Source organism: Streptomyces sp. NPDC002870, from assembly GCF_042888505.1.
Taxonomy (GTDB): domain Bacteria; phylum Actinomycetota; class Actinomycetes; order Streptomycetales; family Streptomycetaceae; genus Streptomyces.
In genome coordinates this window covers 222,643-277,039 of sequence record NZ_JBIAPW010000006.1, presented here as the reverse complement: position 1 = coordinate 277,039, position 54,397 = coordinate 222,643, and the positions used below count along the sequence as shown (strand labels likewise).

The 54,397-nt window shown below is 70.4% G+C and carries 56 protein-coding genes and 5 pseudogenes (2 of these 61 running past the window's edge); 29 read left to right on the top strand and 32 right to left on the bottom strand.

The features are described 5' to 3' along the window. Positions 1–1,277: the 5' portion of a TerD family protein gene (locus ACFYWY_RS10920; protein ID WP_389183023.1), read on the bottom strand. 22 nt of this gene lie to the left of the window's left edge; only the first 1,277 of its 1,299 coding nucleotides appear in the window; its start codon is at positions 1,275–1,277; the stop codon falls past the left edge of the window. 241 nt (positions 1,278–1,518) lie between these two features. Here ACFYWY_RS10920 and ACFYWY_RS10915 point away from each other — a divergent pair, with 241 nt between their 5' ends. The 4 genes from ACFYWY_RS10915 to ACFYWY_RS10900 all read left to right on the top strand — a co-directional run bounded on the left by ACFYWY_RS10915 (position 1,519) and on the right by ACFYWY_RS10900 (position 6,177). Then, complete coding sequence (locus ACFYWY_RS10915; RefSeq protein ID WP_389183020.1) at positions 1,519–1,983, top strand: DUF6643 family protein; 465 nt, start codon at positions 1,519–1,521, stop codon at positions 1,981–1,983. A 37-nt stretch (positions 1,984–2,020) separates the two neighbouring features. Then, entirely contained in the window at positions 2,021–2,845 is an 825-nt protein-coding gene (locus tag ACFYWY_RS10910; protein ID WP_389183017.1) for an MOSC domain-containing protein, read from the top strand. A gap of 203 nt (positions 2,846–3,048) precedes the next feature. Then, entirely contained in the window at positions 3,049–3,657 is a 609-nt protein-coding gene (locus tag ACFYWY_RS10905; protein ID WP_389183015.1) for a hypothetical protein, read from the top strand. A 126-nt stretch (positions 3,658–3,783) separates the two neighbouring features. Then, positions 3,784–6,177 (top strand): right-handed parallel beta-helix repeat-containing protein, encoded by a 2,394-nt coding sequence (locus ACFYWY_RS10900; protein WP_389183012.1) that lies wholly within the window; start codon positions 3,784–3,786, stop codon positions 6,175–6,177. On the opposite strand, the gene ACFYWY_RS10895 is transcribed toward ACFYWY_RS10900, so the two are convergent. Continuing rightward, positions 6,147–8,567, bottom strand: a complete 2,421-nt coding sequence (locus ACFYWY_RS10895) for a hypothetical protein (protein WP_389183009.1) — start codon at positions 8,565–8,567, stop codon at positions 6,147–6,149. The two genes, ACFYWY_RS10900 and ACFYWY_RS10895, sit on opposite strands and share 31 nt — an antisense overlap. A gap of 226 nt (positions 8,568–8,793) precedes the next feature. Here ACFYWY_RS10895 and ACFYWY_RS10890 point away from each other — a divergent pair, with 226 nt between their 5' ends. The 3 genes from ACFYWY_RS10890 to ACFYWY_RS10880 are packed head-to-tail and all read left to right on the top strand — an operon-like array spanning position 8,794 to position 10,707. After that, positions 8,794–9,639 carry a DeoR/GlpR family DNA-binding transcription regulator gene (locus ACFYWY_RS10890; RefSeq protein ID WP_389183006.1) on the top strand — a complete coding sequence of 282 codons (846 nt, stop codon included), beginning with the start codon at positions 8,794–8,796 and terminating at the stop codon, positions 9,637–9,639. Positions 9,640–9,645: 6 nt separating this feature from the next. After that, positions 9,646–10,164 (top strand): SRPBCC family protein, encoded by a 519-nt coding sequence (locus ACFYWY_RS10885; protein WP_389183003.1) that lies wholly within the window; start codon positions 9,646–9,648, stop codon positions 10,162–10,164. A 60-nt stretch (positions 10,165–10,224) separates the two neighbouring features. Then, complete coding sequence (locus tag ACFYWY_RS10880) at positions 10,225–10,707, top strand: SRPBCC family protein (RefSeq protein WP_389183000.1); 483 nt, start codon at positions 10,225–10,227, stop codon at positions 10,705–10,707. Between the two features lie 35 nt (positions 10,708–10,742). On the opposite strand, the gene ACFYWY_RS10875 is transcribed toward ACFYWY_RS10880, so the two are convergent. Beyond that, a complete protein-coding gene (locus ACFYWY_RS10875; RefSeq protein WP_389182997.1) occupies positions 10,743–11,876 on the bottom strand; it encodes a PLP-dependent cysteine synthase family protein in 1,134 nt (377 codons plus the stop codon). Between the two features lie 199 nt (positions 11,877–12,075). On the opposite strand from ACFYWY_RS10875, the gene ACFYWY_RS10870 reads away from it, so the two are divergent. Both ACFYWY_RS10870 and ACFYWY_RS10865 read left to right on the top strand, forming a co-directional pair. After that, positions 12,076–12,399: a hypothetical protein gene (locus ACFYWY_RS10870; protein ID WP_389182994.1), complete on the top strand. Its 324-nt coding sequence runs from the start codon at positions 12,076–12,078 to the stop codon at positions 12,397–12,399. A 181-nt stretch (positions 12,400–12,580) separates the two neighbouring features. Then, a complete protein-coding gene (locus ACFYWY_RS10865; protein ID WP_389182991.1) occupies positions 12,581–13,072 on the top strand; it encodes an ATP-binding protein in 492 nt (163 codons plus the stop codon). Positions 13,073–13,809: 737 nt separating this feature from the next. Here the strand turns inward: ACFYWY_RS10865 and ACFYWY_RS10860 are convergent. Continuing rightward, entirely contained in the window at positions 13,810–14,013 is a 204-nt protein-coding gene (locus ACFYWY_RS10860) for a hypothetical protein (protein ID WP_389182989.1), read from the bottom strand. Between the two features lie 82 nt (positions 14,014–14,095). Here ACFYWY_RS10860 and ACFYWY_RS10855 point away from each other — a divergent pair, with 82 nt between their 5' ends. Both ACFYWY_RS10855 and ACFYWY_RS10850 read left to right on the top strand, forming a co-directional pair. Further along, the gene (locus ACFYWY_RS10855; RefSeq protein WP_389182986.1) at positions 14,096–14,710 is read left to right on the top strand and encodes a carboxymuconolactone decarboxylase family protein; all 615 of its coding nucleotides are present in this window, start codon (positions 14,096–14,098) and stop codon (positions 14,708–14,710) included. Then, positions 14,703–15,509, top strand: coding sequence for an SDR family NAD(P)-dependent oxidoreductase (locus tag ACFYWY_RS10850; RefSeq protein WP_389182983.1), 807 nt, complete (start codon positions 14,703–14,705; stop codon positions 15,507–15,509). Before ACFYWY_RS10855 ends, ACFYWY_RS10850 begins: the two co-directional genes overlap by 8 nt. Before the next feature lie 69 nt (positions 15,510–15,578). Here ACFYWY_RS10850 and ACFYWY_RS10845 read toward each other — a convergent pair whose 3' ends face one another. Further along, entirely contained in the window at positions 15,579–16,235 is a 657-nt protein-coding gene (locus ACFYWY_RS10845; RefSeq protein ID WP_389182980.1) for a TetR/AcrR family transcriptional regulator, read from the bottom strand. A gap of 50 nt (positions 16,236–16,285) precedes the next feature. On the opposite strand from ACFYWY_RS10845, the gene ACFYWY_RS10840 reads away from it, so the two are divergent. Beyond that, positions 16,286–16,636 (top strand): DoxX family protein, encoded by a 351-nt coding sequence (locus ACFYWY_RS10840; RefSeq protein WP_389182977.1) that lies wholly within the window; start codon positions 16,286–16,288, stop codon positions 16,634–16,636. A 369-nt stretch (positions 16,637–17,005) separates the two neighbouring features. Here the strand turns inward: ACFYWY_RS10840 and ACFYWY_RS10835 are convergent, their stop codons facing one another. Further along, the gene (locus tag ACFYWY_RS10835; protein ID WP_389182975.1) at positions 17,006–17,455 is read right to left on the bottom strand and encodes a Fur family transcriptional regulator; all 450 of its coding nucleotides are present in this window, start codon (positions 17,453–17,455) and stop codon (positions 17,006–17,008) included. Then, entirely contained in the window at positions 17,452–18,048 is a 597-nt protein-coding gene (locus ACFYWY_RS10830; protein WP_389182972.1) for an ATP-binding protein, read from the bottom strand. The genes ACFYWY_RS10835 and ACFYWY_RS10830 overlap by 4 nt, the downstream gene beginning before the upstream one ends. Before the next feature lie 333 nt (positions 18,049–18,381). Between ACFYWY_RS10830 and ACFYWY_RS10825 the strand changes: the two genes are divergently transcribed. The 5 genes and pseudogenes from ACFYWY_RS10825 to ACFYWY_RS10805 all read left to right on the top strand — a co-directional run. After that, entirely contained in the window at positions 18,382–18,684 is a 303-nt protein-coding gene (locus tag ACFYWY_RS10825; protein WP_389182969.1) for a hypothetical protein, read from the top strand. A gap of 347 nt (positions 18,685–19,031) precedes the next feature. Continuing rightward, positions 19,032–19,793 (top strand): SDR family oxidoreductase, encoded by a 762-nt coding sequence (locus ACFYWY_RS10820; protein ID WP_389182966.1) that lies wholly within the window; start codon positions 19,032–19,034, stop codon positions 19,791–19,793. A gap of 119 nt (positions 19,794–19,912) precedes the next feature. Further along, the gene (locus ACFYWY_RS10815) at positions 19,913–20,791 is read left to right on the top strand and encodes a helix-turn-helix transcriptional regulator (RefSeq protein WP_389182964.1); all 879 of its coding nucleotides are present in this window, start codon (positions 19,913–19,915) and stop codon (positions 20,789–20,791) included. A 7-nt stretch (positions 20,792–20,798) separates the two neighbouring features. Beyond that, positions 20,799–20,975, top strand: a pseudogene (locus ACFYWY_RS10810) (transposase); the annotation flags it as partial. 52 nt (positions 20,976–21,027) lie between these two features. Continuing rightward, positions 21,028–21,375 (top strand): annotated as a pseudogene (locus tag ACFYWY_RS10805) (transposase); the annotation flags it as partial. A gap of 17 nt (positions 21,376–21,392) precedes the next feature. On the opposite strand, the pseudogene ACFYWY_RS10800 reads toward ACFYWY_RS10805, so the two are convergent. The 4 genes and pseudogenes from ACFYWY_RS10800 to ACFYWY_RS10785 form a co-directional block, all read right to left on the bottom strand. After that, a pseudogene (locus ACFYWY_RS10800) lies at positions 21,393–21,518 on the bottom strand (IS110 family transposase); the annotation flags it as partial. Further along, entirely contained in the window at positions 21,518–21,823 is a 306-nt protein-coding gene (locus ACFYWY_RS10795) for an SHOCT domain-containing protein (protein WP_389182961.1), read from the bottom strand. The gene ACFYWY_RS10795 and the pseudogene ACFYWY_RS10800, both read right to left, overlap by 1 nt. Before the next feature lie 248 nt (positions 21,824–22,071). Next, a complete protein-coding gene (locus tag ACFYWY_RS10790; RefSeq protein ID WP_389182958.1) occupies positions 22,072–22,923 on the bottom strand; it encodes a YhjD/YihY/BrkB family envelope integrity protein in 852 nt (283 codons plus the stop codon). A 68-nt stretch (positions 22,924–22,991) separates the two neighbouring features. Further along, a complete protein-coding gene (locus ACFYWY_RS10785; RefSeq protein WP_389182955.1) occupies positions 22,992–24,203 on the bottom strand; it encodes an ROK family protein in 1,212 nt (403 codons plus the stop codon). Positions 24,204–24,279: 76 nt separating this feature from the next. On the opposite strand from ACFYWY_RS10785, the gene ACFYWY_RS10780 reads away from it, so the two are divergent. The 3 genes from ACFYWY_RS10780 to ACFYWY_RS10770 all read left to right on the top strand — a co-directional run bounded on the left by ACFYWY_RS10780 (position 24,280) and on the right by ACFYWY_RS10770 (position 26,704). Then, complete coding sequence (locus ACFYWY_RS10780; RefSeq protein ID WP_389182952.1) at positions 24,280–25,521, top strand: MFS transporter; 1,242 nt, start codon at positions 24,280–24,282, stop codon at positions 25,519–25,521. A 69-nt stretch (positions 25,522–25,590) separates the two neighbouring features. Beyond that, positions 25,591–25,938 (top strand): SCO4225 family membrane protein, encoded by a 348-nt coding sequence (locus ACFYWY_RS10775; RefSeq protein ID WP_389182950.1) that lies wholly within the window; start codon positions 25,591–25,593, stop codon positions 25,936–25,938. Positions 25,939–25,960: 22 nt separating this feature from the next. Then, complete coding sequence (locus tag ACFYWY_RS10770; RefSeq protein WP_389182947.1) at positions 25,961–26,704, top strand: maleylpyruvate isomerase family mycothiol-dependent enzyme; 744 nt, start codon at positions 25,961–25,963, stop codon at positions 26,702–26,704. Positions 26,705–26,762: 58 nt separating this feature from the next. On the opposite strand, the gene ACFYWY_RS10765 is transcribed toward ACFYWY_RS10770, so the two are convergent. After that, the gene (locus ACFYWY_RS10765; protein ID WP_389182944.1) at positions 26,763–27,164 is read right to left on the bottom strand and encodes a MarR family winged helix-turn-helix transcriptional regulator; all 402 of its coding nucleotides are present in this window, start codon (positions 27,162–27,164) and stop codon (positions 26,763–26,765) included. Positions 27,165–27,251: 87 nt separating this feature from the next. Between ACFYWY_RS10765 and ACFYWY_RS10760 the strand changes: the two genes are divergently transcribed. Further along, positions 27,252–28,739, top strand: a complete 1,488-nt coding sequence (locus ACFYWY_RS10760) for an MFS transporter (protein WP_389182941.1) — start codon at positions 27,252–27,254, stop codon at positions 28,737–28,739. 78 nt (positions 28,740–28,817) lie between these two features. Continuing rightward, complete coding sequence (locus ACFYWY_RS10755) at positions 28,818–29,093, top strand: DUF6332 family protein (protein ID WP_389182938.1); 276 nt, start codon at positions 28,818–28,820, stop codon at positions 29,091–29,093. On the opposite strand, the gene ACFYWY_RS10750 is transcribed toward ACFYWY_RS10755, so the two are convergent. Together ACFYWY_RS10750 and ACFYWY_RS10745 are read right to left on the bottom strand one after the other, a co-directional pair. Next, on the bottom strand, positions 29,054–29,719 hold the full coding sequence (locus ACFYWY_RS10750; RefSeq protein WP_389182935.1) for a response regulator: 666 nt from the start codon (positions 29,717–29,719) through the stop codon (positions 29,054–29,056). The two genes, ACFYWY_RS10755 and ACFYWY_RS10750, sit on opposite strands and share 40 nt — an antisense overlap. Further along, positions 29,716–30,945 (bottom strand): sensor histidine kinase, encoded by a 1,230-nt coding sequence (locus ACFYWY_RS10745; RefSeq protein ID WP_389182932.1) that lies wholly within the window; start codon positions 30,943–30,945, stop codon positions 29,716–29,718. Before ACFYWY_RS10745 ends, ACFYWY_RS10750 begins: the two co-directional genes overlap by 4 nt. A 224-nt stretch (positions 30,946–31,169) precedes the next feature. On the opposite strand from ACFYWY_RS10745, the gene ACFYWY_RS10740 reads away from it, so the two are divergent. Next, complete coding sequence (locus tag ACFYWY_RS10740) at positions 31,170–31,619, top strand: nitroreductase family deazaflavin-dependent oxidoreductase (protein WP_389182929.1); 450 nt, start codon at positions 31,170–31,172, stop codon at positions 31,617–31,619. A gap of 224 nt (positions 31,620–31,843) precedes the next feature. On the opposite strand, the gene ACFYWY_RS10735 is transcribed toward ACFYWY_RS10740, so the two are convergent. Then, a complete protein-coding gene (locus ACFYWY_RS10735; protein ID WP_389182927.1) occupies positions 31,844–33,061 on the bottom strand; it encodes a geranylgeranyl reductase family protein in 1,218 nt (405 codons plus the stop codon). Between the two features lie 142 nt (positions 33,062–33,203). On the opposite strand from ACFYWY_RS10735, the gene ACFYWY_RS10730 reads away from it, so the two are divergent. Together ACFYWY_RS10730 and ACFYWY_RS10725 are read left to right on the top strand one after the other, a co-directional pair. Next, complete coding sequence (locus tag ACFYWY_RS10730) at positions 33,204–34,568, top strand: dipeptidase (protein ID WP_389182924.1); 1,365 nt, start codon at positions 33,204–33,206, stop codon at positions 34,566–34,568. Positions 34,569–34,664: 96 nt separating this feature from the next. Continuing rightward, positions 34,665–35,360, top strand: coding sequence for an MBL fold metallo-hydrolase (locus tag ACFYWY_RS10725; RefSeq protein ID WP_389182921.1), 696 nt, complete (start codon positions 34,665–34,667; stop codon positions 35,358–35,360). Here the strand turns inward: ACFYWY_RS10725 and ACFYWY_RS10720 are convergent. Next, on the bottom strand, positions 35,334–36,368 hold the full coding sequence (locus ACFYWY_RS10720) for an NUDIX domain-containing protein (protein WP_389182918.1): 1,035 nt from the start codon (positions 36,366–36,368) through the stop codon (positions 35,334–35,336). The two genes, ACFYWY_RS10725 and ACFYWY_RS10720, sit on opposite strands and share 27 nt — an antisense overlap. A gap of 231 nt (positions 36,369–36,599) precedes the next feature. On the opposite strand from ACFYWY_RS10720, the gene ACFYWY_RS10715 reads away from it, so the two are divergent. Then, positions 36,600–36,776: a hypothetical protein gene (locus ACFYWY_RS10715; RefSeq protein WP_389182915.1), complete on the top strand. Its 177-nt coding sequence runs from the start codon at positions 36,600–36,602 to the stop codon at positions 36,774–36,776. A gap of 56 nt (positions 36,777–36,832) precedes the next feature. Here the strand turns inward: ACFYWY_RS10715 and ACFYWY_RS10710 are convergent, their stop codons facing one another. The 4 genes from ACFYWY_RS10710 to ACFYWY_RS10695 all read right to left on the bottom strand — a co-directional run bounded on the left by ACFYWY_RS10710 (position 36,833) and on the right by ACFYWY_RS10695 (position 41,682). Next, on the bottom strand, positions 36,833–37,753 hold the full coding sequence (locus ACFYWY_RS10710; protein ID WP_389182912.1) for a carbohydrate ABC transporter permease: 921 nt from the start codon (positions 37,751–37,753) through the stop codon (positions 36,833–36,835). Further along, positions 37,750–38,586, bottom strand: a complete 837-nt coding sequence (locus ACFYWY_RS10705; RefSeq protein WP_389182909.1) for a carbohydrate ABC transporter permease — start codon at positions 38,584–38,586, stop codon at positions 37,750–37,752. Before ACFYWY_RS10705 ends, ACFYWY_RS10710 begins: the two co-directional genes overlap by 4 nt. A gap of 233 nt (positions 38,587–38,819) precedes the next feature. After that, positions 38,820–40,115, bottom strand: a complete 1,296-nt coding sequence (locus ACFYWY_RS10700) for an ABC transporter substrate-binding protein (protein ID WP_389183108.1) — start codon at positions 40,113–40,115, stop codon at positions 38,820–38,822. Between the two features lie 601 nt (positions 40,116–40,716). Beyond that, positions 40,717–41,682 carry an ROK family protein gene (locus tag ACFYWY_RS10695; protein WP_389182906.1) on the bottom strand — a complete coding sequence of 322 codons (966 nt, stop codon included), beginning with the start codon at positions 41,680–41,682 and terminating at the stop codon, positions 40,717–40,719. Between the two features lie 213 nt (positions 41,683–41,895). Between ACFYWY_RS10695 and ACFYWY_RS10690 the strand changes: the two genes are divergently transcribed. After that, on the top strand, positions 41,896–42,882 hold the full coding sequence (locus tag ACFYWY_RS10690; protein WP_389182903.1) for a LacI family DNA-binding transcriptional regulator: 987 nt from the start codon (positions 41,896–41,898) through the stop codon (positions 42,880–42,882). Here ACFYWY_RS10690 and ACFYWY_RS10685 read toward each other — a convergent pair. From ACFYWY_RS10685 to ACFYWY_RS10655, 7 genes are all read right to left on the bottom strand, one after another. Beyond that, positions 42,868–44,532, bottom strand: coding sequence for a serine/threonine-protein kinase (locus tag ACFYWY_RS10685; protein WP_389182900.1), 1,665 nt, complete (start codon positions 44,530–44,532; stop codon positions 42,868–42,870). The genes ACFYWY_RS10690 and ACFYWY_RS10685 overlap by 15 nt on opposite strands. A 73-nt stretch (positions 44,533–44,605) precedes the next feature. Continuing rightward, entirely contained in the window at positions 44,606–45,904 is a 1,299-nt protein-coding gene (locus ACFYWY_RS10680; protein ID WP_389182897.1) for a DUF6986 family protein, read from the bottom strand. A gap of 153 nt (positions 45,905–46,057) precedes the next feature. Then, the gene (locus tag ACFYWY_RS10675) at positions 46,058–47,020 is read right to left on the bottom strand and encodes an electron transfer flavoprotein subunit alpha/FixB family protein (protein ID WP_389182895.1); all 963 of its coding nucleotides are present in this window, start codon (positions 47,018–47,020) and stop codon (positions 46,058–46,060) included. A 58-nt stretch (positions 47,021–47,078) separates the two neighbouring features. After that, complete coding sequence (locus ACFYWY_RS10670) at positions 47,079–47,873, bottom strand: electron transfer flavoprotein subunit beta/FixA family protein (protein ID WP_389182892.1); 795 nt, start codon at positions 47,871–47,873, stop codon at positions 47,079–47,081. Between the two features lie 219 nt (positions 47,874–48,092). Continuing rightward, positions 48,093–48,602, bottom strand: a complete 510-nt coding sequence (locus ACFYWY_RS10665; RefSeq protein ID WP_389182889.1) for a flavin reductase family protein — start codon at positions 48,600–48,602, stop codon at positions 48,093–48,095. Positions 48,603–48,648: 46 nt separating this feature from the next. Next, positions 48,649–48,750: a putative leader peptide gene (locus ACFYWY_RS10660; RefSeq protein ID WP_389182886.1), complete on the bottom strand. Its 102-nt coding sequence runs from the start codon at positions 48,748–48,750 to the stop codon at positions 48,649–48,651. A 51-nt stretch (positions 48,751–48,801) separates the two neighbouring features. Beyond that, entirely contained in the window at positions 48,802–49,215 is a 414-nt protein-coding gene (locus ACFYWY_RS10655; RefSeq protein WP_389182884.1) for a TlpA family protein disulfide reductase, read from the bottom strand. A 74-nt stretch (positions 49,216–49,289) separates the two neighbouring features. Between ACFYWY_RS10655 and ACFYWY_RS10650 the strand changes: the two are divergent. Further along, positions 49,290–49,412 (top strand): annotated as a pseudogene (locus ACFYWY_RS10650) (DUF4395 family protein); the annotation flags it as partial. Positions 49,413–49,572: 160 nt separating this feature from the next. Then, positions 49,573–50,295 (top strand): lysophospholipid acyltransferase family protein, encoded by a 723-nt coding sequence (locus tag ACFYWY_RS10645; RefSeq protein WP_389182882.1) that lies wholly within the window; start codon positions 49,573–49,575, stop codon positions 50,293–50,295. Positions 50,296–50,311: 16 nt separating this feature from the next. On the opposite strand, the gene ACFYWY_RS10640 is transcribed toward ACFYWY_RS10645, so the two are convergent. The 5 genes and pseudogenes from ACFYWY_RS10640 to ACFYWY_RS10620 all read right to left on the bottom strand — a co-directional run. Then, positions 50,312–51,013, bottom strand: a complete 702-nt coding sequence (locus ACFYWY_RS10640) for a B3/4 domain-containing protein (protein ID WP_389182879.1) — start codon at positions 51,011–51,013, stop codon at positions 50,312–50,314. Positions 51,014–51,026: 13 nt separating this feature from the next. Then, positions 51,027–51,605: pseudogene (locus tag ACFYWY_RS10635) on the bottom strand (transglutaminase family protein). Between the two features lie 78 nt (positions 51,606–51,683). After that, positions 51,684–52,745 carry a threonine aldolase family protein gene (locus tag ACFYWY_RS10630; RefSeq protein ID WP_389183105.1) on the bottom strand — a complete coding sequence of 354 codons (1,062 nt, stop codon included), beginning with the start codon at positions 52,743–52,745 and terminating at the stop codon, positions 51,684–51,686. Continuing rightward, positions 52,742–53,497, bottom strand: coding sequence for an SDR family NAD(P)-dependent oxidoreductase (locus ACFYWY_RS10625; RefSeq protein ID WP_389182876.1), 756 nt, complete (start codon positions 53,495–53,497; stop codon positions 52,742–52,744). The genes ACFYWY_RS10630 and ACFYWY_RS10625 overlap by 4 nt, the downstream gene beginning before the upstream one ends. A 26-nt stretch (positions 53,498–53,523) precedes the next feature. After that, on the bottom strand, positions 53,524–54,397 hold the 3' portion of the coding sequence (locus tag ACFYWY_RS10620) for a DUF6421 family protein (RefSeq protein WP_389182873.1). Its footprint extends 524 nt past the window's final position; the window shows 874 of its 1,398 coding nt (coding positions 525–1,398); its start codon lies off the right edge, out of view; its stop codon occupies positions 53,524–53,526.

Sequence of the window (54,397 nt, the reverse complement as noted above, 5' to 3'; positions counted from 1 at the left end):
TTCATGCCCCAGCCGTATGCGTAGTCGATCGTCCGCTGCGGGCTCACACCGCGCTCCGGGACCAGGAAGCGGGCTTCGCGCTGGACGACGAGGTCCGAGCCGGTGTTGGTGATCAGTGCGAGCGCGCAGACGGTCGACGGTACGGTGCACTCGCCGAGCGAGAAGTCGATGGCGGCGCCGTGCTGCGGCTGGAGGGTGACGGTTGCGTCCAGATCGGCGAAGCTGCGCGCGCCTTGGTAGATGGTCACGAAGATGACGACGCGGCGGAGCCGGTCCTTGTGGTCCAGGTTGACGGTGAGGTTCTCGCCGGAGGTCCCGCCAGTGCGGTCGTCGGCGTCGAGATGGATGTACGGGGGCTGCTGGAGCGAGCCGAAGGCGTTGCCGAGGGCCTGGACGACTCCCTTGCGGCCGTCGGTGAGTTCGTAGAGCGCGCACAGGTCGAGGTCGAGGTCCGCGTGCATGGCGACGGCCCGGCCGAGTTTGGCGCCCCAGCCCTGGAACTGTTTGCGCACCTGCCAGCTGAGGTTGACGCGCATCGCGCCGGAGGTGCCGCCCTGCTTGGTCAGGGAGATGGACGGGGTCTCCTTCGTCAGCGTCACCTTGCTCAGACGAACGGGAGTGGAAGGAGTGGGCGTCGGCGGGGACGCAGGCCTCGCAGGGGCGGACGCCACGGGCGCCGCGGGCATGGGTGGAGCCGGCGTCGCAGGAGCCGTCGCAGGGACAGCCGGGGCCGCCTGCTGAGGCTCGTCGACCGAGATACCGAAGTCCGTCGCCAGGCCCTCGAGTCCGGTGCTGTAGCCCTGCCCCACCGCGCGGAACTTCCACGCACCCTGCCGCCGGTACAGCTCGCCGAGCACGAAGGCCGTCTCGACCGTCGCGTCCTGGCTGTCGTATCGCGCGATCTCTGCGCCGGACGCCGCGTCGAGCACCTTGATGTACAGGCCGGGCACCTGCCCGAAACTGCCGCCGTCGGCCGAAGCGGCCAGCACGATCTTCTCGATCGCGGGCTCCACGCGCGCGAGGTCGACGGACAGCAGGTCCGTCACATTGTCCGGCGCGCTCTGCTTCCCCTCGTGGCGTACGGCTCCCGAGGCGTGCGCCGGCTGGTTGTAGAAGACGAAGTCCGCGTCGGAGCGGACCTTTCCCGATGCGAGGAGCAGCGCCGAGGCGTCGACATCCGGTGCACCGGGGCCTGTACGCCATCCCAATTCGACGCGAACATGCTGCGCCGGCACCGGAGTATTGGCTCCTTTTAGCATGGACATGCTCGCCCCCATCGCGAGTCGGGTGGTCCAGAAAATTCATCTGCCGCCAACCTAATCCCCACCGCCCGGGTGGGGCCCTGCCCGACCCGTGGGTAACCCGCTCCCAGCTTGCCCTTTACACGATCTATGCGCTTCCCGGAGACCGTTTTTCCCGGGTTCGCTCGCATTGGGGATCCGCGGTCACTCGCATCTACCGAAACAACCCTCTTATCGGGCTCCCCAACCAGCACATCGTGGGCTTAACTTATGTGCCATGACCTCCCCCCGCGCCACCTACGGCGGCGGTTACTACTCCGCTCCGTCGTTCCCCGACACCCCTATCTACGACTCCCTGGTCGCGGAGCGGGGCACGCCTCAGATCGCCCCGATCCGAGTCCCTGCCGCTTACGACACCGGCAACAGCTATCTGCCGGCGCTCCCCTCGGCACTGCCCGCCCTCCCGGCCGGCCCTTCCACTCCCTCCTACGGCTCGTACGGCTACCCGCAGCAGCAGATGCCGCAGCCCATGCCGCTGCAGCACGCGCCCGCGCCGTACATCCCTCAGCAGACCTCCGTGCCGCGCGGGTACCCGGGCCATCAGCCCCAGGCCCAGCCGCAGCAGCAGCGTCCGGTGCCCACCGGTTACGAGGCGATGCGTCCCGCGGCCGCGCGTCCCGCGCCGACGCCCGCCCCGTACGACGACCCGTACAACCGTCCGTACCAGGGCCGGGGGTACTGACCGGCCGGGTGTCAGTGGTGGCTGGCACCATGGCTGTATGCCCAACCCAACCATCCGCTCCATCCATGTCCACCCGGTCAAATCATTGGCGGGGTACGCACTCGACGAGACGGCGGTAGAGCCGTGGGGACTCGCCGGGGACCGTCGGTGGACGCTGATCGACCCCTCGGCCAAGGTGGTCACCCAACGCCAGCAGCCACGGCTGGCTTTGGCCCGTGCCGAGGCGATGCCGGACGGCGGGATCCGGCTGACCGCGCCCGGGCACGAGTCACTGACCGTCGCCGTTCCCGAGCCGGTCGGGACTGTCACGGCGGAAATTTTCGGGGACAAGGTCGAGACGGTGCCTGCCGGGGGGCAGGCGGACGACTGGTTCAGCGACTATCTGGGCGCCGAGGTGTGGCTCGTCCATCTCGACGACCCGGCCACTCGGCGTCCCATCGACCCTGAGTACGCACTCCCCGGCGAGACGGTCCATCTCGGCGACGCGTATCCGTTGCTCGTCACCACCCTCGCGTCGCTCGACGCTCTCAACTCCCTCATCGCACAGGGTGATCACGCCGACGAGGGGCCGCTGCCCATGACCCGGTTCCGGCCGAATGTCGTCGTCGACGGCACGGCGCCCTGGGCCGAGGACGACTGGCAGCGGATCGCGCTGGGCGAGGTCACCTTCCGGGTCGCCAAGCCCTGCGGCCGCTGTGTCATCACCACCACCGACCAGCGCACCGCCGAGCGTGGCAAGGAGCCGCTGCGCACGCTCGCCCGGCACCGCCGCGTCGGGGACAAGCTGGTCTTCGGGCAGTGCCTGGTGCCGGAGCGGACCGGCGTCATCCGGGTCGGCGACACCGCCACCGTCCTCGCATAGGTCACGACGACCCGGGAACCCACGACCCGGGAACCCGCGAACCGGGGTTCCCGGGACCCGCAATTCCGGGAACCCCCCGCGGCGACAGACGCGTTGGACTGTTGGCGGGTGGGTTGCGGGGTGACTTTCCTCTCTCTTCGCGCCAGCGGTGCTTATGCCGTGCCGTACCGGGCTATGACGGACGCGGAAGGGGGTGCAGGACAGTGCGAGCAGCCACAGGAGTCTGGCGCTGGCGCCGCAATCCCCTGCGCCGTGCGACCGATCTCCTGGAGGCGTGGGTGGCGCTCGTCGCCGCCGTGCTTCTCGTCACCGCGGCCCCGGCCGTCGGCTGGATCACCGGGAGTCTGACCGACGAGTCGCTGCGTCAGTCGCTACGCATGCAGCGCCAGCAGCGTCATGCGGTCACCGCGACGGTGCTGAATCCGGCCCCGGCGCACAAGCCCGCCGCGTACGACCCCGAGTCCTCCGCGGCCCACGAGAGGCGCCGGCCGGTCGTCGCGAAGTGGACGGCGGCGGACGGCAGTCGGCACACCGGTACGGTCTCGACCGTGCTGCGGACCGTGCGGACCGGCGACACGTTCACCATCTGGACCGACCGCGCGGGCCGGATCGTCAATCGTCCGATGGACGCCGCGACCGCCGGCGTGCACGCCGCCCTGGCGGGGATCGGCGCCGCGTTCGCCGCCGCGGGGCTCGTCGAATGCGCCAGACGGCTGGTCGTCTGGCGGCTCGTACGACGCAGATACGCGCGCCTCGACCGGGCGTGGGCAGCGGCGGGCCCTGACTGGGGTCGTACGGGCGCGGGCAGCTGACCGGTCACGTCTCGTCAACTCCCGCTCGTCGCTCGCGCTACGGTTGGGCGACCCCTCGGGGGTCAGGGAGCGTCCCCTGCAGAGACGCGGCCGAGCGGGATCACGAGGTGGGGGCAGAGCAGCACCATGGCACAGGGCACGGTCCAGGTGACGCACACCGGCACATCGCGGTGGCGGCGCCGCACGGGCGAGTACCCCTCACTCGCCGCAGCCCTGGAGGCCGCAGGGGACGGTGACATCCTCACCGTCGCGCCGGGGACGTACCGCGAGAATCTCGTCGTCCAGCGGTCGGTCACCCTGCGCGGCTCCGAGGGCGCGGTCGGCTCGGTGCGCATCGCGCCCGCCGACGGAGTGCCGATCACCGTGCGGGCTTCCGCCATCGTCCAAGACCTCCATGTGGAGGGGCAGGACGCGGCCGCGCCCGCGGTGCTGGTAGAGGACGGCACTCCCGAGCTGATCGATCTGCGGATCGTCACCCGTTCCGCCGCCGGTCTCGAAGTGCGCGGCGCGGCCCGCCCCACCGTCCGCCGCTGCACCGTCGACAATCCGGCGGGCGTCGGCATCGGCGTGCTGGACGGCGCCGGCGGGGTGTTCGAGGAGTGCGAGGTGGTCTCGGCCGGTCGGTCCGGCATCTCCGTGGGCGGCGGCGCGCATCCGAGGCTGGAGCGCTGCCGGGTGCACCACGCGTCGGGCGCGGGCCTGGCCGTCACCGGCGAGGGCAGCGGCCTCGACGCGATCGGCTGCGAGGTGTACGAGATCAAGGGCACCGGCGTCCAGGTCGCCTCCCGCGCGAGCGCCCATCTCACCGACTCCACCGTGCACCGCACGTCCGCCGACGGCATCACCCTCGACACGGACGCCGTGCTCACGCTCTCCGACTGCGACATCCACGACATCCCGGAGAACGCGATCGATCTGCGCTCCCGGTCCGTGCTCACGCTCACGCGGTCGACGGTTCGTCGCTTCGGACGCAACGGCCTGTCCGTCTGGGACCCTGGCACGCGGGTCGATGCCAACCAGTGCGAGATCCATGACAGTACGGGCGACTATCCGGCCGTCTGGGTCAGCGACGGCGCGACCGCCGTGCTCGACTCCTGCCGTGTGCACGACGTCCCGGACGCGATCTTCGTACTCGACCGCGGTTCGCGCGCCGATGTCGTCGACAGCGATCTCTCCCAGGTCCGCAACACCGCGGTGTCGGTGAGCGACGGGGCGACGGCGCAGCTCGACGACTGCCGGATCAGGGAGGCGTCCACCGGCGCGTGGTTCCGCGACCACGGCAGCGGCGGCACGCTCAACGGCTGCACCATCGACGCCGCGCAGACCGGCGTGATCGTCACCAAGGGCGCGGATCCGCTGATCGAGCGCTGCACGGTCACCTCGCCCGCCGAGGCCGGTTTCTATGTGTCGGCACAGGGCCGCGGCACCTTCCGCGGCTGCCGGGTCACGGGCAGCGGAGGCTACGGCTTCCATGTGATGGACGGCTGCCGTACGACGCTGAGCCGCTGCCGTACCGAGCGCTGTGCGCGCGGCGGTTACGAGCTGGCGGAGGACGACGGCTCCATGGTCGAGGACTGCACCAGCGACGAGAGCGGCGTACGGCCGGGGGCGGAGCAGACGACGGCCGTGCTGACCGCGACCCAGTCGCCGGGGCTGCTCGGCGCGATCCCCGAACAGCGCCCTCCCGAGGCGGCGCCGGCCGAGCCGGTACGCACCTCGGGCGCTGTCCTCGGTGAACTGGACGCGCTGGTCGGCCTGGAGAGCGTCAAGCGCGAGGTCCGCACGCTCACCAACATGATCGAGGTCGGCAGGCGCCGCCAGGAGGCGGGGCTGAAGGCCGCCTCCGCCCGCCGCCACCTGGTTTTCACCGGCTCCCCCGGCACCGGCAAGACGACCGTGGCACGGCTGTACGGCGAGATCCTGGCCTCGCTCGGGGTGCTGGAGCGCGGTCATCTCGTCGAGGTCTCCCGGGTGGACCTGGTCGGCGAGCACATCGGCTCCACCGCGATCCGCACCCAGGAGGCGTTCGACCGGGCCCGCGGCGGAGTGCTCTTCATCGACGAGGCGTACGCCCTGTCGCCCGAGGACTCCGGGCGGGACTTCGGCAAGGAGGCCATCGACACGCTGGTGAAGCTGATGGAGGACCACCGGGAGGCCGTCGTGGTGATCGTCGCCGGGTACACCGCGGAGATGGAGCGGTTCCTGTCCGTCAACCCCGGCGTGGCGTCCCGTTTTTCACGCACCATCACCTTCAGCGACTATGTGCCGGAGGAGTTGCTGCGGATCGTGGAGCAGCAGGCCGAGGAGCATGAGTACCGGCTGGGCACCGGCACCGGCGAGGCGCTGCTGAAGTACTTCACCGCACTGCCCAAGGGGCCCGCCTTCGGTAACGGCCGTACCGCCCGCCAGACTTTCGAGTCGATGGTGGAGCGGCACGCGGGCCGGGTCGCCGAGCTCGCCGAGACGAGCACCGACGACCTGACCCTGCTCTACCCGGACGATCTGCCCGAACTGCCCTGACCCTGAGTCTGCGCCGGGGGCTGCGCCTGGACCTGCCGGGGCACCGCCGGGGTGAGCCGGTCGAGAAGCTGCCTGCGTTCCTTGTCGAAGGCCTTGTCGGCCTGGTACTCGGAGTGCCCGAGGATCGGTTCCGGCAGCGGGTGGCGCTCCGAACGCCCGTACACCACCGGGTCTTTGAGCGCGTCCCGGTCCACCGCGGGGTGTTCGCCCTCGGCGGGGACGAGTACCGGGCCGCCGATCGGGTCGGTGCGCCGCCACAGATTGCGCCAGCAGTTCACTTCGCTGCGCAGTTCGCGCAGGGCGACGGGTCCGAAGTACGCGGGGAACCAGCGGCCGTAGAGCCGCTCAAGGGGTGATCCGTACGTCAGCAGCGCCACCCGGCGGCGAGTGGCGGCGGGCAGCTGCCAGACGGCCGCCGCGGCCAGCACACTGCCCTGCGAATGGCCGGAGATGACGAGCCGTCCGCCGGTGAGTCCGGTCCAGGTGCACATTCGCCAGGTGAGGTCGGGGACGGCGCGCTCCGCGTAGCAGGGGGGTGCGAAGGGGTGTGCCGCGCGCGGCCAGAAGGTGCCGACATCCCACAGGATGCCGATGGTGCGCCGGGCCGAGGCGTCGCGGTAGGCGCGGCGGCCCCAGGTGACGAACAGTATGAAGCCGAAGCCGATCAGCCACGAGCCGATGGACTGTGCGGCCTCCGCTGCGGACTCGACGAAGCCGGCGCTGTTGCCGAAGGCCTTGCCGGGCACTTCGCCGCTCGCCCAGGCGCCGGCCACCGCGCCCGCGCCGAGGAGCAGCGTGGCTCCGGAGACGATGCCGACGATCCAGGGGGCTGCGTCGGTGAGGGCGGCCCGGGCGCGGGTGCCCGCAATCCGCCGGGTGCGGACGGCGTCCGGGCGGCCCTCGTCGTAGTCCGCCTCGACCGGGCCCGCGAGCCTGCGGCCCGTCAGCCAGGTCCGTACGGCAAGGACGACGGCGGGGACGAACAGGACGATCAGCAGCACGGGGATGACCGAGGCCTGCCAGCTGAGCAGCACGGGAGGCCCGGGAATCGAGCCCTCGCCGTCCATGCCCGGCGTGCCGGGGCCGTCCAGCCAGTCGGCCACACGCTGGGCGACTCCGCCGGTCATCACCCCGCCCAGGGCGCAGGCGAGCATCGCGACGGCGGGGCCGCCGAAGCCGGACATGGCGGTACGCGGGTGGCGCGCGCGGCGGTGCAGGACGGATGCGGCCACGGCGAGGGAAACGACCAGGACGCCCTGGCCGAGGGCGATGACGCGGAAGGTGACGTCGCCGGGGAGGGTGGCGCTGGAGGCCCAGCCGGGGCGGGACCAGGAGGCGTACAGCAGGGACAGCACGAGCAGTAAAAGGGCGGCTCCGGGCAGATACCGGACGACGGCGCGATCGATGCGGACGTCGATCCGCCGCTCGCTGCGGCCCCTGCGGATGACGACCCACAGCACGGCGAGCAGCCCCACGACGAGAGCTGCCTCCAGCAGGAGGCCGAAGACCTCCAGCGCCGTGCCGGCGGCTCGGCGGTCGTGGCGGGCGGCGGCCCCTGCGACCGCGGCGGACACGGTCAGGAATCCGGCGGCGGTGTGCGCGGCGCGCAGCCGGGCGACTAGCCGGCGGCCGTACCAGAATCCGGGCCTGCCCAGCGCGGGACGCACGGTCGGCTTCGTGCCGAGGGTGTCCTGGTCCTCGTCAGCGTCCTCCTCGGGGCCCTCCTCCGGGCCCTCCTCGCCCTCCGCCACGTCTTCGCCGGTCGGCGGCCGCTGGGATTCGTACGCGCTCCAGGTGCGGTTGGAGAGGTACCACAGCAGCCCCACCAGCGCGGCCGGAACCACCGCGGCGAGCGCGAGACGGCGGCCCGGTTGCGACCACCAGCCGCCCTGAGCACTCGACAGGAAGCCGAGCCACGACCTCTCCCGGGTGCAGTCGGGAGAGCCCGCGCACTGCCACGCCAGCAGGTCGAGAGCGACCTCGCAGGCGGCGGCGGTCAGCAGCACGGTAAGGCTGAGCGCGACGAGCCGCACCAGCACTCCGTACAACCGGGTCGTCCTGGCGCGGCCCTTGGCGCGGGGCCGCATCCAGTGCGCGAGGTTGACCACCATGAAGGGGAGCAGCAGCAGCCACAGGGCCCGCGCTCCGTTGCCCGAGGTGAGGTTGGACCAGCAGTACGCCTCCGGGATGGGCCGGTCCACGTACCGCTCGGGGTGGCGCTCCGCCTCCTCGTCGTCGGTGCGCCGAAACACCGCGGCCTTCTCGTCGCCGGAGATCCGGACGGTACGTGGGTCGCCGAGCATGTCCTGCGGGGTGGCGCCGCCGACGCCGTGGACCAGCAGTTCAAGCGCGGGCCCTCCGCTCTGCGGGACCGGAGTGGCAGGGGACACTTCTGTGACTCGCTCTCTCGATGGGAGGATCGATCAGTGCGCGGCCGCGCGGCAGTTCATGACCAGAATCCCGGATCATGGCAGCTCACCGCAGGGCTCTCACGGAATCTCCCCGAGCCCGGGCCGCGTCGCCCGTGCGAGGATGAGCCACCTTCGCCACAGGCGGTGTACGACAAGCCGTGCACAACGAGCGGTGTACGACGACATGGAAGGACCGGCCCCGGCAGTGACCGACAACCAGAACCTGCTCGCGGAGCAGCGGCGCGCCCTGATCCTCGACGAGGTGCGCAGGCGCGGCGGGGTGCGGGTCAACGAGCTCACCCGCAAACTCAATGTCTCCGACATGACGGTGCGCCGGGATCTGGACGCACTGGCCCGGCAGGGGGTCATCGAGAAGGTCCACGGCGGCGCTGTGCCGGTGGTGGAGGCGAGTACGCACGAGCCGGGGTTCGAGGCAAAGTCTGCGCTGGAGCTGAGCGCCAAGGAGGACATCGCGCGGGCGGCCGCGCAGATGGCGGTGCCCGGCAGCGCGATCGCGCTGTCCGGCGGCACCACCACCTATGCGCTGGCGCACCATCTGCTGGAGGTGCCGGATCTGACGGTGGTCACCAACTCGGTGCGGGTCGCGGACGTGTTCCACGCGGCGCAGCGGGCGGGTGCGGCGGGCGGCCAGCGTTCCGGCGCCGCGACGGTGGTCCTCACCGGCGGTGTGCGTACGCCCTCCGACTCGCTGGTCGGGCCGGTCGCCGACCAGGCGATCCGCTCGCTCCACTTCGATGTGCTGTTCCTCGGGGTGCACGGCATCTCGGTGGAGGCCGGACTCTCCACGCCGAATCTTGCGGAGGCCGAGACGAACCGCCGCTTCGTCCAGGCCGCGCGCCGGGTCGTGGTGGTCGCAGACCACACCAAGTGGGGGACCGTCGGCCTGAGTTCGTTCGCCCGGCTCGCGGAGATCGACACGCTGGTGACGGATGCGGGTCTCTCGGCCGAGGCGCGCGAGGAGATCGCGGAGCATCTGCCCGGACTGGTGGTTGCGGGCGGTCGCGAGATCGCCGGCGGGCAGGACGGCTGACGCCGGGTGACCGCCTTCCGGATCGCACGAGCCGTCACGCTGCCCGCCGACGAGGCCTGGCTGCGGGTCACCGACTGGCGGGCGCACGCCGCTCAGGTGCCGTTGACGACCGTGTCCTCGGTGACGCCGTCGCCCACCCGGGTCGGCACCGTGTTCGTGGCACGCTCGGGACTCAGCGGCTCAGGACGTGGCGACTCCGAGCTCGACGACTCCCGGCTCGGCCGCTTCGGACTCGGCCGCTTCGGCTTCGACGATCCTATGGAGGTCGTTCACTGGCAGCCGCCCGATGGCGGCGCGCCAGGACTGTGCCGGCTGGAGAAGCGCGGCCGCGTGATCACGGGCTGGGCGGAGATCGAGGTGCTCCCCGAGGAGCCTGGCGCCGTGGTGGTCTGGGTGGAGGAGCTCCATATCCGGCTGGTCCCCCGGCTGTTCGACCCGCTGGTCGTCCGGGTGGCGCGGCTGGTGTTCGGCCGCGCGCTGGACGGACTCCTCACCGGGCCGAGGCCGCCTGCTACGGACAACTGACGGTCCGCCAGCTATGGTGTGCGGGCCCCGCCCCACCCTCTCCAGCTGGAGGTACGGTCCATGGCACGCCGACTCCGCCCCGTGGAGCTCGACTTCGTCGAAACAGCCCCGCTGCGCCTGGTCTTCTCGGCCGAGATGTCCGCCTCACCGCAGGCGGTGTACGAAGCGCTCGCCGAGGATGTCGCGGGCTGGACATCGTGGTTCACCGCTGTCATCTCGGCCACGCCCACCCACGGGGGCGCGGGCCGCGAGATCAGGCTCAAGGGCGGTGTCCTCTTCCTCGAGACCATCCTGGCCACGGACCCCGGCGTGCGGTACGCCTACCGCGTCGACGAGACCAACGCACCCGGCCTTCGTGCCCTGTTGGAGGAGTGGCGGATCACCGCCACCGCGCACGGCGCCCGGGTGCGGTGGACCTTCGCGGCGGACGCCCCGGCGCCGATGGCCGCCGTCCTGAAGCTCGGCCGCGCGGGCCTCGCCACGTCTTTCCGCGGCGCGGTGCGCAATCTCGACCGCAGGCTCACCCGTTCCGCGACGCAGTGAGACGCAGTGAGACTCAGTGACATGACCCGACGCGGTCAGCCGCGCCAGACGCCACTGTCCAGGAACTCCTCGATCGCCGCGGTGTACGGGGCGATGTCCAGGCCCTGTTCGTCCAGCCAGGCGTCGGAGTAGTACTTGTCGAGGTAGCGGTCGCCCGGGTCGCAGAGCAGCGTGACCACGCTCCCCTTGCGCCCGTCGGCCACCATCTCGCCGACGATCTTCAGCGCGCTCCACAGGCCGGTGCCGGTGGAGCCGCCCGCCTTACGGCCGATGGCCGCGTCCAGGGCACGTACGGCGGCGACGCTCGCCGCGTCCGGCACCTTCATCATCCGGTCGATTGCCCCGGGCACGAAGCTCGGTTCCATGCGCGGCCGTCCGATGCCCTCGATGCGGGAGCTGCAGTCGCTGTCGGCGTGCGGGTCGTGGTGCGTCCAGCCGTCGAAGAAACAGGAGTTCTCGGGGTCGGGGACGCAGATACGGGTGTCGTGCTGCATGTAGTGGACGTAGCGGGCGATGGTTGCCGAGGTGCCGCCGGTGCCGGCCGTCGCGACGATCCACGCGGGCTCGGGGTAGCGCTCCAACCTCAGCTGCTGGTAGATCGATTCGGCGATGTTGTTGTTGCCCCGCCAGTCGGTTGCCCGTTCAGCGTAGGTGAACTGGTCCATGTAGTGGCCGCCGGTCCGTTCCGCGAGCGCCGCCGACTCCTCGTAAATCTTCCGCGAGTCGTCGACGAAGTGGCACTGGCCGCCGTGGAATTCGATCAGCCGGATCTTCTCGGCGCTCGTGGTCCGCGGCATCACCGCGACGAAGGGAACGCCGATCAGCTTGGCGAAGTACGCCTCGGAGACTGCGGTCGAGCCGCTGGACGCCTCGATGACTGGCTTGCCCGGCCGGATCCAGCCATTGCACAGGCCGTACAGGAACAGCGACCGCGCGAGGCGGTGCTTGAGGCTTCCTGTCGGGTGGGTGGACTCGTCCTTGAGGTAGAGGTCGATGCCCCACTCCTCCGGCAGCGGGAATCGCAGCAGGTGGGTGTCGGCCGAGCGGTTGGCGTCAGCCTGGACCTTGCGCACCGCCTCCTTCAGCCATGCCCGGTACTCCGGATCGCTGCGGTCCACATCGACGGTCGGCATCGACTCGTCCGTCACTGGCTTCTCACTCGTGCTCATGCGCGCCGTTCCTTGTTCCGTCGAGTCCGGCCCCCACTCGCAACAGTAAGCCCCTCACCTGCACAAACGTTTACTTTGGGCATCCATAGGGGTCACTTGCAGGGCTGGACTTGCGCGGGTCCTTCGACACGCACTGGTGCGCAGGCCCGGAGTTGTGCAGACTGCCAGCAGGAAACGGTGCGAAGGGGGCAGAGAGTTCATGGGGATGGCAGAGCCCGAATTCAGCGCTACGGGCGTGCGGATCGAGCGGTGGCCGCGCTCGCTGACGAAGGCCGGACAAGTGCGGATCAAGGACGGCATGCTGGCGTTGCTCACCAGCTACGGCCGGGTGATCGAGAGTGCTCCGGTCGGCGGGGTCAGGGCCGGAAAGCCCTGGTTCGCCGATGAGGCGAGCACGGTGGCGACGGTCAACGGCAAGAGGTACCGGCTCACGATGGGACAGCGCAGCCGCCGGCCTGATGGCCGGGCGCTGGCAGGGCGCTTCCTGGAGGCGGTGCGCGGCGCCGGCGGCGCCAGGAGCTGAGCGTAACCACCCGGGTGCTGCAAGTTGCGGGACCGTCACCGATGGTTCACGCTGGTTTCACATCACTCAGGGTGCACCGGCGGTCACGCTGTGATCCAGCCCGCCGGACAAATCAGCAGCCAGCCAACTGCTGGATCCGATCCTTCGTCTTCTTCCGGACCTCATTCGGGGAGTCGCAGCCGTGATCAGCCAGCCAAGCAGGCACTGCACGGTGGAGCTCCAGGCCCTGCCGTCGCGGATCGGTCAGGTCCGCAGAATCATCTCGGCGCAACTGCGCTACTGGCATCTCGATCCCTTGATCGACCAGGCGGCGCTCGGCGTCACCGAGTTGCTGACCAATGTTCACCGGCACGCCGAGCCGGACAAGATGTGCACCGTGGAGATCGAGCTGCTGCTCGACCGGCTCACGGTCTCGGTTCACGACCACGATCCACGTCTCCCGACCGTCGAGGACTCCGACCATCTCGCCACCTCCGGCCGCGGGCTCGCGCTGATAGCGGCGGTGAGCGAGAGCTGGGGCGTACGCCCCCAGGGCGACACCGGGAAGATCGTCTGGTTCACGCTCTCGACGCCCTCGCCCATGGCGCTGCCGCCATATCCGGTGGTGTACGGGGCGACGACCGACGGCCCCTTGCGCGAACATGCCAACGTGCGGTCGACCCTCGCGAGCTGACTGGGGCTCCGCCCCGGCGGGCGGCGCGGTCGCGGGCCGTCGGCCCGCCTGCCGTGCCCAACGCGGCGAGGAGTACCGACCTCTCGTAGCGCACCATCGAGCGCAGCCGGCTCCTGGACTGTCCGACGGCCCGCAACAGGCCCGGTCCCCTGGTGCGTTCGCGGATCGCGAGGGTCAGGGTGTCGGCGACGCCGAGCAGCGCGATCACCTCGGCGAGCGGCTGGCTGGCCCACCTCAGGCCGCCCCAGGGACGGCCCATCGGTCGCAGGGCGTCGAATAGCGGGGGGAGTTCGGTGCGGACGGAGCCCGTGCCGTCATCAAGGAGTTCGCCGAGCCTCTCCGCCAGGACGCATCTTCCGCAGACTCCGCGCCGGTAGCGTCTGGCTTCCTGGCCGCATTGCTCGCAGGTGAAGTCGCCGATCCCGCCGGCGCAGTCGGTGCAGAGTTTCCCGCCGTCCGGCGCGAGGCCGGGAGTGAGCCGCTCGACGCCGCAGCCGACGCATGTTCCGTAGGTTCTCCAGGGATGGTGCAACGGATCCCGCGCCGGCGCAGGTAGGCGCCGTTCTTGCAGGAGGCGTACGCCTTGTCGGCGCGCAAGCGGTCGGGCCGGGCGCGGGGCCTGCCTGGCCCGATGCGGGGCACACGGACCTCGGGCTCGAACTGCGGGGAGTCCCCGCGCTGCCCGGCCGTCGACATCGGCTTCTGGCCCTGCTCGACGGCCAGGTGCAGCTTGGTGGTCAGGCCGCCGCGCGAACACCCGAGGCCGTGGTCGTCCGGAGCGGTGGCGATGCCACCGGCGGCTCCTTCTGCGGGTCCCCCTTTTCCGCGCCCCAGTCGCGTGCCGGTGGGCCCCGGCACACGGTGGCGCGGACGTTGATGTCCCAGGTGATCAGGTTCTTGGCGTCCGCCTGGGCCTGCAGCTCGGTAAAGATCCGAGCCACGGGCGCCCCCGGGCGTCGCCGGTCGCGCCGGACTGTCGGATCGTTACTTGCTAAACGTTCAGCCAGTTTCTACTGTGTGGGCATGGACGATCCCCTGACTGACGGACCAGACACCAGGCACCTCCTCCCGCGCATCGTGCCGCTGCCGGAGGACCACTGGGACGCGCGGGTTCGAGATCTTCTGGCCACCGCTCCACGGGACCCGGGAGGCCGGGTACCCAACATCTTCACCACCTTGGCCCGTCACCCGGATCTCTACGAGCGGTTCATGCCGTTCGGCGGCCAGCTCCTCCGCGGCGGGCTGCTGCCGGGAAGGATCAGGGAGCTACTGATCCTCCGCACCGCCCACATCACCGGGGCTGCGTACGAGTGGGGACGCCATCTGCCGTTGGCCGCGGCCGCCGGTGTCACGGCCGCAGACGTGCGGCGCGTCACCGAGGGGCCGGACGCCGCCGGATGGACGGACCTCGAGAGGCACCTGCTCCGGGCCGCCGACCAACTGCACCGCGACGCACGGGTGTGCGCCCCGACCTGGGCGGCTCTTGCGTCCCACTACGACGTGGCCGAGCTGATAGAGATCACCATGCTCGTCGGCCAGTACCACATGGTGGCGTTCTTCCTGAACTCCGTCGGCGTGCAGCTGGACCCGGGGTTCGACGGGACCGGCCCCCTGGACGGGGCGCGCGCTGATGGATGAGCAGCGGACAGCGGAGAAGGAGGCCTGCCGCCTGACCGGCCGCAAGCTCCTGGTGATCGGTGCGGGAACCCGTCCCGACGGGGATCCGCAGGCACCCTTCGGCAACGGGCGGGCGATATCCGTCCTTGCCGCCCGCGAGGGAGCGAGCGTGGTCTGCGCCGACATCGCGCCCGAGGCGGCCGCGGCGACCGCCCGGCTCGTCACCGCCGAAGGCTCCCACGGCGCTGCCCTGGCGGCTGATGCCACCGACCCCGAGCAGACCGCCGCATTGGTCGCCGACGCGGCCTGCGAGCTCGGTGGCCTGGACGCACTCGTGGTGAACGTCGGCATTGGGCTCGGCGTCGGCCTGGCCGGCTCCTCGGCCGAGGACTGGGACCGGGTCCTCGCCCTCAATCTGCGCGCGCCCTTTCTCGCCGCGAAGTACGGCCTGCCGGCGATGGGCGAAGGGGGCGCGATCGTCTTTATCGGATCGGTTGCCGGACTGCGCGCCGCCACCGGCTCGCCTGCGTACGACAGCTCCAAGGCTGGTCTGCTGGGTCTGTCCCGGCACGTCGCCAGGGAAGGGGCGGCCCGCCGTATCCGCGCCAACGTGGTCGTGCCCGGCCTGATCGACACTCCGATGGGACGTCAGGCGTCCGCAGCACGTGGCTCAAGGACCGTATCCTTCGCCCGGATTCCGCTCGGCCGGCAGGGCACGGCCTGGGAGGTGGCGGAGGCGGTCACGTTCCTGCTCTCCGACCGCGCCTCCTACATCACAGGCCAGCAACTCGTGGTGGACGGCGGGCTCAGTGCGGTCTGACCGCGGTTCGCAGGCCATCCGGTCGGTGCGCGGGCAGGCTCCTGCGGACGGTCCCGGCCGCCCGGACAATCAGGTCTTCGCGCGCGTGGCGAGTGCTAGCAGCACCGTGTCGTGGGCTGCGCGGCCGATCTCCTCCAGGCGGGCGCGCGAGGGGTCCAGCTGGTACTGGAGCAGCACGCCGCGCGCCAGGCTCTCCAGCACGAACGCCTGCGCTCGGGGGTCCAGGTCGGGGCGGATGCTGCCGTCGGCGACCCCCCGCCGGATGTCGTCCTCCACACCGGTGCGTAGCGAGTCGAGTTGGCCGGCCAGCGGCGCGTGGGCGGTGTCTCCTGGGCTGCCGACCGCCTCGACAAGCAGCACCAGCAACGCGCGTGCCCGGACACCTGGCCCCGGCTCGGCCAGAGATGAGAAGTACTGCCCCAGCTTGGCCAGTACGGCTTCGAGCCCCGTCATCCGCTGGTATCCGGGCATCGCCTGGAGCCGGTCGACGAAGACGTCGCGGATGTCGTGGACAATCGCCTCGACGAGCCCCGCTTTGGAGGTGAAGTGGTAGTTGACCATGCCCCGGCTGACCCCGGCTCGATCACCGACCCTCTTGACCGTGAGGCCGCGGTAGCCATCCTCGGCGAGGATCCCCAGCGCCGCGTCGAGCAGCCTTCGCCGGGAGGCCTCCCGCTGGTCATCGCGCATCGTCGGAGGGCGTCCGGTCGTCGTCGGTTCGGTCATCGCCCCGCAGTATCCCATCCGCAACTGCTCCGCTGCTCGAAAGGTGACCCGTGGATCTCTTGCGCATCATCCTGGCCGTGGCTCTCGGCCCGACTTTCGTCTTCACCGGTGGGATCAAGGTCTGGGGGCTGAGACGGTCGCTCCGGTACCGCGACCAATTCGGAATGACGCCGTCGCTGTGGCGGGCGATCGGCGTGCTGGAGACCGCGGGTGGCTTGGGGCTGCTCGTGGGGCTGGCCCTCCCGCCGCTCGGCATCGCGGCCGGCGCGGGACTCTGCGTACTGATGACCGGCGCCGTGCTGACGCATGTGCGGGCCAGGGATTCGATCCCTGTGGTGGCCTCTGCCTCTGGGGTTCTCCTGCTTGCCGCAGCATTCCTCGTCTTCAGCGTGGCTCCGTGAGGCAGGTCCCTGTTCTTTGGACGACCGATCGACCAACCGACTGACGGGCTCAGACTTTGGAACCGTCTACCGTCCCCCTGGAGGACCCGGTGGCCAGGTGCCAAGGCGGTTTGGGCCGAGAACCGGCGGATGAGGTCGGCTCGCGAGGTGATGCCCAACTGCTGGAAGACGCGGCGCAGGTGGTACGCCGATGCGTGGGCTCAGGCACAGCCGGGCCACCCCTCCTTGTTGGTCGCACCCCCGCGTCCGGCAGCGCGATCTGCCGTTGGCGGGGGATCAGATTCGTAGCCCTGCCGTCCGGTTTCGCGGGTGCCGCCCGCCTCCACATGGCAGGGGCTCATTCGATGCGAGCGGAAACGTCCGACGCCATCAGGACGCCACGGCGCTGTCCCGGCAGTCGGGGCACAAGCCCCAGAAGGTCACGGCGGCCTCCTGGGTCTCGTACTCCTTCGGCAACTGTGGCTGCATGCAGGGAGCCGCACCCACCGTGCACTCGACGTCACGGATGGCTCCGCATCGACGGCACACGAAGTGGTGGTGGTTGTCGTGGTGCTCGATCTCGTAACGAGACGGATGGCCGGGAATCTGCGTGCACCGGACCAAACCGACGTCCGTGAGGGCGCGCAGTACGTTGTAGGTGGCCTGGAGGGACAGGCGGCCCGTGACTCGCTGGGCGCGCTCGCGCAGGGTGTCGGCGTCGAGGTGGCCGGGCGACTCGCAGACAGCCATCAGCATGGCCATGCGCTGGGCAGTGACCCGCATGCCTGCCGTGCGCAGCCGTGTCGCTGCCAGCGCCATGGGTTCCTCGGCGGTCGTCATGCTGCCTCGCCCTTCAGGACGTCCAGGCCGTGCAGGTCGGTCTCGCCGATCCATGGTGTGTGCTGGCCGTCCAGGTCGGCTGTGTCCACGTCGACGGACAGCTCGAACCACACGCTCTTCCCCACGGGCCCGTGCTCATAGCCCCACCGTGCGGCCAGCATGTCCACGAGTGCCAGTCCGCGGCCGTCCTCATCCTCGGGGCCGGAGTCGGTCGGGCAGGGAGGTTCCGAAGAGCCGTCGCTGACCTGGCAGCGCAGACCGGACACCCGCTCGAGGGTGAGGAGCAGCGGGCCGACCGCGTGACGCAGCGCGTTGCACACCAGCTCGCTCGCCAGCAGCTCGGCGGTCGGGACGAGCTCGCTGACACCCCATCGGGGCAAAACGTTACGTATCGCGGTCCTCGCCACACCGCACGCGGTCGGCGACCACGGCAGTGGCCAGGGCCCTGCCACGAATGATTCCACGCAGTTCGCGGCCAGGGGCGCGTCGACGGCCGCGGGGGGTGCGAGCAGAGCGGAGTGCTGAGGCCCGGGGGAAGCCGTATCGGCGATCGTTCCGCGCGGACGAGGTGCTCGGGGGGCTGTGCGGTCCATGAGGGCGCGCTTTCGGGGGACGGTTGCAATCTCTCCTTCGACGATACGGCTTTTCTGGAGTCGGTCAAGACTGTGGAGTTCATCAACCTTCATGATTCTTACAAGTTGCTGGAGAGGATCGTATCCAGCTCTGCACTCCGGAAACCGGCCGAGCCGTGCAACCCCGGCGAACGCGTTACACCGTCCAGCGCCCCAAATTCAGTGCCGCCAGTGCACGGTCCTCGGCGGCGTGCGCGGCCTTGACCCCGGCGAGATACAGGCGCACACCCTGCTCAGCGCGGCCCGCGTCACAAGCCACCCAGCCCGTCCAGCGCTCTCCGCGGCTGCGCGGGCATGGGAGTCACTCCTACCGTCAATGGATGCAGCGGGCCGCAGTACGACGGGGGGACACGCTACGGCCCGCTGCCGTGGGGAGTCGCTCGCGCCGCGGTCCTGCTGCAGATGTTCGTGGCTACGACGCCGCTGACCGACTCCAACGGTCTTGTCGGCAGCGCTCTTGCCATCCGCTACCTGCGTGAGTCCGGTGAGCCCGTCAAACCGCCGGCCGGGGGCATCACCCAACCGGTTACAGGCCTTCGAAACGGCACCCTCGCCCTGCGCGAGGTAGCCGCCCAGCTGCGCGCCTGGGCCCGCTGACCGGCCCTGCGACGCGCTGGAGCCGCAGCCGCCCGGGCCGCGGCCAGACCCAGGCGAGCGAGTCACCCCGGCCGGGCGACATCTGGTGCTGCCCGGCGGGCCGGCTTCGAGTCGGGCGCGCGCCGGGCAGCACCGTCCAGGGTCGCATTGGTCACCAGGCTGCAGTTGGGCCGCCGTGGAGCGGGACGCCCGGCCCAGGGTGGTACTGGCTTTCCCAGGGAACGGCAGGCCCTAGTTGGCCGTTCCGGCCGGGCGCAGAGTGGTCCACATCCGCCCACCGCACCGGCCCGCCGGGGCACCGGGCCGGTCCACCGGGACCGGCCCGCGCAGCAGACCCAGGAGCACCCATGAGCTACCCCGCCCTCGCCGCCCGTACCGCCGTCGTCACTGGAGCGGCCAGTGGCATGGGCGCGGCCACCGCCCGCCTGCTCGCAGCGGGTGGCGCCCGCGTCGCCCTGCTCGCCCGGCGCACCGACCGGTTGGACGCGCTGGCCGCCGAACTCACCGCCGCCGGAGGCCAGGCCCTCGCCGTCACCGCCGACGTCACCGACCAGGCTTCCGTCGACGCCGCCGCCAAGGCCGTCCACGATGCCTACGGCCTGGTCGACCTGGTGGTCAACAACGCCGGCGTGATGCTGCCCAACCCCCTCGCCGAGGGCCGACTCGACGAGTGGACCCGCATGATCGACACCAACCTCACCGGCGCCCTGCGCGTCATCCGCGCGTTCACCCCCGACCTCACCGCGGCAGCCGCCGACGGCCGCACCGCCGACCTGGTCAACGTCTCCTCCATCGCCTCCCACGTCCTCTTCCCCGACTACGCCGTGTACGGGGCCACCAAGGCCGCCCTCACCCAGCTGTCCGCCGCACTGCGCACCGAGCTGGGCCCGCGCGACGTCCGGGTCAGCACCATCGAGCCGGGCCTGACCGACACCGAGCTCGGTGGGCACATCGACAACCCGGAACTGCGCGAGCAGCTCGGCGGGATGTTCACCGCGATCCCAGCCCTCGCCGCCGAGGACATCGCCGACCTCGTCGCGTACACCGTCAGCCTTCGCCGGCACGTCAACCTGCGCCAGTCGATCGTCCTACCGACCCGCCAGGCCTGACATTTGCCTGGTGACCGCCATCCCTGCCTCTTGATCAGTGGGTGTGGGGGGGGGCGGCCCCCCCCCCCCCCCCCCCCCCCCCCCCCCCCCCCCCCGCCGCGATCAGCCACAATCGTCGTATGAGCACCGCTACCAGCCTGAGCGACTTCCTCCGGACCCGCCGCGCCCGCCTGCACCCGCAGGATGTGGCCCTGCCGGATTTCGGCGGCACGCGCCGGGTCGCCGGCCTGCGCCGCGAGGAGATCGCCCAGCTCGCCGGGGTCAGCGTCGACTACTACACCCGGATGGAACAGGGCCGCGTGTCCAACCCCTCGGACACCGTGCTCGACGCCCTCGCCCGCGCACTGCGGCTGAACGACGACGAGAGCCGGCACCTGCACCAGCTGGCCCGACCGCGGCACACCGCCCGTCCGGCGCGCAAGCACCAGATCAGCCGGCAGCGCGTGCGGCCGATGCTCCAGCGGCTGCTGGACGAGCTGAAGGACGTGCCGGCAATGGTGATGGGCCGGCGCATGGACATCCTGGCCTGGAACCCGGCAGCGGTCGCCCTCTTCGGCGACTACGCCGCCGTGGACCCGGCCGAGCGCAACATCGCCCGGATCACCTTCCTCGACCCGGCGTCCCGAGAGCTGTACGCAGACTGGTCCTCCTGCGCCCGCGAGAACGTGGCCTACCTCCACCTGGAGGCTGGACGGAACCACCCCAGCGACCCTCGATTGGCACACCTGATCGGGGAGCTGTCGATGAAGAGCGAGGACTTCCGCCGCTGGTGGGCGGAACACCCGGTCCAGGACAAGACCTCGGGCATCAAGAGGTTCCACCACCCGTTGGTCGGCGACCTGGAACTGACCTACGAGACCCTGCGCGCTGCCGACGACCCCGACCAGGCACTGATCACGTATGCAGCCCAGCCGGACACCTCATCCCACGACGCCCTCCACATGCTGCTTGCGTGGACCGCCCCCACAGCCACCGGCGCTCATCAATCGACCGATTGATGATCAAGATCGGGGCGAACGGCTGGGACGCCGCAGATGGGTGATCGAACGGACCATCTCCTGGCTGTCCGGCTACCGCAGACTCAGCCCCCGCTACGAACGCCATCCCCGTAACTACCTGGCCTTTCTCAGCCTCGCAGCCGCCCTCTGCTGCTACAAACGTCTTCTCCGCCTCACCACGTAGGACACCGTCTTAAGACCGTGTCCTACACGGCCAGTTGATAGTTTTCCTGGGCATGGGGAGTGGACTGTGGGGATGGATCGTTCCGGAGGACCTGTGGGAGATCGCCAGGCCGTTGTTGCCTCCGGCTCGCGTGCGGCCGCAAGGCGGTGGGGTCGCGAACATCAATGACGAGGCGGTGTTCGCCGCGATCATCTACGTACTGGTCAGCGGCTGTGCCTGGCGCGCCTTGCCGCCGTGTTTCGGGGCGTCGAAGTCGACGGTGCATCGTCGGTTCGTCATCTGGTCGCGTGCGGAGGTCTGGGGCCGGCTGCATCAGGCGGTTCTCCGGCTTCTGGATGAACGGGACTTGGTCGACCTCTCCCGCGCGGTCCTCGACTCTGCCCATGTCCGGGCTAAAAAGCGCCCCTATGGTTTTCGTCAAGCGGTGGCGGCCGTGACGGGTTCGTAGAAGGTGCCGTCTCGGAGCATGGCGAAGAGTACGTCGATGCGGCGTCGGGCGAGGCAGACGATGGCGGCGACGTGGTGTTTTCCCTCGCGCCGTTTCATGCCACGCCGTCCTTGCCCGTACGGCCGAACTGCTCGTCCAGTACTGACAGCCGCCGCCAGTACTCGTCCTCGTCGATCTCACCGGCGGCGAAGCGACGGCCGAGCAGCGCGATCGGCGAGTTCTCGCCGTACGTCGCGCCAGACCCCTGCATGAAGCGGGGTCCCTGCCAGGGGCCGCGCCGGCCGCGCCACACGCCGGTGCGGCGCAGAACGGTCACGACGCCGACGACGACGGCCGCCCAGATCAGCGGGAAGAAGAGGATCCACGGGCCTGGCCCGTCTGCGTACGCCAGGGTGTTCATCTCGGTTCAGCTCCTCGTGGCGATTTTGGTGCGTGGTTCCTGTCGCCTTTGAGCCTCCCGCCGGGAGGGGGCCGAAGTCGTCGTACGGCCAGCGGCACTGCGCGTACCACCCCGGGAGTATTCAGGGCTTTCCTGGCTGCTCCCCGGCCGCCCGGTGCGCGCCCGTTGTATCTGTGGGCCCGCCCCCCGAGGGCATGAGCCGTCCACCGCCCTGCGGCGCAAGCAGCGGATTGGGCAGCCTGCTCCGCCTACAGAGCCTCACCCAGCTCGCGTCGCAGCCGGCGACCCACCCGTACTTCATGGATGAGGCGTCCCACGAGGGCCCCTCCGTAGACGACCACGCCGACGCCGACGAGCCAGGACTGAATGACCAGCACGGTCCCGAACGGGCCGTAGGTGACCGCGCTCGACGCGATCAGCGGTGAGAAGACGAGCTGCGAGAAGACCCGCAGGCCGAGCATGCCCAGGGCCGTCGCCATCGCTCCGGGCACCAGGGCCCGCCAGCGGACCCGGCCGCCGAGCAGCACTCGCTGGGACAGCCAGAAGAAGACGAAGGTGCCGATCAGATCGGCCAGAGCGCTGAGGATCGTCTCCCAGAGGGCCTCGGTGGGCACGGGCGTGCTGGCGAATACCACCAGGGAGAAGACGAGCAGGGCCAGCCAGACGACATGGCGCCACATGGTGTGCCAGCGGGCCGTCGGCAAGTCCCAGACCTTCTCGTAGCCGGTCTGCACCACCGAGCCGAAGGTCAGACCGAAGACGGTGAGCGCGGCGAGACCGAACGCGGTCGTGCGCTGCAGCGCCTGCCCCGGCACACCGAACAGCCGCTCGACCTCGTCCAGGGACGGCTCCGAGACCCCCAGCGCCTGGCCCAGCCAGCGGGCGAAGCCCTGTCCGCTCGCCGGGTCGGCCGCCGCGACGACGATCAGGAGCGGTACAAGCGTCAGAAAGCCGAGTGCGGCGAAGCCCATCGCGCGGTGCATCAGTTCCAGCTCACGGCCGCGGCTCCAGGCGATCCCGACCGGTGACGCGAGAATCCTGCCGCACAGGTTCCGGAGCCGGTGGGCATGCTGCTCCGCGCCGGAAGGCTTCTGGGTCATAGGTCGTCGCCTACCCGAATGTGTGCCGCGAGGCGTCCATCGTGCCCCCGGACGGGTGTCGTCGCCCGTCAGCCGAGCGCGCCCAGCGGGTCGTCCAGGACCGGCTGCCACGCCAACTCCGCCGCCCCGACCAGGCTGTTGTGGTCCAGCGTGCAGGCCAGGATCGGCACTCCGCCGCTGCGGCCCCACAGACTGCGGTCGGCGACCACGGCGCGCAGCCGCTCGGGGTCGGCGTCGAGGAGGTCGCGGTGCAGCCCGCCGAGGATGATCCGGTCGGGGTTGAGGATGTTGACCAGGCCGGCGAGCCCGAGGCCGAGGCGGTCGATGAGCTCCTCGCCCGCGTTCCGTACGGCCGGGTCGTCGTACTCCGTACGCAGCAGCTGCCGGGACTGCTGCAGCAGCGATACCTCGGGGCCCGGGTCGCGGCCCGCGGCAGTGAGGAAGGCGAGCGGGTCGGCCTCGACGTCGAGGCAGCCGCGGCTGCCGCAGTGGCAGGGGCGGCCCTCGGGGTTGACGGTGAGATGGCCGACCTCGAGGGCGAGGCCCGAACTGCCGGTGTGCAGACGGCCGTCAAGGACGAGCGCGCCGCCGACGCCCCGGTGACCGGTGGCGACGCAGAGCAGATGCTGGGCTCCGCGGCCCGCGCCGTGCCGGTGCTCGGCGAGCGCGGCGAGGTTGACATCGTTGCCGGTGAAGGCGGGGCCCTGGATGCCCGCCGCGCGTACCCGCTCGGCGAAGATGTCCCGGACGGGGGCGCCGGCCGGCCAGGCGAGGTGCAGCGGGTTGAGGGCGGTGCCGTCCGGCTCGGCGACCGCGGAGGGCACGGCGAGGCCCGCGCCCACGCACCGCCGCCCGCTCTCGTGCAGCAGGGCCGCGCCCGCGTCGACGACCTCGCCGAGCACCTGGGCGGGGTCGGCGGAGACGGTCACGCAGCCGGGGGCGGTGGCGACGGTGCGGCCACCGAGTCCGACCAGCGCGGCACGGAATCCGTCGGCGTGCACCTGGGCGGCGAGGACCACGGGACCCGTGTCGTCGACGGAGAGCCGGTGCGAGGGGCGGCCCTGGGAGCCGGCGGCGGCAGGCCTGGAGTCGACCCGGATGAGACCGAGCGCTTCGAGTTCCGCGGCCACCGCCCCGGCCGTGGCGCGGGTGACGCCGAGTTCGGCGGTGAGCACGGCGCGGGTGGGCGCACGGCCCGTATGAACCAGTTCCAGCGCGGGGCCGAGCGCGCTGCGGCCCCGCTCCAGCCTTGCTTTGGTGGTCGTCGCCTTGCCGTTCATGGAGGCGAGTCTCCCATGATCCGGGTGCTGAGCAGCCGCCTTGTACGGATCGGGCCATGGCCTCTATGCTGACTTTGTGCCGCACCTAAACAAACTACGTACGGCCGTTCCGGGGGGACCTGGCGGAGAACCCGCCTCAACTTCCCTGTTCCGCCTCCGCACCGCGCTGACTGTGTTCTTCGCCCTCGACGGCTTCCTCTTCGCCGGCTGGGTCGTCCGCATCCCCGCGATCAAGCAGCAGACCGGCTCGTCGGCGAGCGATCTGGGGCTGGCGCTGCTCGGGGTCTCGGCGGGCGCGGTGGTGACGATGACGCTGACCGGCCGGCTCTGCCGCCGGTTCGGCAGCCATCCGGTGACCGTCGCCAGCGCCCTGCTGCTGTCGCTGAGCATCGCGCTCCCGCCGCTCACGTACTCCGCGCTCGCCCTCGGTCTTGTGCTGCTGGTCTTCGGCGCGGCGTACGGCGGAATCAATGTCGCGATGAACAGCGCGGCGGTCGATCTGGTCGCGACCATGCGGCGGCCCGTGATGCCGACCTTCCACGCGGCGTTCAGCCTCGGCGGCATGATCGGCGCGGGTCTCGGCGGCCTGGTCGCGGGCGGCCTCTCCCCCACCACACATCTGCTCACCCTCACCGCCGTCGGCCTGCTGGTCACCGCCGTCGCGGGACCCGTCCTGCTGCGCCACCCGGCGCCGGCAGCCGGACCGGCGGCGAAGCAGCCGGTACCGCCCCGGCTGAAGGGGCGTACGCGCCGACTCGTCGTCCTCTTCGGCGTGATCGCGCTCTGCACGGCGTACGGAGAAGGCGCGATGGCCGACTGGGGCGCGCTCCACCTCGAACAGGATCTGCACGCACACCCCGGCGTCGCCGCCGCTGGATACTCCCTCTTCGCGCTGGCCATGACGGCCGGCCGGCTCTGCGGCACGACCCTGCTGGAGCGGCTCGGCCAGACCCGCACCCTTGTCGCGGGCGGCACGACGGCAGCGGCCGGCATGCTGCTCGGCGCGCTCGCGCCCAGCGTGTGGCTCGCGCTGCTGGGCTTCGCCGTCACCGGCCTGGGGCTCGCGAACATCTTCCCGGTGGCGGTGGCCAGGGCGGGCGCGCTGGCCGGTCCGGGCGGGGTCGCGGCGGCTTCCACGCTCGGCTACGGCGGGATGCTGCTCGGGCCGCCCGCGATCGGCTTCCTCGCCGACTGGTTCTCGCTGCCTGTGGCGCTGACGACGGTGGCCGCCCTCGCGGGCGGCGCGGCACTCATCGGGTACGCGGCCCGCAATGCGTCGGCGCCGCGGGCAACTGAGCGGCCGTCGGCAACCGAGTAGGCGTACTCAGGCAGATCCGCCGCCCCGGACTCACCATGGGAGCAGTGACGTCCACGTGGGGAGAAGGCCATGAAGTCTGAACGGCTCGGCACGCTGACGCGACTCGCCTTCGGCAATCGCGCCTCCCAGGCGTATCTGGCGCTGGTCGCCGTGGCCACGGTCTACGTCACGATCGACACCGTCTTCGTCCATCACGAGGACGCCTCGTTCGCCGGCATATGGCTGTTCCTGCTGGCTGCTCCGACCGTATTCGGCTTCTTCGTCGTCGGCTCGATGTCCGGCGAGGCGGTCTCCTCAGCCGCGTGGTTCATGTACACCGCCCTGGTGATGTCGGTGCTCATCCAGTCGGTCGCCCTCGGTCTCTTCGCACGGCTGCTGCGCGGACGCCCGCACTCCGCGCACCCCCAGGGGGCTTGAGCCCAGTGGCACAATTTCCCGCATGGAGACCGCCGAGCTGATCAAATCCCTCGTCCGGGAGGGCCAGTTGCTGGCCACGGCCGCCGTCGAAGCAGGCCCCGGCGCGACAGTGCCGACGTGCCCCGGCTGGCAGGTGCGGGACGTGCTCAGGCATACGGGCACGGTCCACCGCTGGGCGACGGCCTTCATCACCGAGGGATACGTCCGCTTCCACCCCGCCGATGAACCGCCCGAGCTCGACGGTCACGAGCTGGTGGAGTGGTTCAGGGACGGCCACGGGCTGCTGGTGGCGGCGCTGAGCGAGGCGCCCGCGGACGTGGAGTGCTGGACCTTCCTGCCCGCGCCGTCGCCGCTCGCCTTCTGGGCCCGGCGGCAGGCGCACGAGACCGCGATCCACCGCACGGACGTCGAGTCGGCGCTGGGCGGCGAGCACAGTCCGATCGCCGCGGAGTTCGCGGCCGACGGCATCGCCGAGCTGCTGACCGGCTTTCACGCCCGCTCCCGGAGCCGGGTGCGTTCCGAGGCGCCGCGCTCACTGCGCGTACGGCCGGTCGACACCGATGATGTGTGGACCGTATGGGTGTCGACGGACGCGCCCCGCACGGAGCCCAGCGAAGAGGGCCCCGCCGACTGCGAGTTGAGCGGCAGGGCCGAGCAGCTCTATCTGACTCTCTGGAACCGGCTGCCACAGACCGCCGTCTCCATCACGGGCGACGCGGAGCTCGCGAAGCTGTGGCGCGAGCACTCCGCCATCACCTGGTCGTAGCGGAACACACAGATTTACGCGGTCGGGTCCGCAGCCTTACGCGGACGGGACCGCAGCCTTACGCGGACGGGTCCGGCAGCATCCGGGACAGCACGGCGCGCTGCAGCGGCTGCACCTCGGCATGGCGTGCCCGGCCCGCTTCGGTCAGCGAGACCCGCACGCCCCGCCGGTCCTCGCTGCACATCCCGCGCGTGACGAGACCGTCCTTCTCCAGCCGCGCGACCAGCCGCGACAGGGCGCTCTGGCTGAGATGGACCCGGGACGCCAGCTCCTGCACGCGGAAGGAACACCCGCCGTCGTGCGCCTGCTCTTCGGCGAGCACATCGAGGACCTCGAAGTCGCTGGCGCCGAGCCCGTGCTGATGCAGCTCGCGGTCGAGCTCGCAGATCGTACGGGCATGCAGCGCGAGGACCTCCCGCCACTCATCCACGAGCGCTCGCTCGGACTTCTTCGCCGCCATGAACGCACGTTAGCAGAAAAGACCCACTTCGTTGCACCGGAATTAAATGCACTTGCATTCAATGCATGCGCATGTACTGTCCTCCCCATGACCTCTCCGCTCACCGACCCCATAGCCCAGGAGCGCTGGAGCCCGCGGCTGTGGGGCACCCTGCTCGTGCTCTGCGCCGCGATGTTCCTCGACGCCCTCGACGTCTCGATGGTCGGCGTCGCCCTGCCCTCGATCGCCACCGATCTCGACCTGTCCACCTCGGCCCTCCAGTGGATCGTCAGCGGCTATATCCTCGGATACGGCGGCCTCCTGCTGCTCGGCGGTCGCGCCGCCGACCTCCTCGGCCGGCGCCGGGTGTTCCTGATCGCCCTCGCCGTCTTCGCGCTGGCCTCGTTGCTCGGCGGACTCGTCGACTCCGGACCGCTGCTGATCGCCAGCCGCTTCATCAAGGGGCTGAGCGCCGCGTTCACCGCGCCCGCCGGACTCTCGATCATCACCACGACCTTCAAGGAAGGACCGCAGCGCAACCGCGCCCTGGCCATCTACACCACCTGCGCCGCCACCGGCTTCTCCATGGGCCTGGTGCTGTCCGGGCTGCTCACCGAGGTGAGCTGGCGCCTGACGATGCTGCTGCCCGCGCCCATCGCCCTCATCGCGCTCCTGCTCGGAATCAGGCTGATCCCGCGGAGCAGCCGTGAAGACTCCGGCAAGGGGTACGACGTGCCGGGCGCGGTCACCGGCACGGCCTCGATGCTGCTGCTCGTGTTCACCGTCGTACAGGCCCCCGAGGCGGGCTGGGGCTCGGCCCGCACCCTGCTGTCCTTCCTGGCCGTCGCCGCGCTGCTCACCGCCTTCGTCACCATAGAACGGCGCAGCTCGCACCCGCTGATCCGGCTGGGTGTGCTGCGCGCGGGCAGCCAGATCCGGGCCAATCTCGGCGCGGCCTTCTTCTTCGGCTCGTACATCGGCTTCCAGTTCCTCGTCACGCAGTACATGCAGTCCCTGCTCGGCTGGTCGGCGCTGCAGACGGCGCTGGCCTTCCTTCCGGCAGGCGCGCTGGTGGCGCTCTCCTCGACGAAGATCGGCTCAGTCGTGGACCGGTTCGGGACGCCACGTGTGATCGCCGTCGGCTTCACCCTGCTGGTTGTCGCGTACGCGCTCTTCCTCCAGATCGACCTCACGCCGAGCTACGCCGCTGTGATCCTGCCGTCGATGCTGCTGCTCGGCGCGGCCTGCGCACTGGTCTTCCCCTCGCTCAACATCCAGGCCACCAACGGGGTGGAGGACCACGAACAGGGCATGGTCTCCGGCCTGCTGAACACCTCGATCCAGGTCGGCGGGGCCATATTCCTGGCCGTCGTCACCGCCGTGATCACCGCGGGCGGCAGCGCGGGCGGCTCCCCACAGGAGGTGCTGGACAGCTTCCGGCCCGGTCTGGTGGTGGTGACGGCGGTCGCTGTGGCCGGACTGCTGATCACTCTGACGGGACTGCGCACCCGGCGGGGACCCGGTCGCCAGAAGACTGTCCTGGTAGCGAAGTCCGTACCGGATTCCGAGCCCGAGCGGGTGACGGTCGGCGACTGACCGGCGCCACGCCCCGGAGGGGGCGGCGGCCGGCGGGACTCCTTGTCCGTCGGCCGCCGCCCCTGGGACACTTCGGTCATGGGGCGACGTACACAGGCGGACCGGGACGCGATGACGGTCGAGATCGGGTACGCGCTCATCAGCGCGACCATGGTCGCGGCACTGACCTTCGGGGCGATCGCGGGACCGAAACTGATGTTCGCCATGCCGTACGCCGCCGAGCGCGGGCTGCTCGTCGCGGGCGGCGCAGCGGCCGCGATCGTCTTCGTCGTGCGCGTGGTGACCGTGCTGTGGCGCTTCTCCCGAGCGCCCGGTCAGCCGAGCCAGCCCGGTCGCACCAGCCCCGACTCATAGGCCAGCACGACCAGTTGGGCCCGGTCGCGGGCGCCGAGCTTGACCATGGTGCGGCTCACATGGGTCTTGGCGGTGAGCGGGCTGACGACCAGTCGGCGGGCGATCTCCTCGTTGGAGAGGCCGATGCCGACCAGGGCCATCACCGCGCGCTCCCGTTCGGTGAGCTCGCCGAGGCGCTCGGCCTCCGCGGGCGGCTTGGAGCGGGCCGCGAACTCCGCGATGAGCCGGCGCGTCACGCCCGGGGAGAGCAGCGCGTCCCCCTCCACCACCGCCCGTACCGCACGCAGCAGTTCCTCCGGTTCGGTGTCCTTCACCAGAAAGCCCGACGCGCCGGAGCGGATCGCCTCGAAGACGTACTCATCGAGCTCGAAGGTGGTGAGCATGACCACCTTCACGCCGTCCAGCCGCTCGTCCCCCGTGATCCGGCGGGTGGCGGCGAGGCCGTCCAGCACCGGCATCCGGATGTCCATCAGCACGACGTCGGGGCGCAGTTCGCCCACCAGCCGCACCGCCTCCTCACCGTCGGCGGCCTCGCCCGCCACCTCGATGTCCCGCTGCGCATCGAGCAGCGCCCTGAACCCTGCCCTGACCAGAAGCTGATCGTCGGCGAGCAGTACCCGGATCACATCGTCTCCTTAGGCTGCACAGGGAGGTCGGCCAACACCCGGAAGCCGCCGTCCGGCCGTGGACCGGCCTCGATCGTGCCACCGAGCGCGGCGGCCCGCTCCCGCATTCCGACGAGGCCGTTACCGCTGCCGCCCGCGTCCGAAGCGGTGGCCGGGCCTTCGTCGTCGATCCGCAGACCGAGCCGGCCGGGCGCGTACGCGATCCGCACCCGCGCGGTGCGCGATCCCGAGTGCCGTACGACGTTGGTCAGGGCCTCCTGGACGATCCGGAAGGCGGCGAGGTCGGTGCCGGGCGGCAGCGCGGCACGCTCGCCCTGCGTCACGACCTCGACGCCCAGTCCGGCGCTCGCGGCCTGTTCCACGAGCTCGGGCAGCCGGTCGAGACCGGGCGCGGGCGCACGCGGGGCGTCTCCGGGCGTACGCAGCGTGTCGAGGACCTGGCGCACCTCGCCCAGCGCCTCCTTGCTCGCCGCCTTGATGGTGGTGAGCGCGGTCCGGGCCTGCTCGGGGTTCGTGTCCAGGAGCGCGAGGCCGACTCCCGCCTGGACGTTGATGACCGAGATGGAGTGCGCGAGGACGTCGTGCAGTTCGCGCGCGATCCGCAGCCGCTCCTCGTCCGCGCGGCGCTTCTCTGCGGCTGCGCGCTCCTCGCGCTCACGAGCCCAGACCTCACGTCGTACGCGTACGAGCTCACAGGCCGCGAGGATCGCCACCGCCCAGGCGGCGATGAGCAGGTCCTGCCCCCAGGGCGTGGCGTCGTCCTTCCCGGGTGGCAGATAGTGGTAGAGCCAGTGCCCGATCAGCACATGCCCCACCCAGAAACCGCCGATGGCCCACCAGGCAGCGCGCCGGTGCCCGGAGACGACCGCCGCGAAAGCGGCCACGGCGAGGGTCAAGAGGACCGGTCCGTAGGGATAGCCCGCACCGAAGTAGACGAGCGTCACCGCCGAGACGCCGAAGACGGAGACGACCGGCCATCGGTTGCGCAGCAGAAGCAGGGCGGGGCCCGCCAGCAGCAGCACCCGCGCGAACGCGTCCAGCGGCTCGCGCTCCGGCTGGCCCTGCGCCGCGAACGCCGACCCCGCCATGGCGAACACGGCCACGGCGAGAGTCGACGGCCAGGGCAGTCTGGCGGCATTGCGCCGTTCCTCCCAATGACGCAAGCGCGGTGGTCCGCCCCGTGCCCACGGGGGACCACCGCATATGCCGGTGCGCTGCTCTTCCATAACGGCCACGCTAGACCGGGCCCGGTCGCGGGGGCATCAGCCAGGCGTGGCGATCACGTGTACTCCCTGCGCAGTACGGCATAGGGGTCGCGGCCTGCACAAGTGCGTGTTGCGGTGGGCGTCGCGAACAGTGAAGATCAGGGCGAAGCCGACGTCGATCCGGTGCAGACTGCTCCCGACGGAGAGCACTGCTCGCTCACACCAGCTGACGCAGGGAGATCGCCATGTCGCAGGGGCACTACATCAAGCCCGGCCGCTTCGACAACATCGTCAACGGCGCCATCGGCTGGCTCGCCCGCCGCGGCATCAGCCTGATGGGCACCGCGGAGCTCTCCGTACGCGGCCGCACCAGCGGCGAGTGGCGGCGCATCCCGGTGAACCCGCTCCCCTACGAGGGCGGCCCGTTCCTGATCTCGGCGCGCGGCCACTCCCAGTGGGTGCGCAATCTGCGCGCCGCGGGCGGCGGGAAGCTTCGAGTCGGCCGCAAGACCGGGCAGTTCACCGCGGTGGAGCTGCCGGACGAGGAGAAGCCCGCCCTGCTACGCAGCTACCTCGAGCGCTGGGGCTGGGAGGTCGGCCGGTTCTTCGGGGAGATCAACGCCAAGTCCACGGACGAGGAGCTGCTCGCCGCGGCGCACAAGCACCCCGTCTTCCGGATCACCGTGACCAAGTGAGCCGCTGAGTGCAGGTGCGCTGCTCAACGCGAGTGCGCCGAGCAGCCGGCGCGAGCCGGGCAGGCCGATGCGCCGAGCAGCCAGAGCGCGCCGAGCAGCCGCGTGAACCGCTCAGCCCGCCTGCCCCGCGTGAGACGAGCAGGCCGATGCGCCGCCCGGGCCGAGTGTGCCGAGCGCCCGCGTGAACCGCTCAGGCTGCCGCCAGGGCGCCTCCGCCCCGATCACTAGGCGCGCCGGTCCATCGCTTCCAGCGCCCGCCGCGCCATCGAATGCGTACGCACAATCCCGGCCAGCGTCGTCGATCCGCGCGTGATGTCCGCGAACGCCTTCCACGCGGGCCTGAAGCCGGTGATCGCCGCGTGCAGCAGCCCCGGGCGGCGCTCGAAGAGGGCGAGCATGCGCCGGCCGACCCCCATTTCCACGCCCAGTCCCGCCTTGATCGCGAACGCGTAGTTCAGCGCCTGCCGACGGGCGTCCACGGCGTCGTGGGCCTCCGAGACCCGTACCGCCCACTCCCCCGCGAGCCGCCCCGACCGCAGCGCGAAGGAGATGCCTTCCCGGGTCCACGGCTCAAGGAGCCCGGCCGCGTCACCGCAGACCAGCACCCGTCCGCGCGACAGCGGCGAGTCGTCGCTGCGGCACCGGGTCAGATGCCCCGAGGAGATCGCCGGCTCGAACCCGGCGAGCCCCAGCCGCGCGATGAAGTCCTCCAGATACCGCTTGGTCGCCGCGCCCTCGCCGCGGGCCGAGATCACCCCGACGGTGAGCGTCTGCCCCTTGGGGAACACCCAGCCGTAACTCCCGGGCATCGGTCCCCAGTCGATGAGCACCCGCCCCGCCCAGTCCTCTGCCACCGTCGCCGGTACCGGAATCTCCGCCTCCAGACCGAGGTCCACCTGGTCGAGCTTCACCCCGACGTGCGCCCCTATCCGGCTGGCACTGCCGTCCGCGCCGACGACCGCACGCGCGAGCACCGTCTCGCCGTCCGCCAGCACCACCGCGACCGTGCGCCGGTCCGGCACGGCGGGTCCGTGCTGTTCGACCCGGGAGACCGTCGCGCCCGTACGCAGCACGGCGCCCGCCTTCTGCGCCTGCTCTACCAGACCGGCGTCGAACTCGGGACGGTTGATGAGGCCGAAGAGCATCCGCTTGGAGCGGCGCGTACGCGACAGCCTGCCGTTCAGCGAGAAGGTGACGGCGTGCACCCTGTCCAGCAGCGGCAGCTCGAAGCCGGGCGGCAGGCTGTCGCGCGAGGGGCCGATGATCCCTCCGCCGCAGGTTTTGTAGCGGGGCAGCTCGGCCTTCTCCAGCAGGAGCACCTGACGGCCGGCGACTGCCGCCGCATAGGCCGCCGAGGCCCCGGCGGGCCCCGCGCCGACCACGACGACATCCCACACCGGCTCGCCGTGCTCTCCTACGGCCTCTGCGTTCTCGCTGCTCACGATCTGCTTCTGCTCCCGATCCGGTGCGTGACCATGGTCTCGACGGCATCCTACGGCGCGGTCACTTCCTGCCCGTGGGAGGATCAACCACACATTCGCCGTACACACATCGCACAACGTCGCACCCACAAGGAGCGTGCCCATGACCGCGAATCCGATCGCTGAGACCATCGCCTCACTGATGCCCCGCGCCAAGGCGGAGCTGACCGAGCTGGTGGCCTTCCAATCGGTGGCGGACGAGGCCGTGGCTCCGCGGAGTGAGTGCGAGGCCGCCGCGCACTGGGTGGCGGAAGCGCTGCGCACCGAGGGATTCCAGGAGGTCGCACTGCTCGACACCCCCGACGGTTCGCAGTCGGTGTACGGGCTGCTGCCCGGCCCTGAGGGTGCGCCGACGGTGCTGCTGTACGCGCACTACGACGTGCAGCCGAAGCTGGACGAGTCCGCGTGGGTGACCCCGCCGTTCGAGCTGACCGAGCGGAACGGCCGCTGGTACGGGCGTGGCGCCGCCGACTGCAAGGGCGGCTTCATCATGCATCTGCTCGCCCTGCGCGCCCTCAGGACGAACGGCGGCATACCGGTCACCGTGAAGGTGATCGTGGAGGGCTCGGAGGAGCAGGGCACGGGCGGTCTGGAGCAGTACGCCGAGGCGCACCCGGAGCTGCTGACGGCCGATGCCGTCGTGATCGGCGACACCGGGAACTTCCGGGTGGGCCTGCCCACCGTGACGGCGACGCTGCGCGGCATGACCATGATCCGCGTCCAGATCGACACCCTTGAGGGCAATCTGCACTCGGGCCAGTTCGGCGGAGCCGCGCCCGACGCGCTGGCCGCGCTCATCCGCGTACTGGACTCGCTGCGTGCAGAGGACGGCTCGACGGTGATCGACGGCCTCCCGGCGCAGGCGCAGTGGGACGGTCTGCAGTACCCCGAGGGCGAGTTCCGCAAGGACGCCAGGGTTCTCGACGGTGTCGGCCTGACCGGCAACGGCACGGTCGCCGACCGCATCTGGGCGCGTCCCGCCGTCACCGTGATCGGCATCGACTGCCACCCGGTGGCCGGCGCGACCCCCTCCATCCCGGCGAGCGCCCGGGCGCAGATCAGCCTGCGCGTGCCGCCCGGCCAGGACGCCGCCGAGGCGACCGAGCTGCTGTTCTCGCACATCGAGAAGCACACGCCGTGGAACGCCCGGGTGTCGATGGAACAGGTCGGTCAGGGCCAGGCGTTCCTGGCGGACGTCACCAGTCCCGCGTACACCTCGATGGCCGAGGCGATGCGCGTCGCGTACCCGGGTCAGGAGATGCAGGCCTCCGGCATGGGCGGCTCGATTCCGCTCTGCAACACCCTCGCCGCGCTCTACCCCGATGCGGAGATCCTGCTGATCGGCCTGAGCGAGCCGGAGGCGCAGATCCACGCGGTGAACGAGTCCGTCTCGCCCGAGGAACTGGAGCGGCTCTCCGTCGCGGAGGCGCTGTTCCTGGTCAACTACGCCGAGTCCAAGAAGGCTTGAGCGAGCGGCCTGGCGCCAGCGGGCTTAAGCGCTCAGCGTAGATCGCCGCAAGCGTAGTCCGTGCGGCGGGCGTACGACGCTGCGTACGTTCGACGCATGGACTTCATCGAAGTACTGCCTCGACTGCACATGTTCCGCTTCCCGATCGGCCAGGCCTACCTGTGGCGCGACGGCGACGAGCTGACCCTGATCGACGCGGGGAATGTGCATGCCGCCGCTGACATCGAGAAGGCGATACGGAGCACCGGCCAAAGCCCCCGTTCCCTCCACCGCATCGTGCTCACCCACTGCCACCGGGACCATGTGGGCGCGGCCGAGGAGCTGGCGGACCGGTACGGGGCCGAGGTACTGGCCCACCGCCTCGACGCCCCCGTCGTCCGCGGCGAGCAGCCCGTCCCCGAACCGGTCCTGCTCGACTGGGAGGTTCCGCTGTACGAGCACGGGCTCACGGTGCCGCCCGCCCCGCCCACCCGCGTCGACCACGAGCTCGAGGACGGCGACGAGCTCGGCTTCGGCGACGGGGCCGTGGTGGTCCATGCCCCCGGCCACACCGATGGCTCCATCGGCATCCATCTCCCCCGCCACGGCGTGCTGTTCACGGGCGACTGCGTCGCGGCCGTGGGTCAGGTGATGCTGGGCGTCTTCAACGTCGACCGCGCACAGGCCGAGGCGTCGATGCGCCGGCTTGCCTCGCTCGCGCCGTCCACCGTCTGCTTCGGGCACGGTGATCCCCTCACCGAGGATGCCGGGGCGGTGTTGCGTGCCTCAGCCGACGGGAATCCCGGCTTCTAGGTTGAGCACGGTCCCCCGCTCGCGCGCCCGCAGCGCCCAGCGGAGCCGCTCATAGCGGGTCGGCGGCAGCAGCTGCGCCGCCTCCTGCTCGCCTACGAATCGCCAGGCGCGCAGCTCCTCTCCGGGCAGCAGCACCCGTCCGGCCTCGGCGCTGTGCAGCCGTCCGCCGTCGAAGAGCAGCCGCAGACCGCCGAACCTGGGCGGCCGCGGCGGCTCCCAGTCGACCACCAACAGGCTTGGCACCTCGGCGAGTTCGATGCCGAGCTCTTCGGCCACCTCGCGCATTCCGGCGCGCGCGGGTGCCTCGCCCCGTTCGACGACTCCGCCCGGGAACTCCCAGCCGGGTTTGTAGGTCGGGTCGACGAGGAGCACCCGGTCCTCCTCGTCGAAGAGCAGCACTCCGGCGGCGAGGGTTTCTGCGGTCGGCTCGGGCGTCTGCACGATCTGGCAGACCGCGGCGTCCCCGTTCCGTACCGCCTCGGCTATGTGCTCCGCCGTCTCGTGCGGGTCCAGCCGGCTGGTGTCGACGACGTGCGCGTCTGCGCCGATCCAGTCCAGGGCGGCGAGATAGGGCTCGATGTGGTCGTACGCCCACTGTCTGACGCGCTGGTCGGCGTCCGGGATGTCCGGCTCTTCGCGGGTGGCGATCCGCGCGCGCAGGATCGTTTCCTCCGGTCGAAGCAGCACATGCCGCACGGCGATCCGGCGGGAGGCGAGCCCGCCGAAGATCTCGTCGCGGTACTCCTGACGCAGCAGGGTCATCGGCACCACCAGCACACCGCCGAGCTCGGCCAGCAGCGCCGCCGCGGTGTCCACCACGAGCCGCCGCCAGATCGGCAGATCCTGGTAGTCGCTCACCTCGGCGAGGCGCTTCGGCGGCAGCAGGTGGCGCAGGTGGCCGCCGATGAGTTCGGGGTCGTACAGCGTGCTGTTCGGGATCAGATCGATCAGTTCGCGCGCGGTACTCGTCTTGCCCGCTCCGAACGCACCGTTGATCCAGACGATCACGGTTCCCCCTCTTCCGTAGCCCACAGTGGATTGCCCGCAACACCCTGCCACGGAAACCCCTGTCGGGAGCCGGCAGGCTGATCGCGGACACAACTGTGCCCTTGCTGTTGCCGGTTCACGACAGCCGTCCGGCGCCCCGGTGCGTCTCACCGTACGAACGGACGGCTCGCCCGACCGTGACACCCGTATGCGAAGCGCCGTTGGAACCGGTGAGACAAAGGGGGGTGTGGGATGCGCCGTACGGTACTGGAGAGGTTTCCCGCCGGGGGCCCGCGTGGAAGCTGGCCGGCCGAGGAATTCGCCCGGGCCCGCCGGGACGAGGGTCTGGCGGCGGAGGTCGTGATGGACCTCGAATCGGATGCGTTCCTGGTCGTCCTGCCCAGGCAGACCGCGGACGCGGTCACCTAGGACGTGCAGGACGCGGCAAGGCCCCCGCCCCGGACACGGGACGGGGACCGTGCCCGTCAGCCCTTGGTGGAGCCGAGGGTGAGCCCGGCGATGAAGTGCCGCTGCAGCAGGAGGAATACCACCAGCGTCGGCAGTGCCACGATCACCGAGCCCGCGGCGAGCAGGTTGTAGTCGGTGAAGAACTGGCCGCGGAGGTTGTTCAGCGCCGAGGTGATGGGGAGCTTGTCGCCGTCGGAGATGAAGACGAGCGCCCACAGGAAGTCGTTGTACATCCAGGTGAACTGGAGCGTGCCGAGCGCCGCGAGGGCCGGGCGGCACAGCGGCAGCGTGATGCGCCAGTACTGCGTCCACACACTCGCGCCGTCCACGATCGCCGCTTCCAGGATCTCCTGCGGCAGGGTCCGCATGAAGTTGGCGAGGACGAAGACGCAGAACCCGATCTGGAAGCCGACCTGTACGGAGATGACGGCCCAGAACGAGTCGAACATCGTCATCGAGTCGGACATCCAGTACGGCAGCGGGATGCGGTTGAACAGCACGTACAGCGGAGTGACGATCACCTGCTGGGGCAGCAGGTTGCCCGCGGTGAAGAGCATCAGCAGCACCATGGAGCCGCGCATCCTCAGCCGTGACACGGCGAAGGCCACGAACGACGCGAAGAAGAGCGCCAGCAGCACTCCGGGCACGGCGATGATGAGGGTGTTGATGAAGTACTTCATCATTCCCGAGTCACTGAAGGCCTGCTGGTAGTAGTCGAAGGAGAGCTTCTTCGGCAGTGAGAAGTACCCGTGCTCGGAGGTCTCGTCGTACGGCCTGAGTGAGGCGTAGACCGCGAGCAGCAGCGGCGCGAGGAACGCCAGCGAGACGGTCATCAGGAAGGCGTGCAGGCCGAGCCGGCCGGGGCGGACCAGGCGCTTGCGGGGCGCCGCGGCAATTGCCGGGGGCGCGGCGGGCGCCGGGGCGGTTTCGAGCGTCATCGGTTCTTCTCCCCACGGATCTCCTGGACCAGATACGTCACGACGAATCCCATGGAGACGAGCAGCAGCACGACGGCGATGGCCGAGCCGAATCCGATCCGGCTGGCTTCGCCGATGATGTTGTCGGTGACGAGGACCGAGAGCAGCTCCAGGCCGTTTCTGCCCTTGTTGACGGCGTAGACGATGTCGAAGGCGCGCAGCGCTTCGATGACGGTGATGACGCCGACGATGACATTGACGGGCCGCAGGGTCGGGAAGACGACGCGGAAGAAGGTCTGCGTCTCGCTCGCGCCGTCGATGGCGGCGGCTTCCTTCAGCGAGGGGTCGACCGCTTTCAGCCCGGCAAGGTAGAGGATCATCACATAGCCGGTGTGCCGCCAGGCGGCGGCCAGCAGGATCATCCAGAGGTTGAGGTCGGGGTCGCCGAGCCAGTCGGTGGGAGACTCGGTGTCGGCGAGGATCGCGTTGAGCGCCCCCTGGTCGCGGGAGAAGACCAGTTGGGCGATGAATCCGACGACGGCGAGCGAGAGCACGACCGGCATGTACAGCGTCGACTGGTAGAAGCGGCTGAACCGTACGCCCTTGTCGATGAGGACGGCGAGCAGCAGTCCGAACGGGGTGGCGATCAGTCCGAGGAAGGCCAGCCAGAGCAGGTTGTGGCGGGCGGCCGGCCAGAACTGCGGATAGCTGGTGAAGAGGGTCTCGTAGTTCTCCGTGCCGACCCAGGAGATGTCTCCTATGCCGTCCCAGCTGGTGAAGGAGAGCACGACGGAGGCGAGGGTCGGCCCCCACACGATGGCCACGTCGAGCAGGACCGGTATGCCCAGCAGCACGCTGAGAACGGCGAGGTCACGACGGGTGAACCGCCGCGGCCCTCGTCGTGCGGCGCGCCGCGGGACGCTCGCCTTCGTTCGCCCCCCGGTGTCCTTCGGGGTGCCCGTCTTCGGTTCCGGGCTGTGGGTCCCCCCGGACCCGTAGGGCCGAGGGGGCCGGTCCGGGGGTTGTCCCCCGGGAGATCGCGTCAGCGGCACGGCTGGTGACTCCAAGTCGGTTTGGCCGGCGTCGGTCAGTCTGCGGAGGCGAAGATGGTCTTCTTCTGCCTCTCGATGCTGTTGACCAACCCGTCCACGTCCTTCGGCTTGTTGATGAAGGTCTGAATGGCCGGGATCATCACGGTCGACGAGAAGTCCGGCCTGGTGTCGCGGTCGAGGAACTGCGAGATCTGCTTGGCGCCGGAGACGAGTTCGACGGCCTTCTTCTGCAGCGGCGTGTACTTCGAGAGGTCTGCCTCGTCGCTCACGGCGATGTTGTTGGGGTCACTGGCGAGGTAGATGTCCTCCGCCTTGCCGGTGGCCAGCCACTTCAGCAGGTCCTTGGCGCTCTCCATGTTCTTCGCGTTCTTGAGGTTCTTGGACTTCTTCGCGAGCAGGAAGCCGTCGATGGGCGCCTCGACGGCGTCCTGGCCGTGCTCCGGGTTGATCACCGGGAAGGGGAAGAAGTCGATGTCGGCCTGTTCGGCCTTGGGGAACTGCGCGCCGGGGTGCGGGAGTCCGAAGACCGCCATGCCCGTCTGCTTCTTCTGCAGACTGGTGGCGGCCTCCTGCCAGGTGCGGCCGTTGGCACCGGGCTGGCAGTACGGGAGGAGGCTGCGCCAGGTGTCGAAGACGTCCTTGACGCGCTTGTCGGTCCACGCCTCCTTGCCCGCCATGAGGTTCTTGTGGAACTCGTATCCGTTACTGCGCATGTTGATGTAGTCGAACGTGCCCATCGCGGGCCAGCCGTCCTTGTCGCAGAACGCGATGGGGACGAGTTTGTCCTTCTGCATCTGCTTGGCGAGAGCGATGTACTCGTCGAGCGTCTTGGGTGCCTGGTAGCCGTACTGCTGGAAGACGCTTTTGCGGTGGAAGACGGCCCACGGGTAGTAGTAGTACGGCGTGAGGTACTGCTTGCCGTCCTCGCCCGTCGACTGGGCCTTGAGAGCAGGCGAGAAGCCCTGGTAGCTCTCCCAGTTGTCGCTGATGTCGTGCAGCAGCCCCTTCTTGGCGAAGAACTGCATGCGGTAGCCCGCGAACCACATGAAGACATCGTCCGGCTTGCCCTGCAGATAGCGGTTGATGTTCTCCTGGAAGGTGTTGTGGTCAACGGTGTTGACCTTGACCTTCCGGCCGTCCTTGGACTGCTTCGCGTACGCGGCGAAGGCGTCGGCGAACGCCTTCTTCGGCACCGGGTCGGACGAGTTGGACCCCATGGTGATGGTCTTGCCGTCCCCGCCGGGACCACTGCCGCAGGCGGCGAGCAACGAGGGCAGCGCGATCGCACCTGCACCCGCCGCCGCACCCCGCAGCAGATTCCGCCGGGACATCCGATGTCCTGCCACGCTCCCGGGCGCGGCAGAACCGTTGAACGATGACTGCGCCATGTTCCCTCCTCCGGGGTGCAACTCAACACAACCCAACGCGAGGATTGGATCCCACCCCCAAGAAGGGGTGTCGTCAAGGGTTTTGGCGAGATATCGAACAACCGTTACCGCATCTCATCCAACAGACTCCAACACGGCCTACCGTAAACGCTCGCCACTGAATGGCACATGCCGTCATCCCAATATGCGCGAGTACGGAGGAACATAACGATGCGTCACCTTCCCACCCGCACTACCCGTCCTGGAGTCGTCGGAGCGCTGGCCGCCGCGATGCTCAGCGCGGAAGGACTGGGTACTGAGGCCGTCGCCTCGGACGCCCCGGCCGCGCCGGCCGAACCCGCGCCGGGCCGCGGAGCATGCAGCCCGTCCGGCGTTTGAGGACATGCGGCCGAAGTCGCATACGGGTCTGGGGGCTTGCCCCCGGCTTCGGGATGGGGTCCCCCACGCCCGCAGCGCGTAGGGGGAGGGCGGGGTGGGGCTGTATCCGATTTCGCGGCTCCGCCGCGTGGGCCCGCCGCAGGCGCCCCGAATCCCCGGACAACGCCTAGGACCGGCTGCTCACCACCGCTGCCGCCTCGTCGGCCCGCCCGAGCGAGGCCGCAGCCGCCGCGCCCACCAGACCCGCGTCCGTGCCCGTCAGGGCCGGAGCCACGGTCAGCCGCTGTACGAAGGAGAGCGTGGCGTAGTCGCGCAGCGAACGGCGCAGCGGGGCGAAGAGCACCTCGCCCGCGTTCGCCACTCCCCCGCCGATCACCGCGATCTCGATCTCCACGAGCGTGGCGGTGGCGGCGATACCGGCGGCGAGCGCCTGGGCCGCGCGCTCGAAGGAGGCGACGGCGACCGGGTCTTCGGCCCGGGCAGCGGCGGCCACCGCGGCCGCGGAGGTGTCACCGTCGGGGCCCGGCTGCCAGCCGCCCTCCAGCGCCCGGCGCGCGATGTTCGGGCCGCTGGCGATGCGCTCGACGCAGCCGCGCGCGCCGCAGGGGCACAGATCGCCGTCCAGGTCGACGCTGATGTGGCCGATGTGCCCGGCGTTGCCGGTGGGGCCGGGGTGAAGTTTCCCACCGAGGACGAGCCCGCCGCCGACGCCGGTGGAGACCACCATGCACAGGGCGTTGTCGTAGCCGCGGGCCGCACCCTGCCAGTGCTCGGCCGCCGTCATCGCGACGCCGTCGCCCACCAGCTCGACGGGGAGGCCGCCGACGGCCCTGCGCACCCGCGCGACCAGCGGAAAGGCACGCCAGCCCGGGACGTTGACCGGGCTGACGGTGCCGGCGGACGCGTCCACCGGACCGGCGCTGCCGATGCCCACTGCCGACACGCGCGACCACAGCGGGGAGACGGCCAGCTCGGCGAGGACGCCCTCGACGGCGCGCATCACCGTCTCGCCGTCCTGTTGGGCAGGTGTCGGGCGCTGGGCCCGCACGAGGATCCTGCCGCTGCCGTCCACCAACGCGCCGGCGATCTTGGTGCCGCCGATGTCGAGCGCGGCGACTAGGTCGGTATGCATCGGTGTCGGATCCCCCGGGGAGCTGGTCGGACCTGCGGCTTCAGTAACAGTGTCCATTCCCCTGACAACGTTGTCCAGGGCCTATGCTCGACGCCACACCCTTGCACACCCCGGACGACGACAGGACAGCGCACTGTGGCCGAGACCGACCATCCCCTGCCATCGCCGGGGCGCCCCCGAGGGCCCGAGTCCCGCTACGGCAATCGGCCGACCATGAAAGACGTCGCCGCACGCGCCGGCGTAGGCCTCAAAACGGTCTCGCGAGTGGTCAACGGGGAGCCGGGTGTCACACCCGACACCGAGCGCCGGGTGCAGGAGGCGATCGAGTCCCTCGGCTTTCGCCGCAACGACAGTGCGCGCGTGCTGCGCAAGGGCCGCACCGCCTCCGTCGGACTCGTCCTGGAGGACCTCGCGGACCCGTTCTACGGCCCCCTGAGCCGCGCCGTCGAGGAGGTCGCCCGGGCCCACGGCGCGCTGCTCATCAACGGCTCCAGCGCCGAGGACCCGGACCGCGAGCAGGAGCTGGTGCTGGCCCTGTGCGCCCGCCGGGTCGACGGGCTGATCGTGATCCCGGCCGGCCACGACCACCGCTATCTGGAGCCGGAGATCAAGGCGGGCGTCGCGACGGTGTTCGTGGACCGCCCGGCCGGGCAGATCGACGCGGACGCGGTGCTCTCCGACAGCTTCGGCGGCGCCCGTGCCGGCGTGGCCCATCTGATCGCGCACGGCCACCGCCGTATCGGCTTCATCGGCGACCAACCGAGGATCCACACGGCCGTCGAGCGGCTGCGCGGCTATCGCACCGCCATGGAGGACGCGGGGCTCGATGTGGACGAGTCCTGGGTCTCGCTGGGTTCCACCGCGCCCGAGCGGGTGCGGGCCGCCGTCACCGCGATGCTGGCGGGGCCCGCCCCGGTCACCGCCGTCTTCGCGGGCAACAACCGGGTGACGGTCACGGCGGTACGGGTCCTGGCCGAGCACGAACGGCCGGTCGCCCTGGTCGGCTTCGACGACATCGAACTCGCCGACCTGCTGGGCATCACGGTCATAGCCCAGGACGCGGCTGCCCTGGGGCGTACCGCCGCGGAACGGCTGTTCCGCCGCCTCGACGGCGCGGACGACGAGCCCTCGCAGGTGGCGCTGAAGACGGTGCTCATCCCGCGCGGCTCGGGCGAGATCCCGCCGTCAGCAGACGGGTAGGCCCGGCACCGGCTGGTCGTTGTCGCCGCCCTCGATGTAGACGTCGCTGACGAAGACATCGGTGTTGCCGCTGTCGTCGTCGGTCTTGGCCCACCAGACGTTCGTCCACTGGCCGGAGGTCTCGCGGCGGCCCATATTCTGCTGGCAGTAGAAGTAGTTGGCGCCCTCGTTGAGCACCCCCTTCTCGGTGCCGGACGCGGTGTACGACTTCGCCTGCTTCCAGACCTGGCAGTTGTACTTGCCGCCGCCGATCGAGTGGCAGACGGGCGCCGGGGCCGGGTCGGAACCCCCGGTCGGCGAACCGCCGTTGGCCGAGCCGCCGGAGACCGATCCTCCGGTTCCCTTGCCTGGCGCGGGCGGCTCGGCCGACTGACTGGGCGACTTGGTGGGGCCCTGTTCGGTGGGCTTGGCGCCCGGGCTCTGCTTGCCGCCGGAGGCGCTCGCGCCGGGGCTCCCGGGTGCGCTCGAACTCGCCGCCGGGCCGTCGGTCCGCCCCGCGAGCTCCTGGCCGCCTGATGCGTCACGGTTGACGAGGGCGTACGTCACACCTCCGCCGGCGAGCAGGACGGCGACGACTCCGGCCGCCACCATGACCCTCCCGCGACCGCGACCGCGGCCTTCGGACGCGAGGGGCGCAACCGGAGCCGGCGCGGTCATCTGCGCGGGAGCGGGCGGGGCCGGGGTCTGCGCCGCCGCGGCGCCGAAGCCGTCGGGCCGGTGCGGCGTCGCGTGGAGCCCGGTCGGCACCCGGGTCGCCGGGTCCGGTGGGGCCGGCAGCACTGTCCCCAACGACACGGTCGAGGCGTCGGTGTCCTCGCCCGCCGCCACGGCGGCGAGCAGCCGCGCGGCGGTGTCGGCGTCGGGGCGCTGCGCCGGGTCCTTGTGCATCAGCTGCCGCAGTACGGGACCGAGCGCGCCGGCCCGCATCGGTTCGGGCAGCGGCTCCACGACGATCGCGTTCAGCGTCGACCAGGTGGAGGTGCGGCGGAAGGGTGCCGCCCCCTCCACTGCCGCGTACAGCGTGGCGCCGAGTGCCCAGATGTCGGACGCGGGACCGGGGTCCTGGCCCTGGGCGCGCTCGGGCGCCAAGTAGTCGAGCGAGCCGACCAGTTCGCCGCTGCGCGTCAGACGGGTGGAGGAGCCGTCGCCGGGATCGTCCATCGCCGCGATGCCGAAGTCGGTGAGCACCACCCGGCCCCCGCGGTCCAGCAGCACATTGCCGGGCTTCACATCCCGGTGCAGCACCCCGGCGCGGTGGGCGGCGCCCAGCGCCTCCATCACCTGGGCTCCGATTGCGGCGACCTCGCGCGCGTCCATGACTCCGCGCTCGCTGAGCACATCGTCCAGCGAGGGGCCGTCGATGAACTCCATCACGATGACCGGTCGGCCCTCGTGTTCGGTGACGTCGTGGACGGCGATGACCGCGGGGTGGCGTACACGGGCCGCGGCGCGGGCCTCGCGCTGCATCCGCACTCTGAGGGCGGCCAGTTCGGGGCCGGACGAGTCGTTGTAGGTGCGCAGTTCCTTGACGGCTACTTCGCGGCCGAGCACCTCGTCGACAGCTCGCCAGACGACGCCCATGCCGCCGCGGCCCAGCTGTTCGATCACCCGGTAACGGCCAGCGAGCCGCTCGTTCTCCCCCGAAGACACCGTTGCCCCGATCCTTGTTGCGACTGTTGTCGCGTACAGACTAAGGGGCGGCGGGTGACGGCTCCGGCGGCTGTTACTTGGCTGTGGCCGTGAGGTCCCCTCGGCGCGGCGACGCGAATCCGTCCAGATCGGCACGGGTCAGACCGGTGAGCCGGGCGACCTCCGCGGTGTCGAGTGCGCCGCAGTCGATGCCGCGCAGCAGATAGCCGCTGAGCGCCTTGGCGGTGGCGGGCTCGTCCATGACGTCGCCGCCCGCGTGGTTGGCGTACGCGGACAGCCGCGCGGCGGCCTGCTCGAAGCCTTCGCGGTAGAAGGCGAACACGGCGGCGTAGCGGGTCGGCAGGTGGCCGGGGTGCATGTCCCAGCCCTGGTAATAGGCGCGGGCCAGGGCGCGGCGGGTCAGGCCGTAGTGCAGCCGCCAGGCGTCGTGGACCTTCTCGGTGGTGCCGACCGGCAGGACGTTTGTGGAGCCGTCCGAGACGCGTACGCCGGTGCCCGCGGCCGCGACCTGCATGACGGCCTTGGCGTGGTCGGCGGCCGGGTGGTCGCTGGCCTGGTAGGCGGCGCTGACGCCGAGGCAGGCGCTGTAGTCGAAGGTGCCGTAGTGCAGGCCGGTGGCCCGCCCGTCGGCGGCGTCGATCATCCGCGCCACGGCGGCGGTGCCGTCGGCGGCGAGAATGGACTGACTGGTCTCGATCTGGATCTCGAAGCCGATCCGGCCCGCGTCCAGACCGCGCGCCTTCTCGAACTCCTCCAGCAGCCGCACCATCGCGGTGACCTGCTCGGTGTAGGTGACCTTGGGGAGGGTCAGGACGAGCCCGCCGGGCAGCCCGCCGGTCTCGATGAGGCCGGTGAGGAAGACGTCGAGAGTGCGGATGCCCCGGTCGCGTACGGCGGCCTCCATGCACTTCATGCGGATGCCCATGTACGGGGCGGCGGTGCCCTGCGCGTACGCCTCGTTGATCAGCCGGGCGGCGCGGGCCGCGTGCGCGTCCTCCTCGGCGTCGCCGCGGCCGCCGTAGCCGTCCTCGAAGTCGACGCGCAGGTCCTCGATGGGCTCGCGCTCCAGCTTGGCCCGTACGCGGTCGTACACCGGGGCCGCGAGCTCGCCGGAGAGGCCGAGGGCTTCGGCGAGGGACGCGGCGTCCGGGGCGTGCTCGTCGAGCGCGGCGAGCGCCTGGTCGCCCCAGGAACGGATGGTGTCGGCGGCGAAGACGTCACCGGGTACGTAGACCGTGTGGACGGGCTGGCGGGTGCCGGGGTCTCCCGGGTAGCGGCGGGCGAGCTCCGCGTCCACCGGTGCGAGGGAGGCGCTGATGTCCTCGCTGACCGCTCCGGCGAGGCTCGTTGCCACCTTCTCCTGCTGACCCATCCCGCATCCTCCTGTTTTCCGCACCACGGAATCAACAATCCGTATAGCGAAGTTAGTCGGCGGTCATGACCTGCGTCAATGGTCCCCCGCAACAGGCGGGGGCCGCGCGGTGAAGATCACCGCGCGGCCCCGGGGCCGTACAGAAGGCTGAGGTCAGCCCTTGCGTGCCTGGACCTCTGCGGTCAACTGCGGGACGACCTCGAAGAGGTCGCCGACCACGCCGTAGTCGACCAGATCGAAGATCGGGGCCTCGGCGTCCTTGTTGATGGCCACGATGGTCTTCGAGGTCTGCATGCCGGCCCGGTGCTGGATCGCGCCGGAGATGCCCGAGGCGATGTACAGCTGCGGGGAGACCGACTTGCCGGTCTGGCCGACCTGGTTGGAGTGCGGGTACCAGCCGGCGTCCACCGCGGCGCGCGAAGCGCCGACAGCCGCGCCGAGCGAGTCGGCCAGCGCCTCGATGACGTGGAAGTTCTCGGCGCCGTTGACGCCGCGGCCGCCGGAGACCACGATCGCGGCCTCGGTCAGCTCGGGACGGCCGGTGGACTCGCGCGGGGTGCGGGAGACGACCTTGGTGCCGGTGGCCTTCTCGGAGAAGGAGACGGCGAGCGCCTCGACGGCGCCCGCGGCCGGAGCGGCCTCCACGGCGGCCGAGTTCGGCTTGACCGTGATGACCGGAGTGCCCTTGGAGACACGGGACTTGGTGGTGAAGGAGGCTGCGAACGCGGACTGCGTGGCCACCGGGCCCTCGTCGCCGGCCTCGATGTCGACGGCGTCGGTGATGATGCCGGAGCCGATGCGGACCGCGAGGCGGGCCGCGATCTCCTTGCCCTCGGCGGAGGACGGGACGAGCACGGCGGCCGGCGAGACGGCCTCGTACGCGGCCTGCAGCGCGTCCACCTTCGGCACGACGAGGTAGTCGGCGAACTCGGGGGCGTCGGCGGTCAGGACCTTGACCGCGCCGTGCTCGGCGAGCGCGGGGGCGGTGGCCTCGGCGCCGGAGCCGAGGGCGACGGCGACCGGGTCGCCGATGCGGCGGGCCAGGGTCAGCAGCTCGAGGGTGGGCTTGCGGACGGCGCCGTCCACGTGGTCGACATAGACGAGAACTTCAGCCATGGGATTGCTCTCCTGCGAATGCGAAGTATCTGGGGGCGGTTGGGGATATGACCGAAGCTCAGATGAACTTCTGGCTCGCGAGGAACTCCGCGAGCTGCTTGCCGCCCTCGCCCTCGTCCTTGACGATCGTGCCGGCGGTACGGGCCGGACGCTCGGCGGCCGAGTCCACAGCGGTCCAGGCGCCCTCGAGGCCGACCTCGTCGGCGTCGATCTCGAGGTCCTCCAGGTCCAGGGACTCCACCGGCTTCTTCTTGGCGGCCATGATGCCCTTGAAGGACGGGTAGCGGGCCTCGCCCGACTGGTCCGTCACGGACACGACGGCCGGCAGGGACGCCTCGAGCTGCTCGCTCGCGGTGTCGCCGTCACGGCGGCCCTTCACAGTGCCGTTGGGGCCACCCTCGACGGAGACCTCGGAGAGCAGCGTGACCTGCGGAACGCCCAGGCGCTCGGCGAGAATCGCCGGCAGCACGCCCATGGTGCCGTCCGTCGAGGCCATACCTGCGATGACCAGGTCGTAACCGGTCTTCTCGATCGCCTTGGCGAGCACCAGCGAGGTGCCCATGACGTCGCTGCCGTGCAGGTCGTCGTCCTCGACGTGGACGGCCTTGTCGGCACCCATGGACAGAGCCTTGCGCAGCGCGTCCTTGGCGTCCTCGGGACCGACGGTCAGCACGGTGATCTCCGCGTCGTCCGCCTCGTCGGCGATCTGCAGCGCCTGCTCGACCGCGTACTCATCCAGCTCCGACAGCAGGCCGTCGACGTCGTCGCGGTCGACGGTCAGGTCATCGGCGAAGTGCCGGTCGCCGGTGGCGTCGGGCACGTACTTCACACAGACAACGATCCTCAAGCTCACGCCGGCTCTCCTACTGCATCGTCTCTACTGGGCTGCCTTGCACGCAGCATAGGCGTCTGACGGGGCGGATCCCGGTCGGGGCGGGCCGCGCTCCGAACGAAATATTACTCGCCAGTACGCCCAGTACATCCAGTTCATTCCAAGTAAGCAAGCGCTTTGAACTGTGACCTTGCCAACGCTGCGTAACCGGCGGTGCGGAAATCTCGGGGCAGAAAACTCTCAGTCCTTCAGCCGGTTGAAGCGTCCCTGGTGGTAGAGCAGCGGCCGGCCGGCGCCCGCGGGGTCGCCGACGACGGCCTCGGCGATCACGATGCGATGGTCCCCGGCCGGGACGCGGTTGATGATCCGGCACACCAGCCACGCCAGTACGCCGTCGAGCACCGGTACGTCCTCGGGGCCGCTGCGCCAGTCGGTGGGCGGCGCGAAGCGGTCGGCGCCGCTGCGGGCGAAAGTGGCGGCCAGCTCCTGCTGGTGGTCGCCGAGTATGTGTACGCCGATGTGCTCGGCCCGGGCGATCACCGGCCAGCTGGAGGACGACGTGCCCACACCGAAGGAGATCAACGGCGGATCGGCGGCTACCGAGCTGAGAGAGGTGGCGGTGAATCCCACGGGGTTGTCGTTCCCCTGGGCGGTGATCACCGCGACGCCAGCGGCGTGTTGCCGGAAGACGGAGCGGAGCAGGTCGGGAGAGGCCAGCTGAGGTGTGCCGAGTTCGGGCGAAGCCCTCATGGAGTTGTCCTTCTGCAAGGGATGCGAACGGGGCGGCTGTGGCTGCTCAGGCAGCCGGACAGCACGCACTCGCGTTCCGTGCGAGGTCGACGTGAACCCGCCCGTAGAGAAGGAGTTGTGGAACCACAGCGCCAGCGTGACTTTGCATGGCGCGAGCAGTCAAGTGCGTTCCACGATGTGCGACACGAGTCACGAGGCGTCACACCGCCTGTCCTAGCGCGGCGATCACATCCGCCTTGCGGGGCTGACCGGAGGCCCGGGTGACGATGTTGCCGCCCGCGTCGAGAACCAGCACGGTGGGCGTCTTGAGGATGCCGAGCTCCCGCACCAGAGCGAGCCGCTCCTCCGCGTCGATCTCGACATGGGTGACCCCGTCGGCCATCTCCGCGATCTCGGCGAGGGTGCGCCTCGTCGCCCGGCACGGCTGGCAGAACGCGCTGGAGAACTGGACGAGCGTCGCCCGCTGCCCCAGGTCAACACCGAGCTCCGCCACACCGAGCCGTCTTTGGGCGTCCCGACCCCGCACCTTCAGCCTCCCGCCGTTACGCCGCTGCCACAGCCCGAAGGCGCTCGCCGCCGCAAGCACCACCACAGACACCACAAGTCCAGTCATCCCCCCGTGCAGCGTTCACAGGATTGTAAAGATTCCCGCGGTCGCACCGAGGAGCCGCTGGGCGATGCTGAGGGTGGCTCGCTCTCGTCGGCACCGGATGCGCGTCGGCCGCCGCGTTCCTCAATGCCGCATTCGGGTACTGCCTGGGGTGCGAGATGTATCTGATGCTGCGCCGGGCGAGTGCTGTCCGGTCATGATGTGACAAGAAACGCGTGAGAAGAATCTCGCCCACTCAAGGCGCCAGGACTGGTCAGCACGCCGCGTATGCGGCACGATCTGCCCAATGCCGAAAACCTACGGCTGCGTAACTTCCGCCGGGAGAACCCTCCCGAGGCACAACAGAAGGGCCCTCTCCAGATGGCAGAGCTCGTCTATCGGCCGGTCGTCGGCGCCGCTCTCACGCTGTTCAAGGCGCTGGACCTGAAGATCGACACTCAGGGATCGGAGAACATCCCGCGCTCTGGCGGTGCTGTTCTGGTGAGCAATCACATCAGCTATCTGGACTTCATCTTCACCGGCCTCGCGGCGCTGCCCCAAAAGCGCCTGGTGCGCTTCATGGCGAAGGACTCCGTCTTCCGGCACAGGATCTCCGGCCCTCTGATGCGCGGCATGAAGCACATTCCGGTGGACCGCAAGCAGGGTGAGGCGGCCTACTCGCACGCGCTGGACTCGCTGCGCAAGGGTGAGATCATCGGTGTCTTCCCCGAGGCGACGATCTCCCAGTCGTTCACCCTCAAGTCCTTCAAGTCGGGTGCGGCCCGGCTGGCCCAGGACGCCGGCGTTCCGCTGATCCCGATGGCGCTGTGGGGCACCCAGCGGATCTGGACGAAGGGCCGCCCGCGCAACTTCAGGCGCAGCCACATCCCGGTGACCATCCGGGTGGGCGAGCCCGTGGAGGCTCCTGCCGACCAGTACGCGGGCGCGATCACACGGCGGCTGCGCGAGCGGGTTCAGGAACTCCTCGAGGCCGCGCAGCGCGCCTATCCCGTACGCCCCAAGGACGCGAGCGACACCTGGTGGGTGCCCGCGCACCTCGGGGGTACGGCGCCGACTCCGGCCGAGGTCCGCGAGGCGGGCTGAGCGGCCGGCTGAATCGTCACGCCCCTGTCTGTGGCGCGCGGACGCTGATCCGCGCTCCGGGACTCAACTTCTCCAGCGACTCGGCGAGTTCGGCGGCTGCGGCCTCGAGCTCGCCGATCGTCGTAGGAGCCATGGCCTCCAGCAGGAAGAGGGCGTTCACCGACTCCTCGGTGAGCCGGGTACGCACTCCCTGACGCCAGTTCCAGCGCCGGCAGGTGACGCCTTCGTCGTCGCACCAGACGACCTCGCCGGCCTCCGGGTGCTCGACGGTCTCCTCGCCGCCCGCGACGGTGACGAACGGCTCCTGGCCGGTGGCGCGTACGAGCCGCATCCCGCCCTTGATGTGGTCGGTGTCCTCGCCGCCCACCGGTACGAGATGGGCCACGCTGATCGCGTTGTAGAGGTCGACCAGCACGTTGATGCGCGGCAGCCCGCCGTCGGCGAGTGCCCGCTTGGCCAGCGCCTCGGCGGAGTTGCGGGTACGGGACGGCTTGGCGCCGAAGGCGGAGTACGCGGCCCGCCAGGCGGCCATGTGGGGGTCCACGTGCGGGGCGCGTCCGTCCAGGCGCTCGGCGAGCCGGCGGGCGGCGGCGTCGAGCAGGGCAGAACTGTCGGCGTTGCTGGGCCCGTTGACCAGGCCGCGCGCCTCGACCGCGAGATGGACGAAGCCGGGCGCGAGGTCCCTGACCTCGTCGGAGACGGTGAGTGCGAGCGTCATGGTCGGGGATGCCTCACAGTTCGGTGGGAAGTTGCAGCCAGAGCGACTCGCGGTCCGACACGGTCTGGAGCGCTTGGAGCACGGCCGGGTGTGGTGCAGCATAGAGTACCGGATAGTCTAAATCGTTGGACCCCGATTGCACCGGAAAGGCCAGCCGCTCCACATCGAGTGAGAACTGCGCGTCGACTCCGGGCTTGTTCCCGCGCGGATCCTGCCGCGACCACCGCCCCCGCCCCGGCAGTCGCACGGCCACGAGCCCGTGGACGACACCCAGTCGCTGGTAGCACAGGGCGGCAGGGATGCCTTCCGCGCGCAGCAGCGCGGTCAGCGCATGGGCTTGGCGTGGCAGATGCCGGTCCGCTGCTCCAGCACGTCGGAGGCGCGCCAGGTGACGCGCATGTCCCCCGCATCATGCGAGTGCGGGATGGTGTCGCGCACGAACTCGAAAGCCGCCTTGGCGTATGCGTATACACCGGCAACTTCGGTACGCAGGCGGCCCGGCCGTCTCCCGTACCAGCGGGTGTTCATGGTCGATCGCCTCGTCGACGGCGAGATACCCGGCCAGTTCAGGGTTCTGCTGGATCAGCTCCATGCCTGCCGACCCTAAGGAAGTGGCCGACCGGAAGTCAATCACTTTCCGATCGGCCGCATACCTATGCAATATCCGAGGCTACTTGGCCATCTCTTCCTTCAGCGCCTGCACGAAGGCGTCCACATCGTCCTCGGTGGTGTCGAAGGAGCACATCCAGCGGACGTCACCGGCCGCCTCGTCCCAGAAGTAGAAGCGGAAGCGCTTCTGCAGCCGCGCGCTCACATCGTGCGGAAGACGCGCGAAGACGGCGTTGGCCTGGACGGGGTGGAGGATCTCCACACCGTCGACGGCGCGGACGCCCGCGGCCAGGCGCTGGGCCATGGTGTTGGCATTCCGGGCATTGCGCAGCCAGAGATCGCGCGCCAGCAGCGCCTCCAACTGCACTGATACGAAGCGCATCTTGGAGGCGAGCTGCATCGACAGCTTCCGCAGATGCTTCATATGGCTCACCGCGTCCGGGTTCAGGACGACGACGGCCTCGCCGAAGAGCATGCCGTTCTTCGTGCCGCCGAAGGAGAGCACATCGACGCCGACGGCGTTGGTGAAGGTCCGCATGGGGACGTCCAGCGACGCCGCGGCGTTCGCTATCCGGGCCCCGTCCAGATGGACCTTCATGCCCCGTTCGTGGGCGTGCTCGCAGATCGCGCGGATCTCGGCGGGGGTGTAAACCGTGCCCAGCTCGGTGTTCTGGGCGATGGACACGACCTGCGGCATCGCCCGGTGCTCGTCGTCCCAGCCGAACGCCTGCCGATCGATGAGCTCGGGCGTGAGCTTGCCGTCCGGGGTCGGTACGGTCAGCAGCTTCAGCCCGCCCATCCGCTCCGGCGCGCCGCCCTCGTCGACGTTGATGTGCGCGGACTCGGCGCAGATCACCGCGCCCCAGCGGTCGGTGAGCGCCTGGAGCGCCGTGACGTTGGAACCGGTGCCGTTGAAGACCGGGAAGGCCTCGGCCGTCGGCCCGAAGTGGCTGTGCATGACCCGCTGCAGGTGCTCGGTGTACGCGTCCTCGCCATAGGCGATCTGGTGACCGCCGTTGGCGACGGCGAGCGCCGCGAGGATCTCGGGGTGCGCGCCCGCGTAATTGTCGCTGGCGAAGCCGCGTACCTCGGGGTCATGGTGGCGTCGGGCGTCGGTCTTCACGGTTTGGGGGTCAGCCACAGACGCTGTCCATTCGCTTCCCGGGCGGGCCGGTCCCAGACTCCGGCGATGGCCTCGGCCAGTTCCGTCACGTCCGTGAAGCCCGCGAACTTCGAATTCGGGCGCTCGGCGCGCATCGCGTCGTGCACCAGTGCCTTGACGACCAGGATCGCAGCCGCCGCCTTCGGCCCCTCCTCGCCCCCCGCCTTGCGGAAGGAGTCGGCAAGCGCAAGCGTCCATGCCTCGGCCGCCGCCTTGGACGCGGCGTACGCGGCGTTGCCCGCGGTCGGCTTGCTGGCGCCGGCCGCGCTGATCAGCACATAGCGGCCGCGGTCGCTGCGCAGCAGCCCGTCGTGGAAGGCGAGGGAGGTGTGCTGGACCGTGCGGATCAGAAGCTTTTCGAGAAGCTGCCAGTCGGCAAGGTCGGTTTCGGCGAAGGTGGCGCCGCCGCGCCAGCCGCCGACGAGATGGACCAGACCGTCGATCCTGCCGAACTCCTTCTCGGTCTTGTCCGCCCACTCCCGGGTGGCGTTCAGATCGAGAAGGTCGACAGTGTCCCCGGTGACGGTCGCGCCGCCGTGCGCGTACCGGGCGTCGTCGACGGCCTCGGCCAGCCGCCCCGCGTCCGCGTCGGAGGCCACGACTGTCGCACCGGCCTCGGCCAGCCGCAGCAGGGCGGCCCGGCCGGCCGGGCCCCCCGCTCCCGCGACCGCGACCACTGCGCCCTCAAGCCGACTGTTTCCGTTTCCGTTCATGGTCCCAGTCTCCTCCGTACGAGAGCTCACGCGGACACCCGCTCGGCAGTCTCCGCAGTGATCCCCTTGGTGGAGGCGATCACGGACTTCAGCTTCTTGGAGAGCGCCTCATAGAACATGCTGAGCGGAAACTCGTCAGGAAGCACGTCGTCGACGAGCTTGCGCGGAGGCTGGGACAGATCGAGGGCGTCCGGACCCTTGGCCCAGCGCGAGCCCGGGTGCGGTGCGAGGTAGGTCGAGACCAGGTCGTACGCGGCGAACCAGTGGACCAGCTTGGGGCGGTCGATGCCGTCGCGGTAGAGCTTCTCGATCTCGGCGCAGAGCTGGTTGGTGACCTGCGGCGCGCGGTCCCAGTCGATCTTCAGGGTGTTGTCTGTCCAGCGCACCACATCGTGCTTGTGGAGGTACGCGAAGAGCAGCTGGCCGCCGAGCCCGTCGTAGTTGCGCACCCGGTCACCCGTGACCGGGAAGCGGAACATCCGGTCGAACAGCACCGCGTACTGCACGTCACGGCCGTGCCGGTTGCCTTCTCCGTCCAGCGTCACGGCCTCCTTGAAGGCGGTGAGGTCGCAGCGCAGTTCCTCCAGGCCGTACATCCAGAACGGCTGGCGCTGCTTGATCATGAACGGGTCGAAAGGCAGGTCGCCGTGGCTGTGGGTGCGGTCGTGGACCATGTCCCAGAGCACGAAGGCCTGCTCACAGCGCGCCTGGTCGCCGACCATCTCCCGGATGTCGTCGGGGAGTTCGAGGCCGAGGATGCGTACGGCCTCCGTGGTGACGACACGGAAACGAGCGGCCTCGCGGTCGCAGAAGATGCCGCCCCAGGTGAATCGCTCCGGGGCTTCGCGCACGGCGATGGTCTCCGGGAAGAGCACCGCGGAGTTGGTGTCGTAGCCCGCG

Coding starts and splice junctions, on each gene's coding strand:
- ACFYWY_RS10870 (WP_389182994.1), top strand. CDS start 12,076: ATGGGGATGGCAGAGCCCGAATTCAGCGCTACGGGCGTGCGGATCGAG.
- ACFYWY_RS10845 (WP_389182980.1), bottom strand. CDS start 16,235: ATGACCGAACCGACGACGACCGGACGCCCTCCGACGATGCGCGATGAC.
- ACFYWY_RS10875 (WP_389182997.1), bottom strand. CDS start 11,876: ATGAGCACGAGTGAGAAGCCAGTGACGGACGAGTCGATGCCGACCGTC.
- ACFYWY_RS10785 (WP_389182955.1), bottom strand. CDS start 24,203: ATGAACGGCAAGGCGACGACCACCAAAGCAAGGCTGGAGCGGGGCCGC.
- ACFYWY_RS10765 (WP_389182944.1), bottom strand. CDS start 27,164: ATGGCGGCGAAGAAGTCCGAGCGAGCGCTCGTGGATGAGTGGCGGGAG.
- ACFYWY_RS10855 (WP_389182986.1), top strand. CDS start 14,096: ATGGACGATCCCCTGACTGACGGACCAGACACCAGGCACCTCCTCCCG.
- ACFYWY_RS10820 (WP_389182966.1), top strand. CDS start 19,032: ATGAGCTACCCCGCCCTCGCCGCCCGTACCGCCGTCGTCACTGGAGCG.
- ACFYWY_RS10770 (WP_389182947.1), top strand. CDS start 25,961: ATGGAGACCGCCGAGCTGATCAAATCCCTCGTCCGGGAGGGCCAGTTG.
- ACFYWY_RS10740 (WP_389182929.1), top strand. CDS start 31,170: ATGTCGCAGGGGCACTACATCAAGCCCGGCCGCTTCGACAACATCGTC.
- ACFYWY_RS10830 (WP_389182972.1), bottom strand. CDS start 18,048: ATGGACCGCACAGCCCCCCGAGCACCTCGTCCGCGCGGAACGATCGCC.
- ACFYWY_RS10755 (WP_389182938.1), top strand. CDS start 28,818: ATGGGGCGACGTACACAGGCGGACCGGGACGCGATGACGGTCGAGATC.
- ACFYWY_RS10790 (WP_389182958.1), bottom strand. CDS start 22,923: ATGACCCAGAAGCCTTCCGGCGCGGAGCAGCATGCCCACCGGCTCCGG.
- ACFYWY_RS10675 (WP_389182895.1), bottom strand. CDS start 47,020: ATGGCTGAAGTTCTCGTCTATGTCGACCACGTGGACGGCGCCGTCCGC.
- ACFYWY_RS10915 (WP_389183020.1), top strand. CDS start 1,519: ATGACCTCCCCCCGCGCCACCTACGGCGGCGGTTACTACTCCGCTCCG.
- ACFYWY_RS10745 (WP_389182932.1), bottom strand. CDS start 30,945: ATGGAAGAGCAGCGCACCGGCATATGCGGTGGTCCCCCGTGGGCACGG.
- ACFYWY_RS10665 (WP_389182889.1), bottom strand. CDS start 48,602: ATGAGGGCTTCGCCCGAACTCGGCACACCTCAGCTGGCCTCTCCCGAC.
- ACFYWY_RS10625 (WP_389182876.1), bottom strand. CDS start 53,497: ATGAACGGAAACGGAAACAGTCGGCTTGAGGGCGCAGTGGTCGCGGTC.
- ACFYWY_RS10775 (WP_389182950.1), top strand. CDS start 25,591: ATGAAGTCTGAACGGCTCGGCACGCTGACGCGACTCGCCTTCGGCAAT.
- ACFYWY_RS10680 (WP_389182897.1), bottom strand. CDS start 45,904: ATGGGTCAGCAGGAGAAGGTGGCAACGAGCCTCGCCGGAGCGGTCAGC.
- ACFYWY_RS10715 (WP_389182915.1), top strand. CDS start 36,600: ATGCGCCGTACGGTACTGGAGAGGTTTCCCGCCGGGGGCCCGCGTGGA.
- ACFYWY_RS10910 (WP_389183017.1), top strand. CDS start 2,021: ATGCCCAACCCAACCATCCGCTCCATCCATGTCCACCCGGTCAAATCA.
- ACFYWY_RS10695 (WP_389182906.1), bottom strand. CDS start 41,682: ATGCATACCGACCTAGTCGCCGCGCTCGACATCGGCGGCACCAAGATC.
- ACFYWY_RS10660 (WP_389182886.1), bottom strand. CDS start 48,750: ATGCAAAGTCACGCTGGCGCTGTGGTTCCACAACTCCTTCTCTACGGG.
- ACFYWY_RS10795 (WP_389182961.1), bottom strand. CDS start 21,823: ATGAACACCCTGGCGTACGCAGACGGGCCAGGCCCGTGGATCCTCTTC.
- ACFYWY_RS10880 (WP_389183000.1), top strand. CDS start 10,225: ATGGCACGCCGACTCCGCCCCGTGGAGCTCGACTTCGTCGAAACAGCC.
- ACFYWY_RS10835 (WP_389182975.1), bottom strand. CDS start 17,455: ATGACGACCGCCGAGGAACCCATGGCGCTGGCAGCGACACGGCTGCGC.
- ACFYWY_RS10725 (WP_389182921.1), top strand. CDS start 34,665: ATGGACTTCATCGAAGTACTGCCTCGACTGCACATGTTCCGCTTCCCG.
- ACFYWY_RS10700 (WP_389183108.1), bottom strand. CDS start 40,115: ATGTCCCGGCGGAATCTGCTGCGGGGTGCGGCGGCGGGTGCAGGTGCG.
- ACFYWY_RS10850 (WP_389182983.1), top strand. CDS start 14,703: ATGGATGAGCAGCGGACAGCGGAGAAGGAGGCCTGCCGCCTGACCGGC.
- ACFYWY_RS10760 (WP_389182941.1), top strand. CDS start 27,252: ATGACCTCTCCGCTCACCGACCCCATAGCCCAGGAGCGCTGGAGCCCG.
- ACFYWY_RS10815 (WP_389182964.1), top strand. CDS start 19,913: ATGAGCACCGCTACCAGCCTGAGCGACTTCCTCCGGACCCGCCGCGCC.
- ACFYWY_RS10655 (WP_389182884.1), bottom strand. CDS start 49,215: ATGACTGGACTTGTGGTGTCTGTGGTGGTGCTTGCGGCGGCGAGCGCC.
- ACFYWY_RS10710 (WP_389182912.1), bottom strand. CDS start 37,753: ATGACGCTCGAAACCGCCCCGGCGCCCGCCGCGCCCCCGGCAATTGCC.
- ACFYWY_RS10900 (WP_389183012.1), top strand. CDS start 3,784: ATGGCACAGGGCACGGTCCAGGTGACGCACACCGGCACATCGCGGTGG.
- ACFYWY_RS10690 (WP_389182903.1), top strand. CDS start 41,896: ATGAAAGACGTCGCCGCACGCGCCGGCGTAGGCCTCAAAACGGTCTCG.
- ACFYWY_RS10730 (WP_389182924.1), top strand. CDS start 33,204: ATGACCGCGAATCCGATCGCTGAGACCATCGCCTCACTGATGCCCCGC.
- ACFYWY_RS10640 (WP_389182879.1), bottom strand. CDS start 51,013: ATGACGCTCGCACTCACCGTCTCCGACGAGGTCAGGGACCTCGCGCCC.
- ACFYWY_RS10645 (WP_389182882.1), top strand. CDS start 49,573: ATGGCAGAGCTCGTCTATCGGCCGGTCGTCGGCGCCGCTCTCACGCTG.
- ACFYWY_RS10825 (WP_389182969.1), top strand. CDS start 18,382: ATGGGAGTCACTCCTACCGTCAATGGATGCAGCGGGCCGCAGTACGAC.